This is a genomic window from Polaribacter sp. (genome assembly GCF_965656025.1).
Classification (GTDB): domain Bacteria; phylum Bacteroidota; class Bacteroidia; order Flavobacteriales; family Flavobacteriaceae; genus Polaribacter.
Genome location: NZ_CBFHJT010000013.1, coordinates 1 through 51145, shown reverse-complemented (window position 1 = coordinate 51145; position 51145 = coordinate 1). Strand labels below are relative to the sequence as shown.

At 29.7% G+C, this 51145-nt stretch carries 52 protein-coding genes; 34 read left to right on the top strand and 18 right to left on the bottom strand.

Translation table 11 applies throughout. The features are described from left to right. Positions 1-86: 86 nt before the first annotated feature. From ACTG3S_RS04085 to ACTG3S_RS04075, 3 genes are read left to right on the top strand one after another with little or no spacing between them, the layout of a single operon-like run. Positions 87-2873: a T9SS type B sorting domain-containing protein gene (locus ACTG3S_RS04085; RefSeq protein WP_439128101.1), complete on the top strand. Its 2787-nt coding sequence runs from the start codon at positions 87-89 to the stop codon at positions 2871-2873. Between the two features lie 30 nt (positions 2874-2903). After that, positions 2904-4892: an excinuclease ABC subunit UvrB gene (uvrB, locus tag ACTG3S_RS04080; RefSeq protein WP_439128100.1), complete on the top strand. Its 1989-nt coding sequence runs from the start codon at positions 2904-2906 to the stop codon at positions 4890-4892. A 9-nt stretch (positions 4893-4901) separates the two neighbouring features. Beyond that, positions 4902-5513, top strand: coding sequence for a hypothetical protein (locus ACTG3S_RS04075; RefSeq protein ID WP_439128099.1), 612 nt, complete (start codon positions 4902-4904; stop codon positions 5511-5513). Positions 5514-6110: 597 nt separating this feature from the next. Here the strand turns inward: ACTG3S_RS04075 and sucC are convergent. Continuing rightward, entirely contained in the window at positions 6111-7307 is a 1197-nt protein-coding gene (gene sucC, locus ACTG3S_RS04070; protein ID WP_439128098.1) for an ADP-forming succinate--CoA ligase subunit beta, read from the bottom strand. 241 nt (positions 7308-7548) lie between these two features. Between sucC and ACTG3S_RS04065 the strand changes: the two genes are divergently transcribed. The 14 genes from ACTG3S_RS04065 (at position 7549) to ACTG3S_RS04000 (ending at position 21656) form a co-directional block, all read left to right on the top strand. Further along, on the top strand, positions 7549-9969 hold the full coding sequence (locus ACTG3S_RS04065) for a DUF5916 domain-containing protein (RefSeq protein WP_439128097.1): 2421 nt from the start codon (positions 7549-7551) through the stop codon (positions 9967-9969). Between the two features lie 101 nt (positions 9970-10070). Next, on the top strand, positions 10071-10730 hold the full coding sequence (locus ACTG3S_RS04060; protein ID WP_439128096.1) for an ABC transporter ATP-binding protein: 660 nt from the start codon (positions 10071-10073) through the stop codon (positions 10728-10730). A 2-nt stretch (positions 10731-10732) separates the two neighbouring features. Continuing rightward, entirely contained in the window at positions 10733-11758 is a 1026-nt protein-coding gene (locus ACTG3S_RS04055; RefSeq protein ID WP_439128095.1) for a hypothetical protein, read from the top strand. An 8-nt stretch (positions 11759-11766) separates the two neighbouring features. Further along, positions 11767-12315, top strand: coding sequence for a CPBP family intramembrane glutamic endopeptidase (locus tag ACTG3S_RS04050; protein WP_439128094.1), 549 nt, complete (start codon positions 11767-11769; stop codon positions 12313-12315). Between the two features lies 1 nt (position 12316). After that, positions 12317-13081, top strand: a complete 765-nt coding sequence (locus tag ACTG3S_RS04045; RefSeq protein WP_439128093.1) for a TIGR02757 family protein — start codon at positions 12317-12319, stop codon at positions 13079-13081. 69 nt (positions 13082-13150) lie between these two features. Next, positions 13151-14635, top strand: a complete 1485-nt coding sequence (locus ACTG3S_RS04040) for a S10 family peptidase (protein ID WP_439128092.1) — start codon at positions 13151-13153, stop codon at positions 14633-14635. 4 nt (positions 14636-14639) lie between these two features. Then, entirely contained in the window at positions 14640-16580 is a 1941-nt protein-coding gene (locus ACTG3S_RS04035) for a BatA domain-containing protein (RefSeq protein WP_439128091.1), read from the top strand. Further along, complete coding sequence (locus ACTG3S_RS04030; protein WP_439128090.1) at positions 16577-17836, top strand: dihydroorotase; 1260 nt, start codon at positions 16577-16579, stop codon at positions 17834-17836. The genes ACTG3S_RS04035 and ACTG3S_RS04030 overlap by 4 nt, the downstream gene beginning before the upstream one ends. 3 nt (positions 17837-17839) lie before the next feature. Next, positions 17840-18166 (top strand): hypothetical protein, encoded by a 327-nt coding sequence (locus tag ACTG3S_RS04025; RefSeq protein WP_439128089.1) that lies wholly within the window; start codon positions 17840-17842, stop codon positions 18164-18166. A 17-nt stretch (positions 18167-18183) separates the two neighbouring features. Next, on the top strand, positions 18184-18825 hold the full coding sequence (locus ACTG3S_RS04020) for an alpha/beta hydrolase (RefSeq protein WP_439128088.1): 642 nt from the start codon (positions 18184-18186) through the stop codon (positions 18823-18825). A gap of 59 nt (positions 18826-18884) precedes the next feature. Next, the gene (locus ACTG3S_RS04015; RefSeq protein WP_439128087.1) at positions 18885-20117 is read left to right on the top strand and encodes a DEAD/DEAH box helicase; all 1233 of its coding nucleotides are present in this window, start codon (positions 18885-18887) and stop codon (positions 20115-20117) included. A gap of 119 nt (positions 20118-20236) precedes the next feature. Further along, positions 20237-20659 (top strand): hypothetical protein, encoded by a 423-nt coding sequence (locus ACTG3S_RS04010; protein ID WP_439128086.1) that lies wholly within the window; start codon positions 20237-20239, stop codon positions 20657-20659. Positions 20660-20674: 15 nt separating this feature from the next. Next, the gene (locus ACTG3S_RS04005; protein WP_439128085.1) at positions 20675-21214 is read left to right on the top strand and encodes a hypothetical protein; all 540 of its coding nucleotides are present in this window, start codon (positions 20675-20677) and stop codon (positions 21212-21214) included. 25 nt (positions 21215-21239) lie between these two features. After that, positions 21240-21656, top strand: a complete 417-nt coding sequence (locus ACTG3S_RS04000) for a hypothetical protein (RefSeq protein ID WP_439128084.1) — start codon at positions 21240-21242, stop codon at positions 21654-21656. 153 nt (positions 21657-21809) lie between these two features. Here the strand turns inward: ACTG3S_RS04000 and ACTG3S_RS03995 are convergent, their stop codons facing one another. The 5 genes from ACTG3S_RS03995 to ACTG3S_RS03975 form a co-directional block, all read right to left on the bottom strand. Next, the gene (locus ACTG3S_RS03995) at positions 21810-23333 is read right to left on the bottom strand and encodes an ATP-binding response regulator (RefSeq protein WP_439128083.1); all 1524 of its coding nucleotides are present in this window, start codon (positions 23331-23333) and stop codon (positions 21810-21812) included. Between the two features lie 6 nt (positions 23334-23339). Further along, positions 23340-23825, bottom strand: a complete 486-nt coding sequence (locus tag ACTG3S_RS03990; protein ID WP_439128082.1) for a Rab family GTPase — start codon at positions 23823-23825, stop codon at positions 23340-23342. Between the two features lie 12 nt (positions 23826-23837). After that, positions 23838-24644 carry a cell envelope biogenesis protein OmpA gene (locus ACTG3S_RS03985; protein WP_439128081.1) on the bottom strand — a complete coding sequence of 269 codons (807 nt, stop codon included), beginning with the start codon at positions 24642-24644 and terminating at the stop codon, positions 23838-23840. Then, positions 24645-24998, bottom strand: a complete 354-nt coding sequence (locus ACTG3S_RS03980; protein WP_439128080.1) for a hypothetical protein — start codon at positions 24996-24998, stop codon at positions 24645-24647. A 103-nt stretch (positions 24999-25101) separates the two neighbouring features. Beyond that, positions 25102-25884 (bottom strand): MBL fold metallo-hydrolase, encoded by a 783-nt coding sequence (locus ACTG3S_RS03975; RefSeq protein ID WP_439128079.1) that lies wholly within the window; start codon positions 25882-25884, stop codon positions 25102-25104. 77 nt (positions 25885-25961) lie between these two features. Here ACTG3S_RS03975 and ACTG3S_RS03970 point away from each other — a divergent pair, with 77 nt between their 5' ends. The 4 genes from ACTG3S_RS03970 to ACTG3S_RS03955 are packed head-to-tail and all read left to right on the top strand — an operon-like array spanning position 25962 to position 29060. Continuing rightward, positions 25962-27410, top strand: a complete 1449-nt coding sequence (locus ACTG3S_RS03970) for a TonB-dependent receptor (protein ID WP_439128078.1) — start codon at positions 25962-25964, stop codon at positions 27408-27410. 53 nt (positions 27411-27463) lie between these two features. Next, on the top strand, positions 27464-28012 hold the full coding sequence (locus ACTG3S_RS03965) for an RNA polymerase sigma factor (RefSeq protein WP_439128077.1): 549 nt from the start codon (positions 27464-27466) through the stop codon (positions 28010-28012). A 33-nt stretch (positions 28013-28045) separates the two neighbouring features. Continuing rightward, entirely contained in the window at positions 28046-28588 is a 543-nt protein-coding gene (locus ACTG3S_RS03960) for a hypothetical protein (protein ID WP_439128076.1), read from the top strand. 1 nt (position 28589) lies between these two features. After that, a complete protein-coding gene (locus ACTG3S_RS03955; protein WP_439128075.1) occupies positions 28590-29060 on the top strand; it encodes a sensor of ECF-type sigma factor in 471 nt (156 codons plus the stop codon). Positions 29061-29101: 41 nt separating this feature from the next. On the opposite strand, the gene ACTG3S_RS03950 is transcribed toward ACTG3S_RS03955, so the two are convergent. From ACTG3S_RS03950 to kdsB, 4 genes are all read right to left on the bottom strand, one after another. Next, complete coding sequence (locus ACTG3S_RS03950; RefSeq protein ID WP_439128074.1) at positions 29102-29296, bottom strand: hypothetical protein; 195 nt, start codon at positions 29294-29296, stop codon at positions 29102-29104. Between the two features lie 126 nt (positions 29297-29422). Beyond that, positions 29423-29683, bottom strand: a complete 261-nt coding sequence (locus tag ACTG3S_RS03945; protein WP_439128073.1) for a hypothetical protein — start codon at positions 29681-29683, stop codon at positions 29423-29425. Positions 29684-29723: 40 nt separating this feature from the next. Next, complete coding sequence (locus ACTG3S_RS03940; RefSeq protein WP_439128072.1) at positions 29724-30416, bottom strand: HAD family hydrolase; 693 nt, start codon at positions 30414-30416, stop codon at positions 29724-29726. Between the two features lie 3 nt (positions 30417-30419). Continuing rightward, complete coding sequence (gene kdsB / locus ACTG3S_RS03935) at positions 30420-31151, bottom strand: 3-deoxy-manno-octulosonate cytidylyltransferase (RefSeq protein ID WP_439128071.1); 732 nt, start codon at positions 31149-31151, stop codon at positions 30420-30422. Positions 31152-31252: 101 nt separating this feature from the next. Here kdsB and ACTG3S_RS03930 point away from each other — a divergent pair, with 101 nt between their 5' ends. Both ACTG3S_RS03930 and ACTG3S_RS03925 read left to right on the top strand, forming a co-directional pair. Continuing rightward, entirely contained in the window at positions 31253-31420 is a 168-nt protein-coding gene (locus tag ACTG3S_RS03930; protein WP_439128070.1) for a lmo0937 family membrane protein, read from the top strand. A gap of 104 nt (positions 31421-31524) precedes the next feature. After that, positions 31525-31974 (top strand): hypothetical protein, encoded by a 450-nt coding sequence (locus ACTG3S_RS03925; RefSeq protein WP_439128069.1) that lies wholly within the window; start codon positions 31525-31527, stop codon positions 31972-31974. Positions 31975-32015: 41 nt separating this feature from the next. Here ACTG3S_RS03925 and ACTG3S_RS03920 read toward each other — a convergent pair whose 3' ends face one another. After that, positions 32016-34652: a valine--tRNA ligase gene (locus ACTG3S_RS03920; protein WP_439128068.1), complete on the bottom strand. Its 2637-nt coding sequence runs from the start codon at positions 34650-34652 to the stop codon at positions 32016-32018. Between the two features lie 124 nt (positions 34653-34776). On the opposite strand from ACTG3S_RS03920, the gene ACTG3S_RS03915 reads away from it, so the two are divergent. Continuing rightward, a complete protein-coding gene (locus tag ACTG3S_RS03915; protein ID WP_439128067.1) occupies positions 34777-35184 on the top strand; it encodes a DUF1573 domain-containing protein in 408 nt (135 codons plus the stop codon). Here ACTG3S_RS03915 and ACTG3S_RS03910 read toward each other — a convergent pair. Beyond that, positions 35181-36521, bottom strand: a complete 1341-nt coding sequence (locus ACTG3S_RS03910; RefSeq protein WP_439128066.1) for an aspartyl protease family protein — start codon at positions 36519-36521, stop codon at positions 35181-35183. The two genes, ACTG3S_RS03915 and ACTG3S_RS03910, sit on opposite strands and share 4 nt — an antisense overlap. A 152-nt stretch (positions 36522-36673) precedes the next feature. On the opposite strand from ACTG3S_RS03910, the gene ACTG3S_RS03905 reads away from it, so the two are divergent. The 9 genes from ACTG3S_RS03905 (at position 36674) to lipA (ending at position 44900) form a co-directional block, all read left to right on the top strand. Further along, entirely contained in the window at positions 36674-37867 is a 1194-nt protein-coding gene (locus tag ACTG3S_RS03905; RefSeq protein WP_439128065.1) for a pyridoxal phosphate-dependent aminotransferase, read from the top strand. Between the two features lie 33 nt (positions 37868-37900). Next, positions 37901-38911 (top strand): UDP-N-acetylmuramate dehydrogenase, encoded by a 1011-nt coding sequence (murB, locus tag ACTG3S_RS03900; RefSeq protein WP_439128064.1) that lies wholly within the window; start codon positions 37901-37903, stop codon positions 38909-38911. A 77-nt stretch (positions 38912-38988) separates the two neighbouring features. Continuing rightward, positions 38989-39192 carry a membrane or secreted protein gene (locus tag ACTG3S_RS03895; protein WP_439128063.1) on the top strand — a complete coding sequence of 68 codons (204 nt, stop codon included), beginning with the start codon at positions 38989-38991 and terminating at the stop codon, positions 39190-39192. A 15-nt stretch (positions 39193-39207) separates the two neighbouring features. Next, positions 39208-40311 (top strand): glycosyltransferase, encoded by a 1104-nt coding sequence (locus ACTG3S_RS03890; RefSeq protein WP_439128062.1) that lies wholly within the window; start codon positions 39208-39210, stop codon positions 40309-40311. Continuing rightward, positions 40302-40865 carry an RNA polymerase sigma factor gene (locus ACTG3S_RS03885; RefSeq protein WP_439128061.1) on the top strand — a complete coding sequence of 188 codons (564 nt, stop codon included), beginning with the start codon at positions 40302-40304 and terminating at the stop codon, positions 40863-40865. Before ACTG3S_RS03890 ends, ACTG3S_RS03885 begins: the two co-directional genes overlap by 10 nt. Positions 40866-40867: 2 nt before the next feature. Beyond that, on the top strand, positions 40868-41020 hold the full coding sequence (locus ACTG3S_RS03880; RefSeq protein WP_439128060.1) for a hypothetical protein: 153 nt from the start codon (positions 40868-40870) through the stop codon (positions 41018-41020). Between the two features lie 3 nt (positions 41021-41023). Further along, complete coding sequence (locus ACTG3S_RS03875) at positions 41024-42256, top strand: NRAMP family divalent metal transporter (RefSeq protein WP_439128059.1); 1233 nt, start codon at positions 41024-41026, stop codon at positions 42254-42256. 76 nt (positions 42257-42332) lie between these two features. Then, complete coding sequence (gene pelA / locus ACTG3S_RS03870) at positions 42333-43931, top strand: pectate lyase (RefSeq protein ID WP_439128058.1); 1599 nt, start codon at positions 42333-42335, stop codon at positions 43929-43931. Between the two features lie 99 nt (positions 43932-44030). Continuing rightward, on the top strand, positions 44031-44900 hold the full coding sequence (lipA, locus tag ACTG3S_RS03865; RefSeq protein WP_439128057.1) for a lipoyl synthase: 870 nt from the start codon (positions 44031-44033) through the stop codon (positions 44898-44900). 186 nt (positions 44901-45086) lie between these two features. Here lipA and ACTG3S_RS03860 read toward each other — a convergent pair whose 3' ends face one another. The 5 genes from ACTG3S_RS03860 to ACTG3S_RS03840 form a co-directional block, all read right to left on the bottom strand. Beyond that, positions 45087-45926, bottom strand: a complete 840-nt coding sequence (locus tag ACTG3S_RS03860) for a hypothetical protein (RefSeq protein ID WP_439128056.1) — start codon at positions 45924-45926, stop codon at positions 45087-45089. Between the two features lie 84 nt (positions 45927-46010). Continuing rightward, on the bottom strand, positions 46011-47381 hold the full coding sequence (locus tag ACTG3S_RS03855; protein WP_439128055.1) for a pyridoxal-phosphate dependent enzyme: 1371 nt from the start codon (positions 47379-47381) through the stop codon (positions 46011-46013). A gap of 257 nt (positions 47382-47638) precedes the next feature. After that, positions 47639-48601, bottom strand: coding sequence for a sodium-dependent bicarbonate transport family permease (locus ACTG3S_RS03850; protein ID WP_439128054.1), 963 nt, complete (start codon positions 48599-48601; stop codon positions 47639-47641). An 82-nt stretch (positions 48602-48683) separates the two neighbouring features. Then, positions 48684-49010, bottom strand: coding sequence for a hypothetical protein (locus ACTG3S_RS03845; protein ID WP_439128053.1), 327 nt, complete (start codon positions 49008-49010; stop codon positions 48684-48686). Between the two features lie 3 nt (positions 49011-49013). After that, complete coding sequence (locus ACTG3S_RS03840; protein ID WP_439128052.1) at positions 49014-49262, bottom strand: hypothetical protein; 249 nt, start codon at positions 49260-49262, stop codon at positions 49014-49016. A gap of 80 nt (positions 49263-49342) precedes the next feature. Here ACTG3S_RS03840 and ACTG3S_RS03835 point away from each other — a divergent pair, with 80 nt between their 5' ends. Beyond that, positions 49343-50269 carry a LysR family transcriptional regulator gene (locus ACTG3S_RS03835; RefSeq protein WP_439128051.1) on the top strand — a complete coding sequence of 309 codons (927 nt, stop codon included), beginning with the start codon at positions 49343-49345 and terminating at the stop codon, positions 50267-50269. 4 nt (positions 50270-50273) lie between these two features. Here the strand turns inward: ACTG3S_RS03835 and ACTG3S_RS03830 are convergent. After that, positions 50274-51145 (bottom strand): ABC transporter permease (locus tag ACTG3S_RS03830; protein ID WP_439128050.1); only part of this gene is annotated, 872 nt, incomplete at its 5' end.

Below are 51145 nucleotides of genomic sequence, written 5' to 3'. Positions count from 1 at the left end.
GTACAACATTACACTGATTCCTGCTGATAACACAAAGCAAACCATAAATAAAAAAGGAAATTTTTCTTTATTAAGAAGGTAACAAAATGAGATGTGCTCTAATAATTTTATTCATCATATTTACAAACTTTAGTTTTGCCCAAGGTGAAACCAATTTTTGGTATTTTGGTAATAAAGCAGCACTTGACTTTAATTTAGGAGATGTTCAACCACTATCTAACAGTAATATGGAAACTCCTTTTGGATCTTCTTCCATATCAGATGTAAATGGAAATCTTTTATTTTACACAAATGGTGAAACAGTTTGGAATAGAAATCACCAAATAATGGAAAATGGTACAGGTTTGGCAGGTCAACCAGAAAACACCCAACCTTCGATTATAATTCCTAAACCAGGAAGCAACGAAATTTATTATGTATTTACCACTAGAAAAGAGGCTACTTCAAACTATACAACCGGAATTAGATATTCTGAAATAGAAATATCTAACAGATACCCATTGGGTAATGTGATCAACAAAAATGTTTTTTTAAATATTTATAAAACAGAGAGAATTACTGCCATCCATAGCAATGACGGTAATTCTATTTGGGTTATTACATTTGGTTCTAGAGGAAATGAAAACGGAGAACCTTTTGACACATTTTCTACTTATAAAGTAAATACAACCGGTGTAGATAATACAAGAATACAAAAAACAATACCCGAAGCAGTTACAGCCTCTTCTGTTGGGCAGCTTACCATATCTCCGAATGGAAAAAAAATTGCACTCTCCAACTTTGATTTTTCACGAACTGCTCAGCAGCTTAAAACATCTACAAAAAGAAAAAAAAGAGCACAAACCAATTCTAAATTTAAACTCAGCGAATCTCAACACATATTAAATTTTAATAACGAAACTGGTGATATTAGCTATGATACAAGTATTTCTACAAATGTAGGTATAGGTGTTTGGTTTATTCCTTATGGAGTAGCATTTTCCCCTGACTCTACAATCTTGTATCAATCTGGTGATTTAAACATAGGCTCTAGCATAGTAAGGCAATATAATTTAGAAGGTAACTCAGACCCACTGAATGCACCAGTACATTTAATTTCTTCTACTGATTATAATTACAGACACCTACAAATAGGCTCTGATGGTAAAATATATGTTGCCAAAATTACTGCAGATTTAAATAATATAGATTCAGAGTTTATAGATAGAATAAATGAACCCAACCTAACAGGTTTTGATTGTGATTATCAAGCAAACTCTGTAAACATACAACCTGGTTTTTCTCAAAATGGAATGCCAAATTTTATCCAGTCTTACTTTCAAAGTAAAATATTTTCTGAGGATAAATGTCTAGATGAAGTCTTTAATTTTTCTGCGCAATCATACATTCCTATTCAATCTATTAATTGGGATTTTGGTGATGGAACTACTTCAACAGGTTTAACATCAACACATCAATTTACTACAAGTGGCTTAAAAAAAATACAGGCAGAACTTACTTTAATTAATAATACCATTGTTAACATTTACAAAGAAGTCGAAGTTTTTCCGTTACCTATTTTGAGAAATAATCAAGCATTAATACAATGTGATGATGATTTTGATGGAATTTCATTTTTTAATCTATTCAACATCAGAGAAAAAATAACAAACCCTGCATTAAGTGAAGAGTTTGTTTTTTATGAATCTGATATTGATGCCCAAAATGATAACAACAGAATTTCGAATCCTGAAAACTATCAAAATAATATACCTAATCAAGAAATATTTATAAAAGCCACAAATAGTAATGGTTGTGTTTCTTTTTCATCTTTTAGAATAAGAGCAAATTTTGTTCAGGTAGATCCTATTTCAGATATGTATGTTTGCGAAAACTCAGATCAAATAGCTGGAAATACTCAAGGTAGTTTCGATTTAATTCGTAAAAAAATCGATGTAATTAGTGAGCTTAGTTTAAATAGAAATACAACACTCAGATTTTACAATACTTATTCTGATGCTCTAACAATTAGCAACGAATTAGAAGATAACTTTATCTCTTCTACAACGACTATTTGGGTAAGAGTAGAAAATAGTTCTGGTTGTGGTGGCATTCAATCTTTTAACGCTATTGTAAATTCAGAACCCATTATAAATCTAGAAGATAATTACACAATCTGTTTCAATCCAGATATCAAACCTCCAGTTATCGTATCTGCAGATGCTAGCAACGAAAGGTTTGAATGGAAAAATAGCTCAGGAAACATTATAAGCACAGCGCAAAATTTTACATTGACTAGTACAGGAAATTTTTCTTTAACTGTTTACAAAACCGAAAACGGAATAATATGTTCTAATACCAAAGAGTTTGAAGTTATAAATCCAGAAAAACCAACTTTTTTAACTATTGATGTAAATACGGAAGATGAAACCAATAACATTGTCGAAGTTTCTGTTTCTGGCAATAGTAATTATGAGTTTTCTTTAGACAATACCACATTTTTTGGAAATGGTAAAAACTACAGATTTACAAACGTAGTTGCTGGTTTAAGAACAATTTATGTGAGAGATGTAAACACTTGCGAAGAACCCATACAAGAAAAAGCATCTGTTTTAGGCGTTCCTGATTTTTTTACACCCAACAACGATGGTAAAAATGATTATTGGAATATAAGAGGATTAGATACACAGTTCTTTAAATCTATCAACATTAAAATATTTAATAGATTGGGTAATCTTATTGCAACTATCACAGATTTTACAACTCTTGGTTGGGATGGAACCTATGATGGCAAAAAAATGATTTCTAATACCTATTGGTATACAGCAGAAATTATAGACATAGACGATGTTTTAATTGAAAAAACAGGAAATTTTAGCCTGATTAGAAAATAAAAATACAATTACAATCCGTATTTTTACACTATGCAATTCAAACTCGTTTCAGACTTTTCTCCTACAGGAGACCAACCTCAAGCCATAAAAGAGCTTTCGCAGGCAATAAACAGTGGCGAAAAATTTCAAACCTTACTAGGTGTTACTGGTTCTGGTAAAACTTTTACGGTTGCAAATGTGGTAAAAGAGGTTAAAAAACCAACTTTGGTTTTGGCTCATAATAAAACTTTAGCAGCACAATTATACTCTGAGTTTAAACAGTTTTTTCCAGAAAATGCTGTAGAATATTTTGTTTCTTATTACGATTATTATCAACCAGAAGCATACATACCAGTTACAGGTACTTATATAGAAAAAGATTTATCTATAAATGAAGACATAGAGCGTTTGCGTTTAAGCACCACTTCTTCCCTACTTTCTGGTAGAAGAGATGTTTTGGTTGTTGCCTCTGTTTCTTGTTTGTATGGTATTGGTAACCCAACAGAGTTTAAAAGAAACATTATTCCTGTTGCAGTTGGGCAACTAATTTCTAGAACCAAATTTTTACATCAATTAGTACAAAGTTTGTACTCTAGAACCGAACACGAAATAAAAAGCGGAACTTTTAAAGTAAAAGGAGACGTTGTAACTATTTATCCTTCTTATGGAGATAATGGTTATAGAATTCACTTTTTTGGTGATGAAATTGAAGAAATAGAGTTGTTCGATCTAGAAAGCAATGCTGTGATTAATACTTTTGACGAGTTAAGTATTTACCCAGCAAATTTATTTGTTACCTCGCCAGATGTTTTACAAAATGCCATTCATCAAATACAAGAAGATATGATGAAACAGGTAGATTTCTTTAATGAAATTGGTAAACATTTAGAAGCAAAAAGAATTAAAGAACGAACGGAATTCGATCTTGAAATGATACGTGAACTAGGTTATTGCTCAGGAATCGAAAATTACTCTAGATATTTAGATGGCAGGCAACCAGGTACAAGACCTTTCTGTTTGTTAGATTATTTTCCAGATGATTATTTAATGGTGATAGATGAAAGCCACGTCACAGTTCCACAAACACATGCCATGTATGGTGGAGATAGAAGTAGAAAAGAAAATTTGGTAGAATATGGTTTCAGATTACCAGCAGCCATGGACAATAGACCTTTAAAATTTGATGAGTTTGAAGCCATACAAAACCAAACGATTTTTGTTTCTGCAACTCCTGCAGATTATGAATTACAAAAAACAGAAGGTGTTTTTGTAGAACAAATTATTAGGCCTACAGGCTTGTTAGATCCGCCAATAGAAGTAAGACCAAGTTTAAATCAAATAGACGATTTAATAGAAGAAATACAACTAAGAGTAGAAAAAGACGAACGTACTTTGGTAACTACTTTAACCAAAAGAATGGCAGAAGAATTAACTAAATATCTCACAAGAGTAGATATTCGTTGTAGATACATACACTCTGATGTAGATACTTTAGAACGTGTAGAAATTATGCAAGATTTGCGTAAAGGGTTGTTTGATGTTTTAATTGGTGTAAACTTATTAAGGGAAGGTTTAGATTTACCAGAAGTATCTTTAGTGGCTATTTTAGATGCTGATAAAGAAGGTTTTTTAAGAAACACCAAGTCTTTAACACAAACTGTAGGTAGAGCCGCAAGAAACGTAAATGGTTTGGCAATTATGTATGCCGATAAAATAACAGATAGCATGCAAAAAACCATAGACGAAACAGACCGTAGAAGAGAAAAACAAATTGCTTATAACACAAAAAACAACATTACGCCTACTCAGATTAATAAAAAAATAGACAATACTTTATCTAAATCTGCGGTTTCTAGTTATCATTATGACAATGCAAAACAAGTGGCTGCAGAGCAAGATTTACAATACTTACCAAAAGAAGAAATAGAAAAACGCATAAGAGATACCCGTAAAAAAATGGAAGCTGCAGCTAAAAACTTAGACTTTATTGAGGCTGCAAAATTGAGAGATGAAATTGCCGTTTTAAAGGAAAGTGTTTAAATTTATAAAATGAAAAAAAGTATACTCTTAATACTATTTATCTGCCAATTTACTTCGGCTCAAAAAAAAGAATTATATGTAAATGATGATTATGTTTTAATCGGTAAAGAAACTTATAACAAAAATATACCAGGTAAATATTTTACATATTTCAAACAAGAAAACGACTCTTTAATTATTTATATAAAATCTCCTTCAATAAAAGTAGGAAGAATTAAAGATAGTGTTCATAATAAAATTAAATACTATCTTAAAGAATTAACAAACAAAAAAATAGACGAGAAAAACACTATAATTATAAATTATTTTCCTGAAAATGATAAGTGTTTGGGCAATAGACGTTGGAATAGTAGTATTTTATATAAATTCAAAAAATTTGTAAAAAATGTAAAATCTAAAGAAAATATAAGTCAATTTTTTATTTTTAAAGATGAAAGTGTTGTTAAGAATTTTAAAAGAAAATTTACTTGGTATTTAGATAAAAATCAAATAATAGAAAAAGAATTTTTTAAATTACACTACCTCTGTTTTAGCTATATAATAATAAAACCTAATGGAAATTATTATTCAAAAAGAGGGGAATATGATATAAATAAATTACTAGAAAAAATACAAGATTAATTTTTCCTAATCCTCAACTTAATAATACTATCTATTAATTTACTTGCTTTCTTTTCGTAAATAGCTTCGTCTTTTTTAGGCCAAGTTTGTTTGGCGTTTTTATTAACCCTTTCGTTGTTCATATACTTTAGCTCTTTTTGTAGTTTTTTTATGATAGCTGCTGGGTCTAATTTTTTTTCTGATTGTACGCCTAACTTTTTTAAATTCTTTTTTAAATTGTCTGTTTCCTTTAGAAAAGCTTTCTCTTTGGCTGGTGTCCACCTTCTAAGTACTTTTAGTTTAGTTCTTTGTTTTTCTAAATAAGTTATTCTCTTTTTAATCTTTTTTATTAAAACGGTTTTATCTTGCGCTATTTTTAGGGTAGAAAAACCAGCACTTTTATAAGTTTTAGCATGTAAAGTAAAAGTTATGCTACAAATTAGTAAAAAAATAAATATCAGTATTTTTTTTTTAAATCATTTTCATAAAATTATATATACAAATTATAATTAATTGATAAAAGTACGTTTGTTAAGAGCAATTAAAAATAGACACATTTTAAAATAAAAAAACGCCTCAAAATGAGGCGTTTTTTAAAATATATTTAAGCTGTAAGTATTATGCACTTAAAACTTCGGCAACTTTATCTGCTGCTTCTTGAAATTCTGTTGCAGAAATAATTTCCATACCAGAATTGTCTATCAATTGTTTTGCTTCCGTTGCATTGGTACCTTGTAATCTACAAATAATTGGCACTGTAATTTTGTCACCCATATTTTTATATGCATCTACAACACCTTGTGCAACTCTATCACAACGAACAATACCACCAAAAATATTTACTAAAATTGCTTTTACAGCTGGATCTTTTAAAATAATACCAAAAGCAGTTTCTACTCTTTGTGCATCTGCTGTACCACCTACATCTAAAAAGTTTGCAGGCTCACCACCAGATTCTTTAATTAAATCCATGGTACCCATTGCTAAACCAGCACCGTTTACCATACAACCAACGTTTCCATCTAAATCTACATAGTTTAAACCAGCAGCTTTTGCTTCTACTTCAATCGGATTTTCTTCACGTAAATCGCGCATTGCAGCATAATCTTTATGTCTAAATAAAGCGTTTTCATCTAAAGAAACTTTAGCATCAACAGCCATTATTTTAGAATCTGAAGTTTTTAAAACAGGATTGATTTCAAACATAGAAGAATCTGACTTAATATATGCAGTATATAAAGCCGTAACAAATTTTGTCATTTCTTTAAATGCAACACCAGATAAACCTAAGTTAAAAGCAACTTTTCTTGCTTGAAAAGGCATTAAACCTAATAATGGATCTATTTCTTCTGTAAAAATTAAATGTGGTGTTTCTTCTGCAACTGTTTCTATATCCATACCACCTTCAGTAGAATACATAATCATGTTTTTACCTGTGGCTCTGTTTAAAAGAACTGACATATAATACTCATCTGGTTCTTCATCACCAGGATAATAAACGTCTTCTGCAACCAAAACTTGATTTACCAACTTTCCTTCTGCTGAAGTTTGTGGCGTAATTAACATCATTCCTAAAATATCATCAGAAATACTTTTTACTTCGTCTAAGTTTTTAGCCAGCTTAACACCACCACCTTTTCCACGACCACCAGCGTGAACTTGCGCTTTTATAACGTGCCAACCAGTACCAGTTTCTTCTGTTAATTTTTTGGCTGCATCTACAGCTTCTGCTGGAGTGCTTGCTACAATTCCTCTTTGAATTCTAACCCCAAAACTATTTAATATTTCTTTTCCTTGATATTCGTGTAAGTTCATTGTTTTAATGTTTTTAAACGCAAGCAAAAGTACAAATTCAGATGTAAAATTTTGCAATCTTTCCTATAAAAAAATCAAAAAATAAAAACTTTTATTTCTTTAAGAAATCTTTAACACTCTGTAAGTGTAACACTTTAAAAAAAAGATAGTCTTTCTTACAATTAACACAATTTTATGAAAGTACCTTAATTAGGTTAAATACTTTCGCTTTGTGTTTATTCACAATCAACCAAAAAAGTACATGTTCAAAAAAATTATTATCTTAAAACTATTCGTTTTAACCATAGGCTCTTTGTATGCCCAAAACAATCAAAACAGAAAAAAAGTAACCACAACAAGAGCAACTAAAGCACCAAAAATAGACGGTTTTTTAAATGATGATGCCTGGAAAAATGCAGAGCTTCTTACAAATTTTGTCATTTTTAGACCCGAAAATGGAACTGCCGTAAAAGACGAGTATCAAACAACTGTAAAAGTTATTTACGACGACAATGCTGTATATATTTCAGCAGAAATGCTTGACCCAGACCCTGAAAATATACCACAGGAATTTGCTGTAAGAGATAATTTTAGTCAAGCAGATTTCTTTTTGGTTACCATAAATCCAAATGACGATGGCCAAAATCCATTTGAATTTCTTGTACAATCAACAGGAAACCAAGCAGATTCTAAAGTTTCTAACGGAAATGAAGATTTTAATTGGAGTGCTGTTTGGGAAAGTGCTGCAAAAATTACAGACAAAGGCTGGAATGTTGAAATAAAATTGCCTTACAGAGCTATTCGTTTTGCAAACAGACCTGTACAATCTTGGGGTTTTAATTTTCATAGGCGTTTAGAAAGATTAAATGAGCAACATACTTGGACACATATTGATAATTCTGTTGGAAGATGGACGCAATATGATGGTTTAGTAGAAGGTTTTACCAACATAAAACCTCCAACAAGGTTAAATTTATACCCTTATGCATCTGCAACTTCTATTTCTTTTAATGGAGAAACCACTTACGACTATAGTGTTGGTATGGATCTTAAATATGGATTGTCAGAAAACTTTACCTTAGATGCTACTTTAATACCAGATTTTAGTCAGGTTGGTTTTGATAATGTAGAATTAAACTTAGGCCCTTTTGAACAACAATTTACAGAACAACGTCAGTTTTTTACAGAAGGTACAGAGCTATTTAATATTGCCAATTTATTTTATTCAAGAAGAATTGGTGCAGCACCAATAGATCAATTTAATGTAGCTTCTAACCTTTCTGTAGATGAAGAAATTATAGATTACCCAGGTAAAGTTACCATGTTAAATGCTGTAAAAATTTCTGGAAGAACTAAAAAAGGATTGGGTATTGGTTTTTTTAACGCCATCACAGAAACTACAAAAGCGACCATCAAAAACAACACAACAGGCGAAACAAGACAAGAAGTAATAGATCCATTTACGAACTACAATATTTTGGTTTTAGACCAACAATTCAATCAGAACTCAAACGTTTCTTTAATTAACACCAACGTAACCAGAGATGGACGTTTTAGAGATGCTAATGTAACTGCTTTAGACTGGCATATAGAAACCAAAGACAGCAAATACAACGCAGATGGTTCTTTTAGAATGAGTAATATTTCTGATGATGTTTTTAACCCAAATACTGGTTATACGTTTGATAATAGTTTTGGCTATAATTCTGGCAACTGGAATTGGGAAATAGGTTATAATTTCACCAATAAAGATTTTAACCCAAATGATTTAGGTATTCAATTTGGTAATGACCAACAAACCATTTACGGGAGTGCTGGTTGGAGAACTTTACAACCCACAAAAAAGTTTAATAGATATAATTTTAATTTTTACAACCAAGCTAACTTTCAACATTTTTCTGGAGCATTTACAGGTTATAATGCTGGTTTTGGTGCAAGTGCACAAACAAGAAAACGTTTTACATTTGGTGGTAATCTAAACTACGGATCAGAAAGAAGAGACTATTTTGAACCAAGACAAGGAACCACAAGTGGTGTTTATTTTTTAAGACCTGAAAGATTGAATGTAAATACTTGGATTTCTACCAATTCTCAAAAAAAATTAGAGTTAAATGCTGATGTTTATTACAATATGTTTACCAATCATCCTCAAGAAGGTTACGGGTTTAGCGTAAGCCCTAGATATCGATTTACTAATCAGTTTTCTTTACAATATAGCTTAAGATTTAACAAAAGGTTTAATGATCAAGGTTATGTAAGTCAAAATGCATCCAATGTAATTTTCGGTCAAAGAAATCGTAAAGATTACTCTAACAACATTTCTGGAAAATATAATTTTAGCACAAACTCTTCAATATCCTTAAGTTTTAGACATTATTGGAGTGATGTTGCCTACAATGGTTTTTACGACTTAAATCCAGATGGTTCGCTATCAGAAAATAGTTTTGTTGATAATGACGTAAACTTTAATAGTTGGAATTTAGATTTGAATTATTTTTGGCAATTTGCACCAGGTAGCCAATTAATTGTTTTTTATAGAAATTCAATTTTTGATAGCAATTCAAATTCAGGTTTAAATTTTTACGAAAACTTAGAAAATTTATTCAATCAACCCAATCAACATACATTTTCTGTAAGGTTTGTATATTTTATAGACTATAATACTATAAAAAATATTTTTTAAACTGTTTTTTAAACTGTTTTATATCAAATTTGAATTTGAAATCAGAAATGCACCCGCTTTTCTGATTTCTTTTTTATATTTTCGTTAGAAATTTAGCGCTAATGATTGTAAGTAAAAATATTCATAAATATTATGGTGATGTTGAAGTATTAAAAGGAGTAGATTTACAAATAGAAAGAGGTGAAATTGTAGCTATTGTAGGGCCTTCTGGAGCCGGTAAAACAACACTCTTACAAATTATTGGTACTTTAGACAAACCGCTTAAAGAACAAGACTTTCAACTTTCTCTAAACAACATTTCTTTAAAAGATTTATCTGATAAAGAATTGTCTTCTTTTAGAAACAAGCATATAGGTTTTATTTTTCAATTTCATCAACTTTTACCTGAATTTACAGCTTTAGAAAATGTTTGTATCCCTGCATTTATTGCTAAAAAATCAAAAAAAGAAGCAGAAGATAAAGCAAAAGAATTATTAGAGTTTTTAGGACTATCTCACAGGATAAATCACAAACCAAACGAACTTTCTGGTGGCGAGCAACAAAGAGTTGCTGTGGCAAGAGCTTTAATTAATAATCCGTCGGTTATTTTAGCAGACGAACCCAGTGGAAATTTAGATAGCGAATCTGCCAAAAATTTACATGAACTTTTCTTTAAACTTCGCGATAAATTTGGGCAAACATTTGTTTTGGTTACCCATAACAAAGAATTGGCAACAATGGCAGACAGAACGTTAACCATGAGAGATGGTAAAATTATATAAAAATGAAGAAAATTGGGTTATTTTTAGTAGCTATAATAACTTTAAACTCTTGTGCAACCATTTTAAATGGTAAAACAACTACAGTTAAAATATCTTCAGACAGACCTAGTAAAATCATTTTTAAAAAAGATACCATCTCTATAAATAATAGAAAAACTACTATAAAACCAAAACGCTCTAAAAAACCTTTAAAAATTACAGTTTTAAAAGATACTTTACAGCAAGATTTTTATTTTGAAAAAAAAATATCTGCTACCTCTATTCTAAATTTGTATAATTATGGCATAGGACTAATTCCAGACATTTTTACTCAAAAAATTTATAGGTATCCTAATAATTTACATTTTATTACAGATAGTACATCTAATAAAATTGTTTTAGGTCATAAAAAAATAGTTGCAATACCAAAAAATAAATTATTTGTTTATACCTCAATATTAGCTCCTTTTGATATTTTTTCAATACCTATGTTAACTATTGGTACAGAACTTTTTCTTGCGAAGAACTTTAGTTTAAGTGCTGAGTATGGAAGACTTTTCCCAAATGTAAAATTAAGTAGTCATGAAATTAGTTATTTAGAAGAAAAAGCTTTTTCCTTAAGATTCGAAGGCAAGTGGTATAATGGTATCAATTTAACAAAAAACGTACACTTAAACGAATATTTAGGCTTAGAGTTTAGAAGTATAAATAGTCAATACAATGATATTTTAGATTATTATGAGGACAATACTAATTTTACTTATGAAAACATAATTAGAGATGATTTTGCTACAAAAAAAAGAGTTACAATCATAAATTTAAAATATGGCTTATTAGTTCCAATAACAAAAAGATTTTATTTTGATTTTTACACGGGATTGGGCCTAAGAATTAAAAGATTCAATCATATAAACTTAGAATTTGATAAAAATATACATCAAATTTATGATGATAATTTTCCTTCTTTTGATGTTAGAGTTTTTAAAAATTATGATAAAAGAATACTTTCTAACTTTACATTAGGTTGTAAATTTGGCATTAACTTTTAAAATACACCGTGAAAAAAACATTTATAAATCTTTTAAATTATCTAAAAAATCCTGTTTTAGAAAAAGATCAAAATTCAGACATAAAATATCGTTTAAAAATATTTTTACATATTTTATCTTTTAGCATCGTTACAGGCATAGTAATTTCTCCTGTATTTTACCTTTTTGAAGAACTAAATTGGATAAGTTTAGAAAACCATAAAGTAGAAGAACTATTTGATGGTATGAGTAAATTACAAATAATTCTTTTAGGTGCTATTGCTGTACCTATTATTGAAGAATTACTTTTTAGAGGTCCCATTACTTCCTTTAAAAAGCCAAAAGCCTTTAAACTTGGGTTTTACTTTTTTACACTCGCTTTTGGCTTGGTACACTTAACAAATTTTGATATTACTACCAATGTTCTAATTTTAGCACCCATTTTAGTATTACCTCAAACTTTAGTTGGTGCCTACTTTGGTTTTATTAGAGTACGTTTTGGCCTGCAATGGTCTATGCTATTGCATGGTAGCTACAATTTATTTTTTATTCTTTTAGGCTTTTTATCAGATTTCTAATATGAAAAAAACGGAACTCAAAGACTTTTTAAATGAAAAAGTGGTTTTGTACAACAACCCTAAGTTTATAGAGTCAGACCCTATTCAAATTCCACATTTATTTTCTAAAAAAGAAGACATAGAAATTGCAGCATTTTTAACAGCCACCATTTCTTGGGGCAACAGAACCATGATTATAAAAAATGCTTTAAAAATGATGGAATTATTAGACAACTCGCCTTTTGATTTTGTGAAAAACCATCAAGAATCAGATTTAAAATCATTAGAGAATTTTGTCCACAGAACCTTTAATCATATCGATTTTCAGCAATTTATCACATCTCTAAAACACATTTACAGCCAACACAATGGCTTAGAAAATGCACTTGCCATAAGAGATGGTTCTAAAACTTATCAAACAGCCATCAACCATTTTAAAAGTATTTTTTTTGAAGTACAGCATCAACAAAGAACACAAAAACACGTTTCTGATCCGTTAAAAAATTCGGCAGCTAAACGTATCAATATGTTTTTACGTTGGATGGTGAGAAATGATGCAGCTGGTGTAGATTTCGGAATTTGGAAAACCCATAATCCTGCAAATTTATCTTGTCCTTTAGATGTACACTCTGGGAACGTAGCTAGAAAATTAAAAATTCTACTTAGAAAACAAAACGATTGGAAAGCGGTTGCTGAATTAGATAAAAATCTTAGAAAATTAGATAAAATCGATCCTGTAAAATATGATTTTGCATTGTTTGGTTTAGGAGTTTTCGAAAAGTTTTAATTAGAAGTTAACAACAGCTTTCTAAATCCTTTTTTTTGTAATAAATTAGATGTTTAAAATATAATTATTATGAAAAAAATAGTTGGTATAATTTTCTTATTTTTAGTATTTACTTTAAAAGCACAAGACCATAGAATACCTTTAGACACCACAATTGTAACTACAAATACAGTAAAAATTAAAGGCAAAACAGTGGCTTATAAAGCTACTACAGGTATGCAACCCGTTTGGAATGATCATGGAGAAATTATTGCATCCTTATATTATACCTATTACAAAAGAACAGGTGTAAAAAATACTGCAAAACGCCCAATAATTATGTCTTTTAATGGTGGTCCTGGTTCTGCTTCTGTTTGGATGCATATTGCCTACACCGGTCCAAAAGTACTTAAAATTGACTCAGAAGGTTATCCTATTCAACCTTATGGAGTTAAAGACAATTCTAATTCAATATTAGATGTGGCGGATATTGTGTATGTAAACCCAGTAAATACAGGATATTCTAGACCCATAGTTAAAAAAGGAGAAAAATTAGATAAATCGCTGTTTTTTGGTATTAATGCAGATGTAAAATATTTAGCTTCTTGGCTAAATACATTTATCACAAGAAATAATAGGTGGGAATCTCCAAAATATATTATTGGCGAGAGTTATGGAGGCACACGTGTCATGGGTTTAGCAGCAGAATTGCAAAATGCCCAATGGATGTATTTAAATGGCGTAATAATGGTTTCTCCAGCAGATTATAAGGTATTAAGAACAGGAGGTTCTGTAGATTATGCCATCAACCTTCCTTATTTCACTGCTGCAGCTTGGTATCATAAAATGTTGCCACCACAATTACAAAACAAAGATTTATTAGAAATTTTGCCAGCAGCCGAAGATTTTGCTATAAATACGCTATTACCAGCTATTGCAAAAGGTGGGTTTATAGAAAATTCAGAAAAGAATAAAGTGGCAGAAAAAATGAGCGAATATTCTGGTTTGAGTAAAAAAGTGATTTTACAGAACAATTTAGAAGTATCTCCTAGCTTTTTTTGGAAAGAACTTTTAAGAGATAAAACAGGCAATACTATTGGTAGACTAGACTCTAGATATTTAGGTTTAGACAAAAGAGACATTGGCATTAGCCCAGATTTTAACTCAGAACTTACCTCTTGGCTACATTCTTTTACACCTGCCATTAACTATTATATTAGAGAAGAACTAAATTTTAAAACAGATGTTAAATACAATGTATTTGGCTCGGTTTCTCCTTGGGATAACAGAAACAATAATGTTAGAGAAGGCTTGCGACAAGCCATGGCTCAAAACCCCTATTTAAAAGTTTTGGTGCAATCTGGTTATTATGATGGTGCAACCACATATTTTAGCGCCAAATATACCCTATGGAAAACAGACCCAAGTGGAAAAATGAAAGATAGATTCTTTTTTAAAGGATACAGAAGTGGGCACATGATGTATTTAAGAAATGAGGATTTAGAAAAAGCAAATGACGATTTGAGAGACTTTATCAAACAAAGTTTGTCTAATGGAAAACCTGCAAAATATTAAGTAAATGCAATTTAAAAACCCCGAAGTTTTATACTTTTTAGCACTGTTAATTATCCCCATTTTGGTGCATCTTTTTCAGTTGCAAAAGTTTTTAAAAATTCCTTTTTCAAATGTTGAATTTTTACAAAAACTACAACAACAAACACGTAAAAGTTCTCGCATAAAAAAATGGCTTATTTTAGCCACCAGACTGCTATTATTTTTAGCGATAATTTTTGCATTTTCACAACCTTATTTTAGTAACAAAAACATCAATAAAAAACAACATAATTTTGTATACTTAGACAACTCTTTAAGTACAAACACCAATGGAGAAAAAGGGAATTTATTAAAAATTTCAGCTCAAGAAATTATAGAAAATGCAAATGATAAAAATGAATTTTCATTACTTACAAATTCAGATTTTTTTAAAAATATTAGCAAATCTGATTTAAAAGAAATACTTTTAAACATTCAAAACACTCCCAAAAAACTCCCTTTAGAAACTGTTTTACTAAAAATTAAGCAGGAAAACTCAACGAAAACTAACACTTTAAATAAAAATACAATAATATCTGATTTTCAGAGTAATTACAATTTTAAGTTTACAAATGTAACACCCGTTTTTAGCGCTATAAAACTACAAGCTTCTCAAAAAAACAACCTTTCTATTGATAGTATTTTTATTAGTGACAAAAATAGCACTAATTTTACGGTAAACATCGTGGTTAAAAATCAAGGTGCAGAAAAAGACAATGTGCCTATTGCTATTTTTAACAAAGATGTTTTGGTCAGCAAGCAGTCCTTCCCTATTCTGAAAGATGTAAAAAAAACAATACAATTCACGATACAAAATACTGCAGAATTTTTAGGAAAAATCACACTAACTTTTAGCGATACTTTTGCATTTGATAACACGTATTTTTTTACATTAAATAATAACCAAAAAACACGCGTTTTAGCCATTGGAAATGATCCTACTTTTTTAACTAAAATTTTTACAAAAAACGAGTTTGAATTTACAAAAACTACACTACAAAACATCAACTACAACACCATACAAGAACAACAATTAATTGTCTTAAATGAGTTAGAAGAAATACCAGAAATTTTACTTAAAAGTTTAGTTACATTTTCTAAAAATGGAGGTAGTATTGTCATCATACCCAATGAAAAAATAAACCTAAATTCTTATAATTTATTTTTAAGAAATTTAAATATTGGTAAAATTGAACCAAAAAAAACAGACACTTTAAAAATTACTACTATCAATTACAAGCATCCTATTTTTAAAAATGTGTTTTCAAATAAAGTTAGTAATTTTCAATATCCGAAAGTAAATACCCACTACCCTATTTTAGGCAACAACTCTAAAATTGTTGCATTTGAAAACAACACTTCTTTTATAAGTCAATTAGGCAACAGTAATATTTATTATGTAGCAAGTGCATTAAATAAGAACAATAGTAATTTTTTAAATTCGCCATTGATTGTACCTGTTTTTTACAATTTTGGGAAAATGAGTTTTCAATATCCAAAATTAGCCTACACTTTAGACGAAGAAAACAACATAGAAATTGAAACTTCTTTGGGTAAAGACGTTATTTTAAAAATCGCGAATGAAAACACTTCATTTATTCCACTACAACAAAATTATCAAAATAAAGTAGTATTAAAAACTAAAGAACAACCTACAGAATCTGGGTTTTACAACATTTTAAAAGGTGAAGAAAAAATACAAAGTATTTCCTTTAATTATCCAAAAGAAGAAAGCTTATTAAACTTTTTAGATTTAAATACTTTATCTAAAAACAATAAAAATGTTACAATTTCTAGCTCTATTAAAGAGGTTTTTAATGAAATTAATAAAAATAACGAAGTTCATTGGTTATGGAAATGGTTTTTAGCCTTGGCAATTGTATCTTTGTTGTTAGAAATTTTGATTTTAAAATTCTATAAACCATGATTACGCTTATAAAGTCGGCAAAAATTATAGATACTTCTAGCCCATTTCATCAACAAACAAAAGACATTTTAATTAATGATGGAATCATTACCAAAATAGCAGATAACATTCCAAATAAGAAAGACTATCAACTTGTAGAAAAAGAAAACCTACATGTTTCTTGTGGCTGGTTTGATACGAGTGTTTCTCTCGGAGAACCTGGTTTTGAAGAACGCGAAACCATAAAAAACGGTTTAATGGTGGCAGCAAAAAGTGGTTTTTCTGCAGTTGCAGTAAACGCAAACTCTAATCCTGTAATAGATAATAAATCTGGTGTAGAATTTTTAATAAACAAAGCACAAGGTTTTGCAACTAAACTTTACCCAATTGCAGCGTTAACCCAAGAAAGTAAAGGTGTAGAAATAGCAGAATTGTATGATATGCAACAATCTGGCGCTATCGCTTTTGGTGACTACAACAAACCTGTAAACAATGATAATTTGATGAAAATTGCTTTATTGTACGCTCAGAATTTTGAGGGCTTGGTGTTGAGTTTTCCAAAAAACAAAGCCATTGCAGGAGAAGGCATTGCGCATGAAGGAGAAAACAGCACAAAATTAGGCTTAAAAGGCACACCTGCTTTAGCAGAACACATTCAAATTGCTAGAGATTTATTTTTATTAGAATACACAGGTGGCAAATTGCACATTCCAACTATTTCTAGTGCAAAATCTGTAGACTTAATTAAGGACGCTAAAAAGAAAGGTTTGCAAGTAACTTGCAGTGTAGCTGCTCATCACCTAACACTAACAGACCAAGAGTTACATGGATTCGATAGCTATTTTAAAACCAATCCACCTTTAAGAACCAACAAAGACTGCAAAGCTTTGCAAAAAGGTGTTAAATCTGGTGTAATTGATGTAATTACATCTGACCACAACCCAATAGATATTGAACATAAAAAAGTAGAATTTAGCGAAGCCAAAGATGGAACTATTGGCTTAGAAAGTGCATTTGGAGCCATCAATTCTGTTTTAACTTTAGATGATTTTATAGACAACATTACCCACAAACCAAGAGCAGTTTTTGGTGTAGAAACAACTTCAATTGCTGAAGGTCAAAAGGCAGATATCTCACTTTTTAATCCATCAGAAAACTATACATTTACCAAAGAACATATTTTATCAACCTCAAAAAACAGTGCTTTTTTAAATAAAAAATTAACAGGAAAAGCCTACGGTATTTTTGCAAATAGTCAATTGATTTTAAACGTTTAAATTTTGAAAAATCAGACATTTAAAGAAGGCAAAAACATGGGTATTGTTAGTTATTTAACAATTATTGGGCTTATTATTGCTTATATTTCTAATAAGAATAAGAACAACTATTTTGCTAATTTCCATATTAGACAAAGCCTTGGTTTACATATTTTATATTTTGCAAATAAATATATTGTGTATGCTTATTTTGGCACTGTAGCTGGTAATATTGGCAGATTTGGTGTTTTAGTTCTTTTTGCATTGGGTTTTATTAGTGCACTACAAGAAGAAGTAAAATTTGTTCCTTTATTTGGAGAGAAATTTCAAGAATGGTTTCGAAATATATAAACAAACTTTTATAAGGTATGAGTAACTTACACTACATTGTTAGAGAACCCAAAATAAAAACAACACAACCCCCATTATTAATTTTATTGCATGGTTATGGCAGTAATGAGCAAGATTTATTTTCGTTTGCCCAAGAATTGCCAGAAGAACTATTAATTATAAGCGCACAAGCACCACTTTCTATGAGTTTTGGTGGTTATGCTTGGTATTCTATCAATTTTGATGATATCAATGGAAAATTTTCTGATTTAAAAGAAGCGAAAGAATCGATTAATAAAATTGCTATTTTTATTGATGAAATTCAAGCGAAATATCAAACAAATCCAGATAAAACTTTTTTACTTGGTTTTAGTCAAGGAGCTATTTTAAGCTATTCATTAAGTTTTTTCTATCCAAATAAAGTGCCTTACGTAATTGCACTAAGTGGCTACATCAACAAAGAATTATTGCCTAAAGAAATACCAGCTAACATAAAAACTGAATATTATTGTTCACATGGTACTGTAGATCAAGTACTACCTGTGGCTTGGGCAAGAGCATCTAAACCATTTTTAAATGAGTTAGGACTAAAAAATGAGTATTCTGAATACAATGTGGGTCATGGTGTTGCTCCACAGAATTTTTTGAGCTTTAAAAACTGGATTTTAAAAAATTTGTAGTTTTTAAAAAAAATGAACCACAGTATTTTTTAAACTACCTTTGTTTAAAATTACAATACATGCAGTTTTCTGAAATCCCACTAGATTCCTCAATTTTAAAAGCAGTTGCAGAACAACGCTTTCACACACCTACTTTAGTTCAGCAAAAGGCAATTCCTTTGGTTTTACAAAAGAAAAATGTAGTTGTTACAGCAAACACAGGTACAGGGAAAACAGCCGCTTTTGCATTACCTATTTTACACCTGTTATCAAACAAAAAAACGGAGTCTGAAAAGAAAAAAATAAAGTCGCTAATAATTACACCCACTCGTGAATTAGCCATACAGATTTTACAAAATTTCAATAATTTCGGACAATACACAGCCTTAAAAACAACTGCCGTTTTTGGTGGTGTATCTTTAGAACCACAAAAAGAAGTTTTGGCAAAAGGAGTCGATATTTTAATAGCAACTCCTGGTAGATTAATAGACCTTCAAATGCAAGGAAATATTGATTTGAGTGCTGTAGAAATTTTTGTATTAGATGAAGCAGATCTTATGCTAGACATGGGTTTTATTAAAGACATCAAAAAAATTGAAGGTTTGTGCCCTAAAAAGAAACAAACCCTACTTTTTTCTGCAACAATGCCCAATAAAATTGTTGAATTGTCTCAAATCATTCTAAAAAACCCTGTGAAGATTGAGATAAATCCAGAGGAAGCCACAGCCAAAAATATTGGACAATTACTCTATTATCTCCCTAAAAAAAACAAAACAGATCTCTGTTTACATTTGCTTAGAAATACCATTAATGGACGTATCATTATTTTTAGACGTACCAAGTTTGGGGTAGATAAGTTAGAACAAACCTTACTGAAAAATGGTTATAATGCCATTAGTTTACATGGTGATAAAACACAAGCGATAAGAAACAAAGCGATAGAAGATTTTAAAAGTAAAAAAGCCAATATTTTAATTGCCACAGATGTCGCTGCACGTGGCATAGATATTAGCAATGTTGATGCTATTATTAATTTTGACATTCCCAATGTTGCAGAAACTTATGTACATAGAATTGGTAGAACTGGTAGAGCAGGTAAATCTGGTATTGCGTTTTCTTTTTGTTCTCCTGATGAAAATTCTTATATAAAAAATATTGAAGTTTTATTAGAAAAACCAATTAAAGTAATTACAGATCATCCTTACCCAATAACGAAACCAAAACACACCAAAAAGCAACCCAATACCCTATCTAAACATAAAAAAGGCAGAAAATCTACCGCTTCTAAAAAGAAGAAAAAACGCTGGTATTAAGCTACTTAATTTATTTTGCTTTTAAATCTAAAAACCTGTAACTTCGCTAACACCGATTATAAGTCATTAAAAACGACGTCATATTCGTCTTAAGTTAGCAAACATATAAAACGAACGGTATGAAAAGAAGATTTAAAATTTTTATTTTCACCTTAATGCTAGGGATGGCATTTAATGTAAACGCACAAAGCAAAGTAAATAAGTACAGCTTTTCTGTATATGTATCGAGTGGTACAGCAAGTAGTGAGTGCTTGGATATAAAAAAAGCCTATGTCAGTCCTATTGTCTCCCACAGTTTTGATAAAGAATATAGCTGGAATACAGAATCAGAAACTATGAACTTAGGGCGGAAATGGTCTAAGAAATGTCAAGCAAAATTTGGAATAAATAAAACTTATTGTTGGGGAAGCAGACAACAAGTTTGGCGAAAAAGTAGAAGTGAGGTTGATGAGGAAAGAGATAAAGTAATTGCAGACCTAAGAAGACAAGGCTACTCTATTACAGAGAATTACACATTTGGATTTAGATACAACTACAAATAACAAAATAAATTAAAAATGAAAAAACTATTTATACTTTTTGCAATACTAACCTTAACCAATTTAAATGCCCAAGAAAAGCAAAATGATGCCACCTTGGAGGAGACTATTAGTTTTATTAAAAAATATAAGCATCATATAAATGGAATATGGCTTCCTAAATGGTATAATAAATTTGGGGAAATTGCCTTTAAGAATTATACAAATACATACATCAAGGATTCAGGTAATTATCTTAATATGATAATTGAATCAAAAAATAAGAAAATTGACAAAGATGTTAAAGTTTATTTAGATCTTACAAAATTAAGAAATTCTAGTAACTACTCTACTAGAGGAAATGAAGTTATTGTACTAAATTTTATAGGTAAATATTGTTTTGTCGATGAATATAATGAGCGTAATGATAAAAAAAGAAATTTTAAGGGAAATTTTGTGAGATTAAGCATTAGTAACAGTGAAATGCGACCAAGACTCGCTAAAGCTTTTAATCATTTGGCTTACCTTATGAAAAAGAAACGTTTGGAAAAACAGAAAAACTCAGGGGACAAATTTTGAATTATTAATCAAAAACAAATAAATCATGAAATACTTTCAATCACTATTCAAATCCGTTTTGTGTATGGCTTTGTTGACATTAATGTTCAGTGAAGTACAAGCCCAAAAGATTGTTCAATTTAGCCAGTACAAAATCTATAAAGACGATTACGGCACAACAAAAATAAAAATTCAACCACATACCAGAAGTACCAATGTTGGAGCAGACGAATCTAAGTACCAAAGTGGCTTTAACGTCTATGGCGTGTTAATTTGCTATACTGTGGATGGCGAAAGAAAGGCTAAGCGTCAGGATATGACATATGACTTAAAAAACAAAGGCTATTACGAGGTTGCTTTGGCTTACACAGACAAGGCTAAAGTAGGTTCAGTGAGCGTTACTTATTTTAATATGATAGATGACCCAAAAAGCAGTTGGCCTAAAAAGGACGATTGTTATTAAATATGTTTGCTAACATAGTATAAAAATAATAGCGTTTTAATAGCTAAAACGAATGCGAATTTTATAGATCAAACAACAGTAATAAACCGAAAAGTAAGTGTGTAAAACACCGCTACTATTCTTATACATTACCGTTAACAAATCTCCCAAAAATCAAAGATTTAAAATAATTTTTTGAACAAACTCCTCAGCTGTATAAGGTTTTGCAATTACATCTTTAAAACCTATTTTTTTGTAACGTTTTACATCTTCTTGCAACGTATTGGCTGTTAAGGCTAAAAAAGGAATTTTTTGGTTGGTATTTTTAAAATCTTTTTTTAGTTGCACCAAAGCTTCACCTGTCATATTTGGCATGTGAATATCTAGTAAAACAATATCAAAAGACTTATTTATAAGTGTATTTAAAGCTTCTAATCCGTCTTTTACTAGTGTAATTATAGCATTTTCTTTTTTGAGTATGTGTGCTACAATGGCTTGGTTCATTGCATCATCATCAGCTATTAAAATACGACAGTTTGCTAATGATTTTTCAATTACTGTTGCTTTATCTTCAGGTTTATTTTCAGTGAGATTAAGCACTTTATCAAATGGAATTTCCATTGTAAATGTGGTACCTTTATCTAAAATACTTTCTACAGAAATTTCACCTTCCATAGCTACTAACAAACGCTTTACAATAGACAAACCTAAACCTGCTCCACCAAAAACACGATTGTCATCTAAGTTATTTTGTTGGTATTCGTTAAAAATTTTGGCAGCTTGTTCTTTAGACATTCCTCTACCAGAATCTTTAATTTGAAACTGAATAGTTGCCTTTTTTTCAGTTTCAGCAATGCAATCAACTTTTAAAATAATACTGCCTTGATCTGTAAACTTGATAGCGTTAGAAATTAAATTAGACAATATTTGATGTATCCGAACGTCATCACCTAACAAGTTATTAGGTACATTATTTGCTGTATCTAATTGCAATAAAATATCTTTTTTGCTACTTTGTTTTGTATAGTTGTGTATGCAACTTTTTACAATTTCAGTGATAGAAATGGGTGCATTTAACAATTTTAATTTACCTGCTTCTATTCTAGATAAATCTAAAATATCATCTACAATTACCTTTAACTTTTTACTAGAAAGTTGTAGGTATTTTACATACTCGTTTAGATTATTGTTTGTATTTTCTTCTGATATTAGGCTCGCATATCCTAAAATAACATTTAAAGGATTCCTAATTTCGTGGCTCATAATTGCCAAAAAACGCGATTTTTCTTCATTGGCTTTGTCTGCAATTTCTCGCAATCTTTTTAGCTCTTCGTTTTTTATAGCCAGTTCTCTTTTTATAAAGAAAATATCGTTTCTGTTTTGATTTAATTGGTCTACAATTTTATAAACGTTGGTTCTGTTATGTATTAAAACCTCTATAAAATTATCTTTTTTAAAAAGCTCTATATCTACATTATATTCTGCAGTTCCTTCAACTATAACCATACCTTCCAGCAAAAATGGTTCTGCTGTAGACAAAGCCTCTAAAGTACCTTCTAAGAAAGGACAAACTTTATAAATAACCTCCTGTTTCTTAAAAATCGATTTTGCAAAATTACCTGCAATAATGTTAGTAATAACTCCAGAAAAATCTGTAGTTACTTGTAAAAAGACATCTTCTATTTTTGCAGGTATCAATGGATATTATTTTATGGCTTGAGCGGCTAGTTGCAAAAATGCATCTTCTACATTTTCGTCTTCTTTTGCACTGGTAATTAAATCTATATTTACAGGTATTGTTTGCACAACATCTTTTAGTTCGTTTTCTGAAAGCAGGTCTTTTTTATTACCAACAATGGTAATATTATCTAAACCAGACAATTCTTTAATGTTTTGTAAGTGATTTTCTATAGTTAAATAGGTTTCTTCTCTACTTACATCAAAAACAAACATGGCTGCACTTGCGCCTAAAAAATAAGCTTTGGGTATTTTTTCATCTCCACTTGTACCAGCCACATCCCAAATTAAAAGTTTTATTTCTTGATTGTTGTAAGCAACTACTTTAGAACTTACACGCACACCAATCGTACTTATATAGTCTTCTGAAAATTGATTTAAGACAAATCTTCTAATTAAAGAAGTTTTACCAACACCAAAATTACCTACTAATAATACTTTTTTAGCAATCATAAATTGTATTGATTAATCTATTAAGTGTCTTTCTATCAATACGTTTAATCTTTCTTCATCAGACAAATAATCTCTGTCTCGTAAAATAATTTCTGCTAAATTATTTACATTATCTGCTAAAGTTTCTCTAAACGAAGCATTTAAAACACCTGAAGTTGCAATGGCTATATAAATGGTTTTAAAATTATTGATGTTTAATTGAAAGCTATCAAATTTAATATCTTCTAAATTTTGATTTTCTTTAGAAAACGCTTCTTCTGCAAAAGATTTAATGGCCGTAAGCATGCCAGAAACCATGTCTTTATCTGCAATATTACCTCTTGTAAAACTTCCTGCAAGCAAACCCGAATCTTTTTCTATAATAAAAACCTCTTCTATAACTGGCTCAAAAACTTCTTGCAAAACGATATCTGCATCGTTTTTTTTCCCTTTAAAAAAGCGGGTAAACATTTGTGTAAATGAGAATTTCTCTTGAATTGTTTTATTGATACTGTCAGACAACTTTGTTATTTCGCTAACAATAGCTTTTTTAACCAATTTACCCATAATTGGATACAAGGCTTCTACAACTTCGTCTTGTGAATCTCTAATTTGAACCTTAATAGTTTCTGTGATCGTACCTCCAAAATATTTGGGGAAATTTTCGCGTAAGTCTTCTATTTTTTCATCTACTAAAGGGTCTACTCTTTTAGATAGCTTTTCCCTTTTAATAATTTCTTCACTTAACGCAGTAAATTTCTCTCTATCATCTTCTAGTAAAAGTTCTCTGAGCAACTCAAAACGATTGTCTTTTGTGTTATCTGCAGTTTGCTTTTTCATCTATTCTTGCAACATCAATGCAATTTTTTCTAAAGCTTTTCCTAGTTTTCTTCTGTCGGCTTTTTCATCATCTAAATCTGCCAAACGTTTGTCTAAATCGTCATTTAAATCTTGAAATTTATGATCCATTAAACTTTCTAAATCTGCCAATTTATTTTCTAAATTAGTAACAGCAGCACCTAAATTTTTCTGAGTTTCGTTTTGTAAGGCCTTTATTCTGTTATAAACATCTTCAAACTCAGTATTGTATTGTTGTATATTTTCACCAAAAATAAGGTCTCTAACAGCAGCAATTCTGCTGTCTACTTCTTGGGTGGTTTCTCGAGCTTTACTTTTCTCTGACTTATTTTCCATTGATTTTATGGTTGGGTTAATTAATGGGGAATGTTACAAAACATTTATAGCGTTAATTTTAAAAGGCTATAGACAAATATATTAAAAAATTATGAGTAAAAATCTATGCTTCTATCTTTAAACCATCGTAAGCTAAAAACACATTTTTAGGTAGCTTTTTAGAAACCTCTTTATGAAAACCTAATTTATGACTAATGTGTGTAAAGTATGTTTTTTTTGGTTGTATTTCTGTTACAAAATCTAAAGCCTCTTGTAAATTAAAATGTGTAGGATGTTTTTCTATTCGCAGTGCATTTACAATTAAAAAATCTAAATCTTTCAGCTTTAATTTTTCTTCTTCAGAAATACTTTTTACATCTGTTAAATAGGCAACATTGTTTATTCTGTAGCCCAAAATTGGTAAGTTACCATGCAATACTTGAATAGGCGTAACTTTTAAATCATCTATAAAAAATGAATCATTTTTTACAATATTCGCAGTTACACTTGGGGCACCAGGATACCTATTTTCTACAGAAAAAATGTATTGAAAACGTTGTTCTAAACTTGTTAGGGTTCTGTCATTTAAATAAATAGGCATTTCACCAATTTTGTAACAGTAGGGACGCAGATCGTCTATACCTGCTGTATGATCTGCATGTTCATGCGTAAACAAAACAGCATTAATTAACAGTACATTTTCTCTTAACATTTGTTGTCTAAAATCTGGTCCACAATCTATTACGTAATTTTTATCATCATAAGAAATTAAAACAGAAGATCGCAAACGCTTATCTTTAATATCTGTAGATAAACAAACAGGATCTTGACTTGCAATCATTGGAATGCCTTGCGAAGTTCCTGTTCCTAAAAAAGTGAGTTTTAACAGTTTTTTATCAGTTTTCATTCAAACAAAAATAAGATAAAAATTGACTGATTGCACACTTATTCCTTACATTTGTTAGAACTTATAAAAATAAATTTATGGCAATTTCTTTAAGGGGAGATCAAAAAATAAGCAGTGTACCAACCACAAAAAACAAAGCGCTCAGAATTAACTTAAATTCAGATATTTACGGAACTTTTGCAGAAATTGGCGCAGGACAAGAAACTGCACGTAATTTTTTTAGATCTGGTGCTGCTTCTGGTACAATTGCAAAAGCCATGAGTGCGTATGATAAAGATTTCTCTGATGCTATTTACGGTGTAGAAAATGACAAACGATATGTTACACAACCTCGTTTAAAGAAAATGTTGGGGCATGAAATTGATTTAATTGAAGATAGACTTAGCAGACAAAAACATCCTGATAAATTATTTTTTAGTTATGCCAATACAGTAACCACTATAGATTTTGCAAAAAAATTTAAAGGACATGGTTGGGTTGGTATTCGTTTTCAGTTAGACCCTTTAGAAGGTTATAACGAAATTATTTTACACCTTCGTTTTAAAGAAACAGATGCTCGTTTACAACAAGAAACTTTAGGTATTTTAGGTGTAAATCTAATTTACGGGGCATTTTATTTAAACGATAATCCTAAAGAATTGGTAAAATCTTTTTACCATAATTTAAGTAACGATCAGTTAGAAATTGATATGATTAATTTTTCTGGTCCGCGTTTTATGTATGTAGACAATCGTTTAATGAGTTTACAACTACTTAAAAACGGAATGACCAATGCGGTAATGTTTGGTCCTGATGGAAATAATTTATTACCAGCACAAGTTTTATACAAAAAAAACATATTAGCTTTAAGAGGTAGCTTTAGACCTGTTACAAAAGTAAATATGGATATGTTTGAAAAATCTAAAAAACTTTTCTTAGAAGAAAATAAAGTAGAAGAAAGTAAAACACAAATTATTTTCGAAATTACCCTAAGTAACTTAACTGCTGAGGGTAAAATTAACGAAAGAGACTTTTTAGACAGAGCAGAATTACTTTGTTCTCTAGGACAGAATGTAATGATTACTAGCTTTCAACAATACTTTAAATTAGTAGAGTACTTTAGTGAGTTTACCAAAGAAAGAATGGGGCTTGCTATGGGTGTTTATAATCTAATTCAGATTTTTGACGAAAAATATTACCGTAATTTAAGTGGTGGAATTTTAGAGGCGTTTGGTAAATTATTTTACAGAGATTTAAAAGTGTATATGTATCCTTATCATGACCAAGAATCTGGAGAGTACATTAATAGCGAAAATCTAAAAGTACATCCGAGAATGAAAGAATTGTACAAATTCTTTAAAAATAATGGGCGTTTGATAAACATAGATAATTTTGATAAAGATATTTTAGATATTTTCTCTAGAACTGTATTAAAAATGATTATCAATGGTGAAAAAGGTTGGGAAGAAATGTTACCAGAAGGGATACCAGACATTATCAAGCAAAAAAGATTATTTGGCTACTCAAGAACAAGAGTAAAAAAATAACAAACTACATTAAACCTTTCTAAAAACATTTTGTCTAAACAAAAAAAGAATAGTTGACAGACGAAACTGTTTTAATTGAGCAACTAAAAAACGTTGTTACCAAAGAACAAGCGTATAGAGTATTAATAAAACTCTACAAAGAACGTTTGTATTGGCATATACGTAAAATTGTAATTTCTCATGATGATGCAGATGATGTTTTACAAAATACATTTATTAAAATTTATAGAAATTTAGATAAATTCAAGCAAGATAGTAAGTTGTACTCTTGGATGTATAGAATTGCCACAAATGAGTCTATAACTTTTATAAATAAAAGAGCAAAAGAAAGAAATGTAGATATTTCTGAAATGCAAGAGCAATTAGCCTTTAGTTTAGAGAGTGATGTTTATTTTTCTGGTGATGAAATTCAGCGAATTTTACAAAAAGCCATAGCAACATTACCACAAAAGCAACAACTTGTTTTTAATTTAAAATACTTTGATGAATTGAAATACGATGAAATCTCAGAAATATTAGAAACCTCTGTTGGAGCTCTAAAAGCCTCTTATTATCATGCAGTTAAAAAAATAGAACATTATATAAAAAACAAAACCGATTAAACCTTTTAAAAATAAAAAAGTCTAATTAATAGTATGGAAGATAATCTTAGAAATAGCGAAGAGTTTTTAAAATCTGTAGTAGATAAAACTACTGGATTTTCTGTACCTAAAGATTATTTTAGCAATACAGATGATAGGTTTTCGCTATTTTTAGCAGAAGAAAAAATTCCTAAAAAGACTGGCTTTAAAACACCTACAAACTATTTTAGTGAATTAGAAGAAAGTATTTTAAAACAAACAGTAGCTAAAAAAGAAACCAAAATTATTTCTTTTAAAAAGAGGTTTTTAAACACAATACCTTATGCAGCAGCTGCATGTATACTTTTGTTTTTTAGTATCAACTTTTTTAACATTTCTAATAACGATGAGTTAAATTTTGACAACTTAGTGAACACAGATATAGAAAATTGGGTTTTAGAAAACAACACAGAATTTTCTAATGAAGATTTTGTAAACATATTAAACACAGAGTTTTTAGATGAAAACGAATTTGTATTTACAGACTTAAATAACAACGAAATAGAAGAGTATATTATAAACACAGACAACACTTCTATATTAAACGAATTATATTAAAATGAAAAAATATTTATTAACCTTAGTAACGCTTTTAATGGTTTTACATTCTTTTGGACAAAGTCGTAAAGAAAGTAGAGAAAAAATTAAAGCGCTAAAAGTTGCATTTTTAACTAAAGAACTAAATTTATCAAGTGCTGAAGCAGAAAAATTTTGGCCTCTATATAATAGTCATGAAGAAAAATTAGATACCTACAGAGATAAAGGTAGATCTGAAATAAAAAGAAAACTAAAAGAAGTTGGAGATTTTGATAATTTAAATGAAGAAGAAGCAAAAAAATTTTTAAAACTAAAATTAGATTTAGAAAGAAAAACACTTATAGAAAAAGAAGATTTTTTTAAAAAAGTTTCTAAATTTTTAAGCTATAAAAAAATAATGAAACTACATGTTTCTGAAAGAGAGTTTGCAAAAAAATTAATGTACAAATACGGTAGAGGTAGAAAACCAAAAGATAAAGAGCGTAAAAAATAAATTTGAGTAAATTAAAAAAGAGGTCTTTAGACCTCTTTTTTTTAGTTTATTATTGTCATACAGACGTATAATTCTGGTTTGTTTGCTGTAAATTGTTTTACCCAAATGGTTAGTTCTTCAATTTCATATGGTAACAATCGTTTCATTGCTTTTTCTAATTCTTTGCAAAACAAATCTGAATTAAAGCTCACTTTTTTTAATACAGTCTTAGTGTATTCAAACATTGCTCTAGCCATAATATTTATTGATTTTAATTATAACGTAAATGATGTTCTATTTAGTATAATAACTCACCAAATCTACAAAAAAAAACCATCAATCTAAAATTGATGGTCGTTAAAAAATATTTAAAAAGTGTTAATTTAAATCTTATTCACTTTTTCTATTAAAGCATTTGCTTTTGTTTCTAGCTCTGCACTTACAGCTTTGTAATGTGCTTTTTTGTTTTCTATCCCTTTTTGGTTAATTTTTGCAATTAACTCATCAAAAGTAGTAATGGTTTCATCTACAATTGCTTCTACTTTTTTATTATCACCTTTTAAATCAACTTTTTCGGTTGCATAACCAATAATATCTCCTAAGGTATAATTAATATCTTTTTTTAAGTTTTTTATACTTGCCATAATCTCTTTAATTTTAAAGGTACAAATTTAGGGTATTTATTTAAATAACCGTTAAAAGTTCTTTTATATTTCTTAAAGTAATAAACGCTGTATTTTGTTGTTCTTCTAAAGCTACCTCTTCGTGTACCCATGTTGTATGAAAAGGAATATGAATGGCAGATGCTCCTATTTTTAACAAAGGCAAAACATCTGACTTTAAAGAATTACCAACCATTAGTATCTCTTTGGGTTCGATATCTAAATGGCGTATAATTTTTTTATAATCTTTCGTTTTTTTATCACTCATTACTTCTATATGATGAAAATATTTTAAAAGATTCGATTTTTCTAATTTTCTTTCTTGGTCTAACAAATCTCCTTTTGTTGCAACTATTAATTTGTAATTGCCTTGTAGCTTTTTTAATACCTCTTCTACTCCGTCTAATAATTCTATGGGTTTTTCTAGCATATCTTTGCCAATATCTACTATTTTTTCTATAACCGTTGGCTTTATTTTGTAGTTAGATAGTTCTAATGCGCATTCTATCATAGAAAGTACAAAACCCTTGATACCATAACCATAAATAGCCAAGTTTTTAATTTCCGTTTTAAATAACTCCTGATCTATTTTATTTTTAGTTTCGTATTTAGACAACAGTTTAGCAAACTCCTCTTCTGCTTCTCTAAAATAGGTTTCGTTTACCCATAAAGTATCATCAGCATCAAAAGCTATTACTTTAATATGCTTTTTCATTTTTTATGGTTTTAAATATTGTTTAGCTTTTTCTAAGTCTTCTGGTGTATCTATACCCACAGCCTCAACAGTAGTTTCTACCATTTTAATTTTTTTTCCAATTTCTTGATATCTAATTGCTTCTATTTTCTCAGCAGCTTCAAGAGGTGTTATGGGAGTTTTGTAAAAATCTAATAATGCTTGTTTTCTAAAAGCATAAACGCCTTTGTGTTTGTAATATTTTACGTTGACGTTTGTATCTCTTTGATAGGGTATTACACTTCTAGAAAAATACAAAGCCAAATTATTATTGTCTGTTATTACTTTTACATTATTAGGGTTTTCGATATCTTCTTTATTAGTAATTTGTACTTTTAAGGATGCTAAATCTATTTCGTTTTTTGAATCTTCTTTAAAAACAGTTACCAATTTAGACAGTGAGGCTTTGTCTATAAAAGGTTCATCTCCCTGAACATTTATTACTATATCTGCATCAATATTTTCAACAGCTTCCGCAATTCTATCAGAACCACATTCGTGTTTTTTTTTACTAATAATTACGTTACCACCTGCATTTGTAATGTTTTCTTTAATAATTTCTGAATCTGTTACTACATAAACCTCATTAAAAAGTTGTGTATTTACAGCAGCTTCATAGGTTCTTAATATGACAGATTTACCTCCTAAATCTTTCATTAATTTTCCAGGAAAACGAGTTGCACTATAACGTGCAGGAATCATTGCAATAATTTTCATATACAAATTGTTATAAGCATCAAAGATAATATTTAAATGAATAGCGTTAAAAATAGGCTTGTTTATTTTCTAATTTTGAGTAAACCAAAAAATTTATTATTATGAGAAGTATTTTATGGCTTGTAGCTGTTGTTTGTATCATCCTTTGGGCTCTTGGGCTTTTGGGTGTAATTTCTGGAATTGCAACAGGTAATTTAATTCATATTTTACTAGTTATAGCTATTGTTGTAATACTTTACAACATTATTTCTGGCAGAAAGCCATTATAGGTCTTTAAAGTTGGGATTATAATTTAGCTCAAAATAGTTATACTTTCATAGTATTACATTAACAAAAAAATCAACTTTTATAAATTAATTAAAATCACTTAAAAATGTCTACAGATAAAATTATAATTAAAAATGCACTTATTACTACTTTTTTAATAGGAGGTTTTTTCTTGCTTTGCAATGCTATAGGTTTAGGAGAAAACCCGTATTTAAGATTTTTAAACTTGGCTTTTGTACTAATTGGTATTTATTTAGCCATTAAAGAAAGTGTAATAAAAAATAATGAAACTTTATACACTACCAATTTGGGTATTGGAATTAGAACTTCTGTTTTAGCAGTTGCTTTATCTATAATTGGTGTGATAATTTACATACAATTTATAAACCCTTCTTTTATAGATGTAATGAATAGCTCTTTTCTAATTGGAGGTAATTTATCATTAGCAGAAATTGTTATTACATTGGTTATTGAAGGGATGGCATCCTCCTTTATAGGATCTTTTATAATAATGCAATTTTATAAAAAACCAGAAAAATTAAAAACTGCCAAATAATAAAAAAGCTCACATTTGTGAGCCTTTTTTATTTACATCTATTACTTTAGGCTATTTAAACTACTTATTATAGTTTCTATTTTAGCCAAAGTATCCGCTTCTTTTTTACGTTCTAAAGCAATTACATTTTCTGGTGCATTAGAAACAAAACGCTCGTTAGATAATTTTTTTTGAATACCTACTAAAAAACCTTGTGCCCTTTTTAACTCTGCAGATAATTTTTTAATTTCTGCTTCTACATCTATATTTTCTTTAGAAATGGGTACAAAATATTCGTTAGATTTTACTCTAAAAGAAGCACCATCTACTTTTTCTGAAATATAGTTTATAGCGCTTGTATTTGTTAATTTCTGAATTACAACATCAAAGAATTTACTTTGTTTATCATTATCTATTACAAACAATTCTACTGCATCTTTAAAAGAAATATTTTTCTCTTTTCTAATAGTTCTAATCCCAGAAACTACATCTGTTGCTACCTCAAAATCTGCAATTATTTGTGCATCAAACTCTTTTTGCTGTGGATATTTTGCAACAATTAAAGCTTCTTCTGGAGTTCTATCTGTTATATATTGCCAAATTTCTTCAGTTAAAAATGGCATAAATGGATGCAAAACTTTTAAATTATTTTCTAAAACTTTAATAATTTTATCGAAAGTATTTTTATCAATTGGTTGCTGATAACCTGGTTTTACAATTTCTAATAACCAAGACGAAAAGTCGTCCATAATTAATTTGTAAATAGTCATTAAAGCATCAGATAACCTGTATTTAGAAAAATGATCTTCTATTTCTGCCAATGCTTTATTAAACTTTGCATCGTACCAAGCCAAACCAATTTTTGCAGTTTCTGGTTGTGCTAAATTTTCATCTACTTCCCAACCTTTTATCAATCGAAAAGCGTTCCAAATTTTATTGGCAAAACCTTTTCCTTGCTGGCATAAATCTTCATCAAATAAAATGTCGTTTCCTGCAGGAGCACTTAATAATAACCCTACTCTAACACCATCTGCACCAAATTTTTCTATTAATTTTAAGGCATCTGGAGAATTACCTAAAGATTTAGACATTTTACGACGTTGTTTATCGCGCACCAAACCTGTTAAATAAACATTATTAAAAGGTTTTTCTCCTTTATATTCATATCCCGCAATAATCATTCTAGCCACCCAAAAAAATAAAATATCTGGTCCTGTAACTAAATCATTTGTTGGATAATAATATTTAATTTCTTCGTTCTCTGGATTTCTAATTCCATCAAAAACACTCATTGGCCACAACCAAGAAGAAAACCAAGTGTCTAAAGCGTCAGTATCCTGACGCAAGTTGTTAGCTGTTAGTTGATCGTTTTTAGTTTTCTCTTTCGCAAGTTCAAGAGCTTTCTCAATGTTTTCTGCAACTACAAAATCTTCTTTAGCATCACCAAAATAATAAGCAGGTATTTGCTGTCCCCACCAAAGTTGACGAGAAATATTCCAATCTCGAACATTTTCCATCCAGTGACGATAGGTATTTTCAAACTTTTTTGGCACTAAGTTAATGTCTGTATCATCTCCTAAAACTGCATCTATAGCTGGTTTAGCTAAATCTTTCATTTTTAAAAACCATTGATCAGATAATTTGGGTTCTATAACTGCTTTGGTTCTTTCTGAGGTACCAACTTTATTGGTGTGTACTTCTGTTTTTATTAAAATCCCTTTTTCTTCTAATTCTTTAGCAATTTCTTTTCTTACAACAAATCTGTCTTTGCCTTCATAATGCAAACCTAAAGAATTTAAAGATGCATCATCATTAAAAATATCTATAACCTCTAAATTGTGTTTGTCTCCTAGATTTTTATCATTTTCATCATGAGCAGGTGTTACTTTTAAACAACCTGTACCAAATTCTAGGTCTACATATTCATCTTCTATAATAGGAATAATTCTTCCACAAAGTGGTACAATTGCTTTCTTACCTTTTAAGTGTACAAAACGTTCGTCATTAGGGTTGATACAAATTGCTGTATCTCCGAAAATAGTTTCTGGTCTGGTAGTTGCTATTGTTAAAGTATCATTAGAGTCTTCAATTTTATACTCTAAATAATACAAGTTTCCTTGTCTTTCTTCGTGAATTACTTCTTCATCAGATAAGGTGGTTTTTGCTTCTGGATCCCAATTTACCATTCTGTATCCTCTGTAAATTAAACCTTTGTTGTATAAATCAACAAAAACCTTAATAACAGATTCAGACATTTCTGGATCCATGGTAAAAGCAGTTCTTTCCCAATCGCAAGAAGCACCTAATTTTTTTAATTGTTCTAATATTTTACCTCCATATTCGTTTTTCCAATCAAAAGCATGTTGTAAAAATTCTTCACGAGTGATATCATTTTTAGAAATACCTTGCTCTTTTAATTTAGCAACCACTTTTGCTTCTGTTGCAATAGATGCGTGATCTGTACCAGGAACCCAACAAGCATTTTTGCCTAGTAAGCGTGCACGTCTTATTAAAACGTCTTGTATGGTATTATTTAACATATGCCCCATGTGTAAAACACCTGTTACGTTTGGTGGTGGAATTACAATGGTGTAAGGTTCTCTTTCATCTGGTGTTGAATGAAAATAGTTATTTTTCATCCAGTAATCATACCATTTATCTTCTACTTTACTTGCATCATATTTAGATGGAATTGTCATACTTTGGTATCCTTTTTGATATTTAATTGACAAAAATACAATTATCTAATTTTGTAGAGAAAATTAGAGCTTGATTTTTTAGTACAAAAAAATAATATTAAATTTACAAGACAAATTAAAACTCATGAAAGCATTCGGAACTTTTTTAGTAGCATTATTTATTACTTTTTCTATAAATTCTCAGGAATTTAAATTTGAAAAAGAAACTATAAATTATGGTAAAATTACAAAAGGCTCTAATGGAGAACGTACTTTTGTTTTTACAAATATTGGCACAGAACCTTTGATTATAAAAAACATACAATCTTCTTGTGGTTGTACAGTACCCAAAAAACCAGAAAAACCTATTATGCCTGGTGAAAAAGGTGAAATAAAAGTTTCTTACAATACTAAAATATTAGGTGGTTTTTCTAAACAAATTACTATATTTTCTAATGCAAAAAAAAGCAGAAAAGCTATAAAAATAAAAGGATATGTTGCTGAAGGTATTTCTCTAGAAAAAGAAAAAAGTATGTTGTCTGAAGATAGCTAGATTCTTTTTCTCAAACGAAATTCATAAGTTATTACCTCTCCATTTCTTTTTACAGTTATCTTCATTTTCTTGTTTTCTTTTTCTTGAAATTTATTAAAAATTTCATTTAGAGTAAATGAATAAGAAGATTTGCCATTTATTTTTAAAATAACATCATTCTCTTTTAGACCAGCCTTACTTGCTGGAGAATTTGGGACTACTGTTTTAATTTTATAAGAAGGTTTAAATTTGTAAGTATAGTTGGTTACAAAAGAAATAGTATTATTTCTCTCTGCTGATTGATTATAGGCATCAACATTATTTTTAAGGGTTTTTTCTCTCACAAGTTGTTTACCACTGTAAACGACATCTAAACCTGACATATTATAGTTAAAATCGTCTTTAAAAGAAGCGTTTTTCTTTAACATTATTTTATTGTTTCTATAATCTAGCCAAACTTTAAATCTTTTTAAAATATTACCTCCAATACTACCATTTCTTTCTTTTAGGCTTCTAGCGTTTTTGGTTGATATGGAATCTAAAAAGGAAACTGTTGGTGCTTCTATTTCGAATTTACCAATTTTAAGCTTAGGAATTCTACTTCTATTTCCATAAATAGTACCACTTAAACCTTCACCTAAAATATCATTAAAAAATAATTTTGGTGTTTTTATATTTTTTTTTGAGTTTTCAAATAGCCAAATAGCATCACTACCTCCAGAATCTATTAACATTTTCACTTTGGTTAATTTGTTGCCAATAGTATCTAATTGAACTTCTACATCTATATAAGGTTTTTTTACATAAAATTGCATGGGCAATATTTCACACCTTCTACATTTTTTTAATTTATATTTATTTGGGTTGTAAAAATGGATTCTTTTGGTCTTATAGTTAATTTTTACGATAAAATTTCGCAATAAATTATAACCAATAATACCATGTATGGTAGTTCCCATTTTGCTAGAAAGGTCAAAAAAATCTTTTAAAATTACATAAATAGCTTCGTTGTAACTTATTAAATCTTTAATTTTAAATTTGTTGTTTCTAGACAATATTGCTTCAACAGCATCTCCACCTCCCAAGCCTCTTAATAAAATTTTTTCTGTATTTGCAAGACCAATACTATCATTTTCAGTTAAATTAAAAATAATGGTTTTATTAACGCCTGTATCTAAAATAAAAGAGAGCTCTTTGCCATTAATTTCTACAGGTAAAATAATTAAGTTATTGATTAATTTAAAACTTACGGACTCTCTTCTATCTGATTCATTTTTAAAACGGAATCCATCTTGGGCATTTAAATGAAAGCCAAACAAAAGAGTACCAAAAAAAATTAGTAGATATTTTTTATGCAAATTGAAAATGTATTGGGTTCTAACCAAATTTACAATTTAACTTTTGTATTTTTTTAAATTTTGTAAAACTTTAACCTTTAAAGTTTGTTGTTATTCCTAAAAAAAGTGAAAATATTTTTGCAAATTTGCAACAAACAAAATAATATACTTTTATGCCTAAAATATCTAGCAAAGGAACTTACATGCCAGAATCTCCAATAAGAAAATTGGTACCATATGCAGAAGATGCTAAAAAAAGAGGAGTTCATGTTTTTCACTTAAACATAGGACAACCAGATATTAAGACACCACAAGTTGCATTAGATGCTGTTAAAAACAACACTATAGAAACGCTTTCTTATGCCCGTTCTGAAGGTTCTGAAGAATATAGAACTAAATTGGCAAAATACTTTGTAAAAAACAACATACCAGTAAATGCCAATAATATTATTACTACTACAGGTGGTTCAGAAGCTTTGTTGTTTACAATTGGTAGTATTACAGATCCTGGTGATGAAATTATAATTCCAGAACCATTTTACGCTAATTACAATGGTTTTTCTACAGCTTCTGGTGTAAAAGTAGTGCCTGTTATTTCTAAAATTGAAAATAATTTTGCGTTACCAAAAATTGAAGATTTCGAAAAATTAATAACACCAAAAACCAAAGCAATTTTAATTTGCAATCCTGGTAATCCAACAGGATATTTATATTCTGAAGAAGAAATACAAAAATTAAAAAAAATTGTTTTAAAACACGATTTGTTTTTAATTGCAGATGAAGTATATAGAGAATTTACTTATGATGGTTTAAAACACACTTCTGTTCTTTCTTTAGACGGTTTAGAGGAAAATGCCATTGTTATAGATTCTGTTTCTAAAAGATATAGTATGTGTGGTGCTAGAATTGGTTGCATCGTTTCTAAAAATAATACATTTATAAAAACGGCTATCAAATTTGCTCAGGCACGTTTAAGTCCGCCAACGTATGCTTTAATTGCTAGTGAAGCTGCTTTAGATACGCCTCAAAGTTATTTTGATGATGTAATTGAAGAATATGTTGACAGAAGAAATACATTAATTACTGCATTAGAAAAAATTGATGGTGTAAAAGTTGCCAAACCTAAAGGCGCCTTTTATTGTGTTGCAGAATTACCTGTAAAAGATACAGACCTTTTTGCACAATGGCTTTTAGATAGTTTTAACGACAACAACCAAACAGTAATGGTTGCGCCTGCAAGTGGCTTTTACTCAACTGAAGGAGAAGGTAAAAACCAAATTAGAATGGCTTACGTTTTAAATAACAAAGACTTGATTCGTTCTGTAGAAATTTTGGCTGAAGCTTTAAAACAATATCCAAATACATAAACCTACAAGATTTTAAAACCTTGTAGGAAAAAGATGAACATTCAACAAAACATATCTCTTAAAAATTACAATACGTTTGGTATATCTGTAAATGCCAAACGTTTTGTTTCTATAAATTCTTATTACGATTTACAACAACTTTTAAAAGTTGAAAAAGACTTGTTTTTAATTTCTGGTGGAAGTAATATGCTTTTAACAAAAGATATTGAAAAATTAGTAGTTCATATCAATTTAAAAGGAATTTCTATTGATAGAGAAGATGAAAATAATGTTCATTTGACAGTAAATGCAGGCGAAAATTGGCATGATTTTGTGCTTTTTTGTATTGCAGAAAATTATGGTGGTATCGAAAATTTATCACTAATTCCTGGGAATGTTGGTACTTGCCCAATTCAAAATATTGGTGCTTATGGTGTAGAAGTTAAAGATACCATTACCAAAGTAGAAGCTATTGAAATTAAAACTGGTAAAAGAGTAACGTTTTCAAATGAAGACTGTCAATTTGGATATAGAAACTCAATTTTTAAAAATGATTTAAAAAGCAAAGTTATTTTAACTGCTGTAAGCTTTAAATTGACGAAGAAAAATCATCAATTAAATACTTCTTATGGAGCCATTGAAAGTGAATTAACATCTAAAAACATAAAAAAACCAACGTTAAAAGATATTTCTGACGCTGTTATTGCGATCAGAAAGTCGAAACTTCCAGACCCTAAAAAGATAGGAAATAGTGGTAGTTTTTTTAAAAACCCTGTTATTTCAAAAGCACAATTTTTAGAACTTCAGAAAGAAACCCCAAATATACCCAATTATACAGTTTCTGATGCGGAAATTAAAGTTCCTGCTGGTTGGTTGGTAGAACAATCTGGTTTTAAAGGCAAACGTTTTGGTGATGCTGGTGTACACGAAAAACAAGCTTTGGTTTTGGTTAATTACGGTGCTGCTTCTGGTGAGGAAATTTATCAATTAGCACAAAAAATACAGCAAACTGTTTTCGATAAATTTGGCATTTCTTTAGAAATTGAAGTCAATGTAATTGATTAAAAAATCATCCGTAATAATTTCTACATTTTTTTACCAACAGCATAAGAATGCTTATCTTTGTAAAAGAATTAAATTTTATGAAATTACTACTAATTACATTCGGTTTATTAGCAATTGGTATTGCAGGAATAGCTATTAAAATTTGGGCAAAAAAAGATGGTAAATTTGCGGGTACTTGCGCAAGTCAAAACCCAATGTTAAATCAAGATGGAGAAGCTTGCGGTTTTTGTGGCAAAACACCAGATCAGTTTGAGAATTGTTCAGAACCACAACACAATTAATACTTACTTTTATTTATGATTTTACCTGCACTTTTCTACACCTTTGTAGTTGTTGCAGGCATACAAATTACTTATTATCTTTTTTTTACAAGTCTTTTATTTAAAAGCAAAAAACAATCAAAAAGCAATATAGAAACACCTGTTTCTGTTATTATTTGTGCTAAAAACGAGGCTATAAACCTTCAAAATTTTCTACCCTTTGTTATAGAACAAAAGTATTCAAACTTTGAAATTGTACTTATAAATGATGCTTCCTCTGATAAAACTTTAGAGGTGATGCAATCATTCAAAAAAAAACATAAAAACATAAAAATTATCGATGTTGAAAATGTAGAAGCTTTTTGGGGCAATAAAAAATATGCACTTACTTTAGGTATAAAAGCAGCAAAGTACGAACATTTACTATTTACAGATGCAGACTGCAAACCCGTTTCTAAACATTGGATTTCTAAAATGAGTAAAAATTTCTCTGAAGAAAAATCAATAATTTTAGGCTATGGTAAATACAAAAAAAAGAAAACACTCGTAAACTTATTTGTACGATTTGAAACCTTACTCACTGCCATTCAGTATTTTAGTTACACCAAATTAGGCACTCCATATATGGCTGTTGGTAGAAATTTAGCATACAAAAAAACCGAATTTTTTAAAGTAAATGGTTTTATAAAACATATAAAAATAAAATCTGGTGATGATGATTTATTTATACAAGATGCTGCTAATAAAGAAAATACAGCTATTTCTATAGAACCCAATAGTTTTACCATTTCAAATCCACCAAATACATTTAAAGAATGGTTTCGCCAAAAAAGGAGACACATTTCTACAGCCAACTATTATAAATGGCAACATCAAATGTTATTAGGTTTGTTCTTTCTATCAAAAGTTCTATTTTTTAGTTTAGGTATTCTTTGTTTCTTTTTATATCCTGTTAAAATAATTGGTGCTATATTTCTGTTATATTACATTGTAGAATTTTTAGTTGTTGGTATTGCTACTAAAAAATTAAAAGAACCACAAATCATTTATTTTTTACCTTTTTTAGAAATTGGCCTACTATTATTTCATTTTACTATATTTATTCGTAATTTTATTTCAAAACCCAATCATTGGAAATAAGTAAAGAAAACATCTTAAAAAATATTAGCAAAGCAAAAGAAGGCAGTCAAGCAGCATTTCGTTTTTTGTTAAATACTTTTTGGGCAGATGTTTATAATTATCAATTAAAACGTACTAAAAGCGAAAACGATTCTGAAGACATCGCCATACAAACCTTTTCTAAAGCTTTTGATAAAATAGCTACTTTTGATGAGCAATACGTTTTTAAAACATGGTTAATTACCATTTCTAAGAATGTGCATATTGATTTATTACGTAAAAAAAACAGCTCTATTTCTATTGAAACTACTAAAGAACAAGAGGAAAAAGTGTATTTGGTAATTGATGAAAACCCAACTCCAGAAGATAAAATTATTAGAGATCAAAATTTAGCAAAGTTGTTACGAGATATTAAACAATTAAAGCCTAAATATCAAGAAGTGATTCAGTTACGTTATTTTCAAGAGTTAAGTTATAAAGAGATTTCTAACCAGATTAACGAACCAATGAGCAACGTAAAAGTAAAATTATTACGTGCAAAAAAATTATTGGCAGAAATTATAAAAAGAAATTAGCAATGAAAATTAAACAAAGTTTACAACTATATTCCGGAGGTAAAAAAGCCTATCAAAAAGCTTTACTCAAAGAAAATAAAACGAAATCACTAAAAGGAATTTCTAAGAAAAGCTTACTAAAAAAATTAAAGGATTCAGAATATTTCAATTTTTAAAATTTGGCTAAAAAATCATTCTTACAAACTTTAGGTCCAGGTTTATTATTTGCAGGTGCTGCCATAGGTGTTTCGCATTTGGTACAATCTACCAAAGCTGGTGCCGAATTTGGTTTTGGATTAATTTGGGCATTATTACTCGTTCATTTATTTAAATACCCTTTTTTTCAATTTGGGCCAAGGTATGCAGCAGCCACTGGCGAAACTTTGTTAGATGGTTATAAAAAACTAGGTAAACCTGTGTTAATTGCCTATTACATTTTAAACTTTGCCACCATGTTTACCATACAAGCTGCAGTAACCATTGTTACTGCTGGTTTGGCATCTCAATTATTTGGTGCTTTTATGGTAGAAAATAGTTTGGTTTTATGGGCTACTTTATTAATGTTTATCAGTTTAATTATTTTACTCATAGGAAAATATAAATTATTAGATAACTTGATGAAATACATTATCATGATTCTAACTGTAAGCACCATAACAGCAGTAATAGTGGCTTTATTTAGTACAAAGGAGGCTTTTGACGTTACTCAAATTATACCTTCTGGAGCAGCAGAAATAACCTTTTTAATTGCTTTTTTAGGTTGGATGCCAGCTCCTTTAGATATTTCTATTTGGCATTCAATTTGGTCTGTAGAGAAAGATAAAACAACCGTTTTAAATACAAAAAGAAAAGATGCTGTGTTCGATTTTAATGTTGGGTATATAAGCACATTATTTTTAGGAATCTGTTTTGTGCTTTTAGGAGCTTTGGTAATGTATAAATCTGGTGTAACTTTTTCTGATAAAGGTGTTGTTTTTGCGTCGCAATTGATAGAATTATATACAAAAAACTTAGGCGATTTCTCTTATATTTTTATTGCTATAGCAGCGTTTACAACCATGTTTAGTACTACCATTACAACTTTAGACGCATCACCAAGAGCGATGAATAGAACTACCAAATTATTATTTAAAAAAGATTTTAAATACGGCTATTGGTTTTGGATTCTCTTCTTATTCTCAGGTACTTTTTTAATGTTACGATATTTTATGGATAATATGGGCTTATTGGTAAAAGTAGCAACTATCCTATCCTTTTTAACAGCGCCCTTTTATGCAATTTTAAATTACAAACTAATTACAGGTAAACACACTCCTAAAGAACATCAACCAGGTATTTATTTAAAAGTATTAAGCATTGTGGGTATTGTTTTTTTAATTGGGTTTAGTGTTTGGTATGTTGCAAGCATTTAGTTTATCATAATAATATATTTAATTTTAACATATAAATAGAAATTAAAATATACATTTGAAAAAAATTTACAACAAAATGCAATCGATTACAAAAAATAAAAACCAAAGAATTAAAAAGGTATTTAAAATATTTTTTTTAGCTATTCTAGCAATTAACATAGGCTGTTCTAGCGAAACTGTTATTGATGAATTACCCCAAGATATTTTAATAGAATCTTTGGTAATCTACGGTGGTAATATTACCAATGGTAGTACCAATCAACTTACTGTGGGTATATTACCCAACAACGCTACTAATAAAGAAGTAACTTGGAGTGTTTTAGACAATACTATTGCAGAAATTTCAGAAAATGGTTTATTAACAGCAAAAGAAAATGGAGAAGTAATTGTAAAAGTTGTTGCAAATGATGATTCTGGAGTTAGTGCTGAAAAAATAATTAAGATTTCTGGTGTTGCTGGTCCACCAGTTTTGGTAGAAAGTATTAAAATTAATGGAAATGATATTACTGATGGAAAACCACTGCAACTATCTGTCACAATTTTACCTAATGATGCAAATGATAAAACAGTAACATGGTCTGTTTCAGATGAAAACATCGCTACAATAGACCAAAATGGTTTATTAACACCAAAAGAAAATGGTAAAATTACAGTTTCTGCTGCTGCGAATGATAATAGTGGTAAAAAAGGGACACTTGAAATTAATATTTCTGGTATTACTGCTACATACCAAACAATTTTAGAAGCAGAAAACATGCTTTTATGGCAAAGAAATAATGGTGGTTGGCCAAAAGAGCCATATAACGACTTTTCTGGTTACAAAAGAACACAAACTGCTAGTGAAATTAACACAGCTAACAATACTAAAAATAGGACAGATACAACCATAGACAATGATCATACTGTTGGCGAACTTAGAGTTTTACTTAACGCTTATAAAACAACCAACAATCCTAATTATTTAGATGCTGTAAACAAAGCCTTAAATTATCTATTTGAAGCGCAATATAGTAATGGAGGTTGGCCTCAATATTATCCTGATAAAAGTGGGTATAGAGCTAGAATTACATTTAACGATAATGCAATGGTTAATGTAATGAATTTGATGTGGGATATTACCAAAGGAAAAAACAATACCAATCTTTTAGATGATAGTTATATCGCAAAAGCTAAAACTGCATTTGATAAAGGAATTGAAGTAATTTTAAAAACACAAAATACAGTAAATGGTGTAAAAACTGCATGGTGTGCACAACATGATGAAGTTACTTTACAAGCTGCAAAAGCTAGATCTTATGAACTTGCGTCTAACAGTGGTTCTGAATCTGTTGGTGTTATAAGAACGTTGATGTTGGTAGAAAACCCATCTACAGAAATAAAACAAGCTGTTCAAGATGCTATTGCATGGTTTAAAGATGTAAAAATATTGGATATTGCTACTCAAAAAACGTCTGATGATGTAATCGTAGTTGATGCTCCAGGAAACGTTATTTGGGCAAGGTTTTATGATTTAAACACAAATTTACCTTTTTTCTGCGGTAGAGATGGTATTAAGAAAAATACACTGGCAGAAATAGAAAGAGAAAGAAGAACTGGATATTCTTGGTATGGTAATTGGCCTAAAAACTTAATTGGTTCTGAATACAATTCTTGGAAAAATAAACATGGTATTTAAACTAAATTCAAACTATATACGGTTTATCTAGAATTTATATTTTAACAGGTATTTAAAACTTTCCTTTGTATCTTTGCAAGAACAAAAAAAGATAAGAATATGGCTGTAGAATCAGTAATACTTCCAGAAAAACCAAAAAAACCAAAATGGTTGCGTGTAAAATTACCAGTAGGTAAAAAATATACAGAACTTAGAGGTTTAGTAGATAAATATAAGTTAAATACAATTTGTACAAGTGGTAGTTGCCCAAACATGGGCGAATGTTGGGGAGAAGGTACTGCAACTTTTATGATTCTTGGAAATATCTGTACACGTTCTTGTGGTTTTTGCGGTGTAAAAACAGGAAGACCAGAAACGGTAGAATGGGATGAACCAGAAAAAGTAGCACGTTCTATAAAAATCATGAGCATTAAACATGCTGTAATTACTTCTGTAGATAGAGATGACTTAAAAGATGGTGGTTCTATTATTTGGGCAGAAACTGTAGATGCTATTCGAAGAGCCAACCCAAACACAACTTTAGAGACTTTAATTCCAGATTTTCAAGGAAATACAAAACAAATAGACAGAATTATAGAAGTACATCCAGAAGTGGTTTCTCATAACATGGAAACTGTTAGAAGATTGACCAGAGAGGTTAGAATACAAGCAAAATACGATAGAAGTTTAGGTGTTTTAAAATACTTAAAAGAAAACAGAATGCGAACCAAAACTGGTTTAATGCTAGGTTTAGGAGAAACCGAAGAAGAAGTTATACAAACCATGAAAGATTTACGTGCTGTAAATTGCGATATTATTACAATTGGTCAATATTTACAACCTACAAAAATGCACTTGCCTGTAAAAGAATTTATAACACCAGAACAATTTAAAAAATACGAAACTATAGGTTTAGAAATGGGCTTTATGTATGTAGAAAGTGGTGCCTTAGTTCGTTCTTCTTACAAAGCGCATAAACACGCCGTTTAAAAGTAATATTTTTATAAAAAAACTAAAAAATAGTATTCAAATAAATTTTGGCACGCAGTTTGATAAATATAAAATGAAAGCAACGTAGTAAACTGTTTTCATTGTGTAAATTATTTGAATTAGTTGATTTAAAAAACCATCTCTTAGAGATGGTTTTTTGTTTTATTGGTATTATGGAGAGTTATCTTATTTATATTCTCCATCTCTATCAGTGTTTATCTGTTTCTTTTTAACACTTTCAATAGATTCTGTACTACTAAAGGTTACTTTATCAGTTCTATATTCAACTTCACCTGTCTCATAAATATAAATTCCTCTTTTTTGTCTTTTCCCATTTTTGTAAAAACCTATAAACGTATCTTTATCATTCCAAAATTTAAAAGCAATTAAATGTGCTTTACCATTTTTCCAATAACCAGTATGTACATCACCATTGCTCCAAACATAAGTTCCAAAGCCGTTATTACAATCTCCAACTAAACAACCTGAATCATTATATCTTATAGGCCCTAAATATGATTTAGACTTACCTCCATCAAAAACATAATAACCATGAGAGTTAGGTTTTCTACTTCCATTTTTATACAACCCTAAATAATAATCTCCACTAGCCCAAAATTTTGCTCCGAAAAAATGTTGTTTTCCACTTTTCCAATACCCTGCATGTAAATCTCCATTGTTAAATATATAAACTCCCCAACCATCTTCACAATTTCCAGATACACAGCCTTTTTCTTCGTAAGTTACTTTTGTTGTTCTATTTTCAAATGTACCATCGTCCCAAACATACGTTCCAAAACCTGGTTTTCTACTTCCATCTTTATACAGTCCGTACCAAAAATCACCATCACCCCAAAACTGCATTCCAAAATAATGTTTCTCTCCATTTTTCCAAAAGCCACTATACAAACCTCCATCTTTCCATGAATACGTTCCAAACCCATTTGTACAATCACCACTAATACAAGCAGCACTTAAAGAAAAAGAACCTAAAACAAAAAAGATTAGTAACCAAAAAGATTTCATATTATAAATTTTAAAAATTTAAATATACTAATTTGTTAAAAAACTATAAAATATAACTTAAAAAGTCATTTAAATATTTGATACTTACATAGCACTAATAATATCAAATTTAGTAATAATGTGGTAATTACCATCTTTTAAATCTACCAAAACAGCTTGATTTTCTTTGGTAATTAATTTAGAAATAGCGTCTAATTTTGCTGTTTTTTTTACAATAGGATATGATTTCCCCATAATATCTTTAATAGGTTTGTCTGCAATATTTTTATCTTCTATAAAATTGTGTAGTAATACTGATTCATCTATAGAACCTACAAAACCATTTAAATCTTTTACAGGCATTTGCGATATTTTTAAGGCACGCATACGTTCTATTGCATGAGAAACCAACTCTTCTGTCTGCGCAGAAATTAAGGGTTTGTCTGCATGATTCTTAATTAAACCTGCAGCAGTTTTTATGTCTTCTTCTATAAAACCTCGGTCACGCATCCAATCGTCATTATACATTTTACCTACATATCTACTACCATGATCGTGAAATAAAACTACCACAACATCGTCTTTTGTAAAGTGTTCTTTTAATTGCAGCAAACCTTTAATGGCGGCTCCTGCAGAATTGCCTAAAAACATCCCTTCTTCTTTAGACAATTTTTGTGTGTAAATGGCAGCATCTTTGTCAGTTACTTTTGTAAAACCATCAATGACACTAAAATTTACATTTTTTGGTAGAATATCTTCTCCGATACCTTCTGTGATGTATGGGTAAATTTCATTTTCATCAAAAATACCAGTTTCATGGTATTTTTTAAAAACAGAACCATAGGTATCAATTCCCCAAACTTTAACAGTTGTACCAGCTTCTTTGGCTTTCATTTTTAGATAAGAACCTACACCAGAAATTGTACCTCCTGTACCAACACCCACAACAAAATGAGTTACTTTTCCTTCGGTTTGTTCCCAAATTTCTGGACCTGTACTTAAAAAATGTGCTTTGCAATTGCTTGGGTTGTCATACTGATTTACATACCAAGAATTAGGAGTTTCTTCTCCCAAACGTTTAGAGACTGAATAATAAGATCTAGGATCGTCTGGTTCTACGTTTGTGGGACAAACCACCACCTCTGCTCCTACTGCACGAAGAATATCTATTTTTTCTTTAGATTGTTTGTCTGCCATTACAAAAATACATTTGTAGCCTTTTACAATAGCAGCCAAAGCTAATCCCATTCCTGTATTTCCAGAGGTACCTTCTATAATAGTTCCACCTGGTTTTAAACGACCATCTGCCTCTGCATCTTCTATCATTTGCAATGCCATCCTATCTTTTACAGAGTTTCCTGGGTTAAATGTTTCGTATTTAGAAAGTACTAAACAAGGTAAATCTTTGGTTAAAACATTCAATTTTACTAATGGTGTATTACCAATAGTTTCTAGTATATTTTGTGCGTAATTCATATCTTTATTTTCGAATACAAAGATAATTTAATTTTTGGGCGTAAACGAAAGGTTCCTGTGTGTTAACATTTTTTAAGAAGTTATAAAGAGTTTTATACAGGCCATTCAATCACTAAAGCAAACTATCTAAAAACTTTTTGTAAACGCTATTGGCCTATAGACTGCTTGCGTTAGCGATTGTAATGGCATCCTTTTTTGAGTTACGAAAAAAAGATATAATGGAAAGCGCGACCTATAGGGAACGCCCAAATTATTTTTTAACAAACACCAATAATACATAAATATAAGGGCATGCCTAAAGTAATGTTAAATGGAAAAGTAATTGCCAAAGCCATTGGTATATACAAACCTGGGTTTGCTTTGGGTGCTGCTAGTTTCATTGCTGCTGGTACTGCAATGTAAGAGGCGCTTGCTGCTAAAATAGACATTAAGAGTCTGTTGCCTATTTCTTCCATAAAAAAACCACTAATTACTGCTACTAAACAACCGTTTATAATTGGAATAATGATTGCAAACGAAAGTGTAAACCATCCTTTTTTTATGAGTGCTTTTAATTTTTGGCCACTCGTAATACCCATATCTAATAAGAATACTGCTAAAAAGCCTTTAAAAATATCGGTTGTAAATGGTTTTATACCTGCAGCTTGTGCATCGTTTGTAAAATAACCTACAAATAAACTACCAATAATTAATACTACACTTCCATTGGTTAATGAGTGGTGTATGACACTTTTAAATGAGGCTTTTTTCTTCTTATCTTTATTGTAAATGGAGATTAAAAGTACACCAATGATTATAGAGGGTGCTTCCATTAAAGCCATAACTGCAACCATGTGCCCACCAAAGGGTATGTTAGACAATTCTAAAAAGGAAATGGTTGTTACAAAGGTTACTGCACTTACTGAGCCGTAAGCTGCTGCAATGGCTCCAGCATTTTCTACACTTAGTTTTAATCTTAAAATAAAATACGTATAAATTGGTACTAAAAGTGCTAATAATACTCCAAAAAGTAAAGACCAAATTATTTCTGATGTAATGATGCTGTGTGCTAATTCTTGCCCTCCTTTAAAACCAATTGCCAGTAAAAGATAAAGTGATATAAATTTAGAGGAGTTTTCTGGAATTTTTAAATCGCTTTTTAGGTTGACAGCAATAAGCCCTAAAAAGAAAAATAAAAGTGCTGGGTTTGTTAAATTATCTACAAGGTAATGTAAGTCCATTTTTTAAAATTTGGCGTAAAAAAAGTAGGAAAGCCTTAAAAGACAGTCTTTCCTACCAAAAATTCAACATTTAATAATGAGTCTATTCTTCTACAGTAATATGTACTGTACTAGATATTTTTATGTTACAATCGTTTGATTTTAATGCTATTAAAAAAGCCTTTACATCTGCTCTATCGTCTATAAGCTCTGTAATTCTTGAGTTATCATACTCACAAGCATCGTTAATGTTGCCTTCTGTTTTAGAAAGTCTTTGTAGTTTGTGAAAATTCAATTTTACATCTACAACATTATTAATAATGTTTATTGCTTCTCTTTTAGTAAATGTACCGTCAATCAATTTTAATTGTTGGTTCGGTTTTGATGATTTAGACGTTGTTTTTTTAACTTCTGCTATAGAATTGTTCATGACTTAATTTTTAGATATTGTGTTAGATTTAGATGTTTTAATAAAAAAGATAAGTAAAATTATTGCCTGAGAAATAAAGAGTTCTCTCAAAAATGGAGTATTTATTTGTAATGCTACAATGTTTAAAGCAATACTACCAATTACAACCAAAGCTTGAAAAAAAATGAGCAACTGCTTTTTAGTAATTTGTACTACAATTTCTTGGTTTAAAGAGTTTGTTCTTTCTTCTGGTTTAAATAATGTTTGTGGCATGTTTTAATTTTTTACAAAGAAAAGAGGTTTATTTTATATATTTTTATTTATATTTATTATATAATACATAAATATATTTTATGAACTATACTTTACATCAATTAGAAATATTTACCAAAATAGCAGAGTTTAAAAGTGTTACTAAGGCTTCAGAGCAGTTATTTTTAACGCAACCTGCAGTATCAATTCAGCTTAAAAACTTTCAAGATCAATTTAAATTACCACTTTTTGAAGTGGTTGGAAGAAAATTATATATTACAGAATTTGGAGAGGAAATTGCAGCAACTGCTGCTAGAATTTTAGAAGAAGTTGCAGCAATAAACTACAAGTCTGCCATATTTGAAGGTAAATTGGCTGGTAAAATTAAAATTTCTATAGTTTCTACTGCAAAATATGCCATGCCGTATTTTTTAACAGACTTTATAAAACAACATGAAAAAGTAGATTTAACAATGGATGTTACCAATAAAATGGCTGTTATTAGAAGTTTAGAAAATAATGAATGTGATTTTGCAATGGTGTCTACCATCCCTAAAAAATTAAATATAGAACGCGTAGAGTTGATGAAAAATAAGCTCTATTTTGTTGCCAATAGAAGTTTTGAAATTCCCAAAAAAGGGATTCGCACTAAAGACCTAAACAAATCTCTTTTTATTTTTAGAGAACCAGGTTCTGCAACACGTTTGGCAATGGAACGTTTTTTAGTAAAACACAAAATAGAAGTGCAAAAAAAAATGGAACTTACTTCTAATGAAGCAGTAAAACAAGCTGTTATTGCTGGCTTGGGTATTTCTATAATGCCTATAATTGGGTTAAAAAACGAACTACAAAATGGCGATTTACAAATTCTAGATATTAAAAACTTACCTATAGAAACCAACTGGAATTTGATTTGGTTAAAATCTAAAAATTTATCTTTGGTTGCCAAAGCTTTTAAAAAGCATATCGAAGAAAACAAAGAAAAAATTATTTCAGAAAATTTTGCTTGGTTTACAGAGCCTAAATAAGTACTTAAGCAAATTTAATAGATTTAGAAGGATTTATTTTTGTAATAATGTAAGACGGAATAATCAACATTAAAACACACAAAACCAACGTACCAATATTTAATAATAAGATAGTGCCTAAAGAAATATGTACTGGCATCGTTGCAACATAATATGTTTCTGGGTTTAGTGTAATCAACTTAAAATAATACTGTATGCCAATAATAAGTAAACCAATTAAATTGCCCCAAAACAATCCTTTTAAAATTAAATAAGTTGCATTGTATAAAAAAACTTTTCTAATACTAGCATTGTTGCTTCCTAAGGCTTTTAAAATACCAATCATTTGCACGCGTTCTAAGATAAGCACTAGCAAAGCAGTTATCATATTAATACCCGCAATTAAAATCATAATCCCTATTATAAACCAAACGTTATTATCAAAAAGTTGAATCCAATCAAAAACGGTAGGATATGTTTCTACAATACTTTTTGCATTTAAGGTTGAGCTTACTTCTCCGTAAATTTCTTCGGTTTTTTCTTCAATATCATCAAAAGTATCTAATAAAACCTCAAAACCACCTACTTGATTTTCTGTCCATTTATTAAGCCTTTGCACTTCTCTAATATCACCAATCATGATATTTTTATCAAACTGAGCAAAACCAGAATTGTAAATACCTGTTACTACATATTTTTTGTTTGATGGTAATTTACTGGCAGTTGTTTTTAAAAATGTGGTTGTTATTGTGTCATTTAACTTTAATTGTAAACGATTGATGATGGTTTGAGAGAGTAAAACATCCCTTGTTCTTTTTTGATGAAAATCGGGTAATTTACCAGCCACCAAATAATCCTTAAAAAAACTCCAATCGTAATCAGAAGATACACCTTTAA

Bases quoted from the DNA above. Each gene is read 5' to 3' on its own strand.
- ACTG3S_RS04040 (WP_439128092.1), top strand. From the start codon at position 13,151: ATGAAAAAAATAGTTGGTATAATTTTCTTATTTTTAGTATTTACTTTA.
- lipA (WP_439128057.1), top strand. From the start codon at position 44,031: ATGGCTGTAGAATCAGTAATACTTCCAGAAAAACCAAAAAAACCAAAA.
- ACTG3S_RS04060 (WP_439128096.1), top strand. From the start codon at position 10,071: ATGATTGTAAGTAAAAATATTCATAAATATTATGGTGATGTTGAAGTA.
- murB (WP_439128064.1), top strand. From the start codon at position 37,901: ATGAACATTCAACAAAACATATCTCTTAAAAATTACAATACGTTTGGT.
- ACTG3S_RS03970 (WP_439128078.1), top strand. From the start codon at position 25,962: ATGGCAATTTCTTTAAGGGGAGATCAAAAAATAAGCAGTGTACCAACC.
- ACTG3S_RS03915 (WP_439128067.1), top strand. From the start codon at position 34,777: ATGAAAGCATTCGGAACTTTTTTAGTAGCATTATTTATTACTTTTTCT.
- kdsB (WP_439128071.1), bottom strand. From the start codon at position 31,151: ATGAAAATTATTGCAATGATTCCTGCACGTTATAGTGCAACTCGTTTT.
- ACTG3S_RS04030 (WP_439128090.1), top strand. From the start codon at position 16,577: ATGATTACGCTTATAAAGTCGGCAAAAATTATAGATACTTCTAGCCCA.
- ACTG3S_RS03960 (WP_439128076.1), top strand. From the start codon at position 28,046: ATGGAAGATAATCTTAGAAATAGCGAAGAGTTTTTAAAATCTGTAGTA.
- ACTG3S_RS03940 (WP_439128072.1), bottom strand. From the start codon at position 30,416: ATGAAAAAGCATATTAAAGTAATAGCTTTTGATGCTGATGATACTTTA.
- ACTG3S_RS03845 (WP_439128053.1), bottom strand. From the start codon at position 49,010: ATGAACAATTCTATAGCAGAAGTTAAAAAAACAACGTCTAAATCATCA.
- ACTG3S_RS03860 (WP_439128056.1), bottom strand. From the start codon at position 45,926: ATGAAATCTTTTTGGTTACTAATCTTTTTTGTTTTAGGTTCTTTTTCT.
- ACTG3S_RS03905 (WP_439128065.1), top strand. From the start codon at position 36,674: ATGCCTAAAATATCTAGCAAAGGAACTTACATGCCAGAATCTCCAATA.
- ACTG3S_RS03990 (WP_439128082.1), bottom strand. From the start codon at position 23,825: ATGATTGCTAAAAAAGTATTATTAGTAGGTAATTTTGGTGTTGGTAAA.
- ACTG3S_RS04055 (WP_439128095.1), top strand. From the start codon at position 10,733: ATGAAGAAAATTGGGTTATTTTTAGTAGCTATAATAACTTTAAACTCT.
- ACTG3S_RS04085 (WP_439128101.1), top strand. From the start codon at position 87: ATGAGATGTGCTCTAATAATTTTATTCATCATATTTACAAACTTTAGT.
- ACTG3S_RS03955 (WP_439128075.1), top strand. From the start codon at position 28,590: ATGAAAAAATATTTATTAACCTTAGTAACGCTTTTAATGGTTTTACAT.
- ACTG3S_RS03850 (WP_439128054.1), bottom strand. From the start codon at position 48,601: ATGGACTTACATTACCTTGTAGATAATTTAACAAACCCAGCACTTTTA.
- ACTG3S_RS03985 (WP_439128081.1), bottom strand. From the start codon at position 24,644: ATGAAAAAGCAAACTGCAGATAACACAAAAGACAATCGTTTTGAGTTG.
- ACTG3S_RS04075 (WP_439128099.1), top strand. From the start codon at position 4,902: ATGAAAAAAAGTATACTCTTAATACTATTTATCTGCCAATTTACTTCG.
- ACTG3S_RS04065 (WP_439128097.1), top strand. From the start codon at position 7,549: ATGTTCAAAAAAATTATTATCTTAAAACTATTCGTTTTAACCATAGGC.
- ACTG3S_RS03835 (WP_439128051.1), top strand. From the start codon at position 49,343: ATGAACTATACTTTACATCAATTAGAAATATTTACCAAAATAGCAGAG.
- ACTG3S_RS04010 (WP_439128086.1), top strand. From the start codon at position 20,237: ATGAAAAGAAGATTTAAAATTTTTATTTTCACCTTAATGCTAGGGATG.
- ACTG3S_RS03930 (WP_439128070.1), top strand. From the start codon at position 31,253: ATGAGAAGTATTTTATGGCTTGTAGCTGTTGTTTGTATCATCCTTTGG.
- ACTG3S_RS03880 (WP_439128060.1), top strand. From the start codon at position 40,868: ATGAAAATTAAACAAAGTTTACAACTATATTCCGGAGGTAAAAAAGCC.
- ACTG3S_RS04045 (WP_439128093.1), top strand. From the start codon at position 12,317: ATGAAAAAAACGGAACTCAAAGACTTTTTAAATGAAAAAGTGGTTTTG.
- ACTG3S_RS04020 (WP_439128088.1), top strand. From the start codon at position 18,184: ATGAGTAACTTACACTACATTGTTAGAGAACCCAAAATAAAAACAACA.
- ACTG3S_RS03895 (WP_439128063.1), top strand. From the start codon at position 38,989: ATGAAATTACTACTAATTACATTCGGTTTATTAGCAATTGGTATTGCA.
- ACTG3S_RS03975 (WP_439128079.1), bottom strand. From the start codon at position 25,884: ATGAAAACTGATAAAAAACTGTTAAAACTCACTTTTTTAGGAACAGGA.
- ACTG3S_RS03920 (WP_439128068.1), bottom strand. From the start codon at position 34,652: ATGACAATTCCATCTAAATATGATGCAAGTAAAGTAGAAGATAAATGG.
- ACTG3S_RS03840 (WP_439128052.1), bottom strand. From the start codon at position 49,262: ATGCCACAAACATTATTTAAACCAGAAGAAAGAACAAACTCTTTAAAC.
- ACTG3S_RS04000 (WP_439128084.1), top strand. From the start codon at position 21,240: ATGAAATACTTTCAATCACTATTCAAATCCGTTTTGTGTATGGCTTTG.
- pelA (WP_439128058.1), top strand. From the start codon at position 42,333: ATGCAATCGATTACAAAAAATAAAAACCAAAGAATTAAAAAGGTATTT.
- ACTG3S_RS03950 (WP_439128074.1), bottom strand. From the start codon at position 29,296: ATGGCTAGAGCAATGTTTGAATACACTAAGACTGTATTAAAAAAAGTG.
- ACTG3S_RS03945 (WP_439128073.1), bottom strand. From the start codon at position 29,683: ATGGCAAGTATAAAAAACTTAAAAAAAGATATTAATTATACCTTAGGA.
- ACTG3S_RS03925 (WP_439128069.1), top strand. From the start codon at position 31,525: ATGTCTACAGATAAAATTATAATTAAAAATGCACTTATTACTACTTTT.
- ACTG3S_RS04015 (WP_439128087.1), top strand. From the start codon at position 18,885: ATGCAGTTTTCTGAAATCCCACTAGATTCCTCAATTTTAAAAGCAGTT.
- ACTG3S_RS03890 (WP_439128062.1), top strand. From the start codon at position 39,208: ATGATTTTACCTGCACTTTTCTACACCTTTGTAGTTGTTGCAGGCATA.
- ACTG3S_RS04035 (WP_439128091.1), top strand. From the start codon at position 14,640: ATGCAATTTAAAAACCCCGAAGTTTTATACTTTTTAGCACTGTTAATT.
- ACTG3S_RS03980 (WP_439128080.1), bottom strand. From the start codon at position 24,998: ATGGAAAATAAGTCAGAGAAAAGTAAAGCTCGAGAAACCACCCAAGAA.
- sucC (WP_439128098.1), bottom strand. From the start codon at position 7,307: ATGAACTTACACGAATATCAAGGAAAAGAAATATTAAATAGTTTTGGG.
- ACTG3S_RS04005 (WP_439128085.1), top strand. From the start codon at position 20,675: ATGAAAAAACTATTTATACTTTTTGCAATACTAACCTTAACCAATTTA.
- ACTG3S_RS03855 (WP_439128055.1), bottom strand. From the start codon at position 47,381: ATGAATTACGCACAAAATATACTAGAAACTATTGGTAATACACCATTA.
- uvrB (WP_439128100.1), top strand. From the start codon at position 2,904: ATGCAATTCAAACTCGTTTCAGACTTTTCTCCTACAGGAGACCAACCT.